Annotated in this window: 47 protein-coding genes and 1 pseudogene (1 of these 48 running past the window's edge); 24 read left to right on the plus strand and 24 right to left on the minus strand. The window is 40.3% G+C overall.

What is annotated here, in order from left to right; all coding sequences use genetic code 11:
• Nucleotides 1-24 precede the first annotated feature (24 nt).
• The 3 genes from O0V13_RS18345 to O0V13_RS18355 form a co-directional block, all read right to left on the minus strand.
• On the minus strand, nucleotides 25-1,161 hold the full coding sequence (locus O0V13_RS18345) for an aldose epimerase family protein (protein ID WP_268036445.1): 1,137 nt from the start codon (nucleotides 1,159-1,161) through the stop codon (nucleotides 25-27).
• Nucleotides 1,162-1,280: 119 nt separating this feature from the next.
• On the minus strand, nucleotides 1,281-2,651 hold the full coding sequence (locus tag O0V13_RS18350; RefSeq protein ID WP_268036446.1) for an amidohydrolase family protein: 1,371 nt from the start codon (nucleotides 2,649-2,651) through the stop codon (nucleotides 1,281-1,283).
• Between the two features lie 71 nt (nucleotides 2,652-2,722).
• Nucleotides 2,723-3,202: a gluconokinase gene (locus tag O0V13_RS18355; RefSeq protein ID WP_268036447.1), complete on the minus strand. Its 480-nt coding sequence runs from the start codon at nucleotides 3,200-3,202 to the stop codon at nucleotides 2,723-2,725.
• 53 nt (nucleotides 3,203-3,255) lie between these two features.
• On the opposite strand from O0V13_RS18355, the gene O0V13_RS18360 reads away from it, so the two are divergent.
• From O0V13_RS18360 to O0V13_RS18370, 3 genes are all read left to right on the plus strand, one after another.
• The gene (locus O0V13_RS18360; protein WP_268036448.1) at nucleotides 3,256-4,710 is read left to right on the plus strand and encodes a DUF294 nucleotidyltransferase-like domain-containing protein; all 1,455 of its coding nucleotides are present in this window, start codon (nucleotides 3,256-3,258) and stop codon (nucleotides 4,708-4,710) included.
• Between the two features lie 244 nt (nucleotides 4,711-4,954).
• Complete coding sequence (locus tag O0V13_RS18365) at nucleotides 4,955-7,282, plus strand: glucosamine-6-phosphate isomerase (protein ID WP_268036450.1); 2,328 nt, start codon at nucleotides 4,955-4,957, stop codon at nucleotides 7,280-7,282.
• A 96-nt stretch (nucleotides 7,283-7,378) separates the two neighbouring features.
• Nucleotides 7,379-8,239 (plus strand): ROK family protein, encoded by an 861-nt coding sequence (locus tag O0V13_RS18370; protein ID WP_268036452.1) that lies wholly within the window; start codon nucleotides 7,379-7,381, stop codon nucleotides 8,237-8,239.
• Between the two features lie 78 nt (nucleotides 8,240-8,317).
• Here the strand turns inward: O0V13_RS18370 and O0V13_RS18375 are convergent, their stop codons facing one another.
• The 3 genes from O0V13_RS18375 to O0V13_RS18385 are packed head-to-tail and all read right to left on the minus strand — an operon-like array spanning nucleotide 8,318 to nucleotide 10,729.
• Nucleotides 8,318-8,842, minus strand: coding sequence for a hypothetical protein (locus tag O0V13_RS18375; protein WP_268036453.1), 525 nt, complete (start codon nucleotides 8,840-8,842; stop codon nucleotides 8,318-8,320).
• A gap of 12 nt (nucleotides 8,843-8,854) precedes the next feature.
• On the minus strand, nucleotides 8,855-10,144 hold the full coding sequence (locus O0V13_RS18380; protein WP_268036454.1) for a hypothetical protein: 1,290 nt from the start codon (nucleotides 10,142-10,144) through the stop codon (nucleotides 8,855-8,857).
• 9 nt (nucleotides 10,145-10,153) lie between these two features.
• Nucleotides 10,154-10,729 (minus strand): YceI family protein, encoded by a 576-nt coding sequence (locus O0V13_RS18385; protein WP_268036455.1) that lies wholly within the window; start codon nucleotides 10,727-10,729, stop codon nucleotides 10,154-10,156.
• A gap of 437 nt (nucleotides 10,730-11,166) precedes the next feature.
• Between O0V13_RS18385 and O0V13_RS18390 the strand changes: the two genes are divergently transcribed.
• The 7 genes from O0V13_RS18390 to O0V13_RS18420 all read left to right on the plus strand — a co-directional run bounded on the left by O0V13_RS18390 (nucleotide 11,167) and on the right by O0V13_RS18420 (nucleotide 18,766).
• Entirely contained in the window at nucleotides 11,167-12,117 is a 951-nt protein-coding gene (locus O0V13_RS18390) for a carbon-nitrogen hydrolase family protein (protein ID WP_268036456.1), read from the plus strand.
• Nucleotides 12,118-12,124: 7 nt separating this feature from the next.
• The gene (locus O0V13_RS18395) at nucleotides 12,125-12,568 is read left to right on the plus strand and encodes a GNAT family N-acetyltransferase (protein ID WP_268036457.1); all 444 of its coding nucleotides are present in this window, start codon (nucleotides 12,125-12,127) and stop codon (nucleotides 12,566-12,568) included.
• A gap of 9 nt (nucleotides 12,569-12,577) precedes the next feature.
• Complete coding sequence (locus O0V13_RS18400) at nucleotides 12,578-13,036, plus strand: GyrI-like domain-containing protein (RefSeq protein WP_268036458.1); 459 nt, start codon at nucleotides 12,578-12,580, stop codon at nucleotides 13,034-13,036.
• Nucleotides 13,037-13,119: 83 nt separating this feature from the next.
• The gene (locus tag O0V13_RS18405) at nucleotides 13,120-14,697 is read left to right on the plus strand and encodes an amidohydrolase family protein (protein ID WP_268036459.1); all 1,578 of its coding nucleotides are present in this window, start codon (nucleotides 13,120-13,122) and stop codon (nucleotides 14,695-14,697) included.
• 777 nt (nucleotides 14,698-15,474) lie between these two features.
• A complete protein-coding gene (locus tag O0V13_RS18410) occupies nucleotides 15,475-16,347 on the plus strand; it encodes a geranylgeranylglycerol-phosphate geranylgeranyltransferase (protein WP_268036460.1) in 873 nt (290 codons plus the stop codon).
• 102 nt (nucleotides 16,348-16,449) lie between these two features.
• Nucleotides 16,450-17,532: a glutamate 5-kinase gene (proB, locus tag O0V13_RS18415; protein WP_268036461.1), complete on the plus strand. Its 1,083-nt coding sequence runs from the start codon at nucleotides 16,450-16,452 to the stop codon at nucleotides 17,530-17,532.
• The gene (locus tag O0V13_RS18420) at nucleotides 17,525-18,766 is read left to right on the plus strand and encodes a glutamate-5-semialdehyde dehydrogenase (protein WP_268036463.1); all 1,242 of its coding nucleotides are present in this window, start codon (nucleotides 17,525-17,527) and stop codon (nucleotides 18,764-18,766) included. The genes proB and O0V13_RS18420 overlap by 8 nt, the downstream gene beginning before the upstream one ends.
• Here the strand turns inward: O0V13_RS18420 and hisIE are convergent.
• The 13 genes from hisIE to O0V13_RS18485 all read right to left on the minus strand — a co-directional run bounded on the left by hisIE (nucleotide 18,763) and on the right by O0V13_RS18485 (nucleotide 30,890).
• On the minus strand, nucleotides 18,763-19,365 hold the full coding sequence (gene hisIE / locus O0V13_RS18425; RefSeq protein ID WP_442780934.1) for a bifunctional phosphoribosyl-AMP cyclohydrolase/phosphoribosyl-ATP diphosphatase HisIE: 603 nt from the start codon (nucleotides 19,363-19,365) through the stop codon (nucleotides 18,763-18,765). The two genes, O0V13_RS18420 and hisIE, sit on opposite strands and share 4 nt — an antisense overlap.
• A gap of 188 nt (nucleotides 19,366-19,553) precedes the next feature.
• Nucleotides 19,554-20,309 carry an imidazole glycerol phosphate synthase subunit HisF gene (gene hisF, locus O0V13_RS18430; protein ID WP_268036464.1) on the minus strand — a complete coding sequence of 252 codons (756 nt, stop codon included), beginning with the start codon at nucleotides 20,307-20,309 and terminating at the stop codon, nucleotides 19,554-19,556.
• 187 nt (nucleotides 20,310-20,496) lie between these two features.
• Nucleotides 20,497-21,213 (minus strand): 1-(5-phosphoribosyl)-5-[(5-phosphoribosylamino)methylideneamino]imidazole-4-carboxamide isomerase, encoded by a 717-nt coding sequence (hisA, locus tag O0V13_RS18435; RefSeq protein WP_268036465.1) that lies wholly within the window; start codon nucleotides 21,211-21,213, stop codon nucleotides 20,497-20,499.
• A 76-nt stretch (nucleotides 21,214-21,289) separates the two neighbouring features.
• Entirely contained in the window at nucleotides 21,290-21,886 is a 597-nt protein-coding gene (hisH, locus tag O0V13_RS18440; RefSeq protein ID WP_268036466.1) for an imidazole glycerol phosphate synthase subunit HisH, read from the minus strand.
• 130 nt (nucleotides 21,887-22,016) lie between these two features.
• Nucleotides 22,017-22,793, minus strand: a complete 777-nt coding sequence (locus O0V13_RS18445) for a phenylalanine 4-monooxygenase (protein ID WP_268036507.1) — start codon at nucleotides 22,791-22,793, stop codon at nucleotides 22,017-22,019.
• Between the two features lie 292 nt (nucleotides 22,794-23,085).
• Complete coding sequence (gene aroF / locus O0V13_RS18450; RefSeq protein ID WP_268036467.1) at nucleotides 23,086-24,105, minus strand: 3-deoxy-7-phosphoheptulonate synthase; 1,020 nt, start codon at nucleotides 24,103-24,105, stop codon at nucleotides 23,086-23,088.
• Between the two features lie 96 nt (nucleotides 24,106-24,201).
• Nucleotides 24,202-24,975: a tryptophan synthase subunit alpha gene (trpA, locus tag O0V13_RS18455; protein ID WP_268036468.1), complete on the minus strand. Its 774-nt coding sequence runs from the start codon at nucleotides 24,973-24,975 to the stop codon at nucleotides 24,202-24,204.
• Between the two features lie 199 nt (nucleotides 24,976-25,174).
• Entirely contained in the window at nucleotides 25,175-26,353 is a 1,179-nt protein-coding gene (trpB, locus tag O0V13_RS18460) for a tryptophan synthase subunit beta (protein WP_268036469.1), read from the minus strand.
• Nucleotides 26,354-26,357: 4 nt separating this feature from the next.
• Nucleotides 26,358-27,011, minus strand: coding sequence for a phosphoribosylanthranilate isomerase (locus tag O0V13_RS18465; RefSeq protein WP_268036470.1), 654 nt, complete (start codon nucleotides 27,009-27,011; stop codon nucleotides 26,358-26,360).
• Nucleotides 27,011-27,829, minus strand: coding sequence for an indole-3-glycerol phosphate synthase TrpC (gene trpC / locus O0V13_RS18470; RefSeq protein WP_268036471.1), 819 nt, complete (start codon nucleotides 27,827-27,829; stop codon nucleotides 27,011-27,013). The genes O0V13_RS18465 and trpC overlap by 1 nt, the downstream gene beginning before the upstream one ends.
• 9 nt (nucleotides 27,830-27,838) lie before the next feature.
• A complete protein-coding gene (gene trpD / locus O0V13_RS18475; protein WP_268036472.1) occupies nucleotides 27,839-28,849 on the minus strand; it encodes an anthranilate phosphoribosyltransferase in 1,011 nt (336 codons plus the stop codon).
• 30 nt (nucleotides 28,850-28,879) lie between these two features.
• Nucleotides 28,880-29,446 carry an anthranilate synthase component II gene (locus O0V13_RS18480; RefSeq protein ID WP_268036473.1) on the minus strand — a complete coding sequence of 189 codons (567 nt, stop codon included), beginning with the start codon at nucleotides 29,444-29,446 and terminating at the stop codon, nucleotides 28,880-28,882.
• 31 nt (nucleotides 29,447-29,477) lie between these two features.
• A complete protein-coding gene (locus O0V13_RS18485; RefSeq protein ID WP_268036474.1) occupies nucleotides 29,478-30,890 on the minus strand; it encodes an anthranilate synthase component I family protein in 1,413 nt (470 codons plus the stop codon).
• Between the two features lie 330 nt (nucleotides 30,891-31,220).
• On the opposite strand from O0V13_RS18485, the gene O0V13_RS18490 reads away from it, so the two are divergent.
• Both O0V13_RS18490 and O0V13_RS18495 read left to right on the plus strand, forming a co-directional pair.
• On the plus strand, nucleotides 31,221-31,778 hold the full coding sequence (locus O0V13_RS18490) for a hypothetical protein (RefSeq protein ID WP_268036475.1): 558 nt from the start codon (nucleotides 31,221-31,223) through the stop codon (nucleotides 31,776-31,778).
• 20 nt (nucleotides 31,779-31,798) lie between these two features.
• Nucleotides 31,799-32,029, plus strand: coding sequence for a hypothetical protein (locus tag O0V13_RS18495; RefSeq protein ID WP_268036476.1), 231 nt, complete (start codon nucleotides 31,799-31,801; stop codon nucleotides 32,027-32,029).
• Nucleotides 32,030-32,071: 42 nt separating this feature from the next.
• Here the strand turns inward: O0V13_RS18495 and O0V13_RS18500 are convergent, their stop codons facing one another.
• Entirely contained in the window at nucleotides 32,072-33,703 is a 1,632-nt protein-coding gene (locus tag O0V13_RS18500) for a M28 family metallopeptidase (RefSeq protein ID WP_442780935.1), read from the minus strand.
• 84 nt (nucleotides 33,704-33,787) lie between these two features.
• Between O0V13_RS18500 and O0V13_RS18505 the strand changes: the two genes are divergently transcribed.
• From O0V13_RS18505 to O0V13_RS18550, 10 genes and pseudogenes are all read left to right on the plus strand, one after another.
• Nucleotides 33,788-34,426, plus strand: a complete 639-nt coding sequence (locus O0V13_RS18505; RefSeq protein WP_268036478.1) for a DinB family protein — start codon at nucleotides 33,788-33,790, stop codon at nucleotides 34,424-34,426.
• A 197-nt stretch (nucleotides 34,427-34,623) separates the two neighbouring features.
• A complete protein-coding gene (locus O0V13_RS18510) occupies nucleotides 34,624-36,369 on the plus strand; it encodes a hypothetical protein (RefSeq protein ID WP_268036479.1) in 1,746 nt (581 codons plus the stop codon).
• A 2-nt stretch (nucleotides 36,370-36,371) separates the two neighbouring features.
• Nucleotides 36,372-37,472: a ferritin-like domain-containing protein gene (locus O0V13_RS18515; RefSeq protein WP_268036480.1), complete on the plus strand. Its 1,101-nt coding sequence runs from the start codon at nucleotides 36,372-36,374 to the stop codon at nucleotides 37,470-37,472.
• A gap of 4 nt (nucleotides 37,473-37,476) precedes the next feature.
• Nucleotides 37,477-37,893 carry a VOC family protein gene (locus tag O0V13_RS18520; RefSeq protein ID WP_268036481.1) on the plus strand — a complete coding sequence of 139 codons (417 nt, stop codon included), beginning with the start codon at nucleotides 37,477-37,479 and terminating at the stop codon, nucleotides 37,891-37,893.
• 97 nt (nucleotides 37,894-37,990) lie between these two features.
• Entirely contained in the window at nucleotides 37,991-39,088 is a 1,098-nt protein-coding gene (locus O0V13_RS18525; RefSeq protein ID WP_268036482.1) for a Gfo/Idh/MocA family protein, read from the plus strand.
• A 33-nt stretch (nucleotides 39,089-39,121) separates the two neighbouring features.
• Entirely contained in the window at nucleotides 39,122-39,493 is a 372-nt protein-coding gene (locus O0V13_RS18530; RefSeq protein ID WP_268036483.1) for a VOC family protein, read from the plus strand.
• Between the two features lie 44 nt (nucleotides 39,494-39,537).
• Nucleotides 39,538-40,509 (plus strand): NAD(P)-dependent alcohol dehydrogenase, encoded by a 972-nt coding sequence (locus O0V13_RS18535; RefSeq protein ID WP_268036484.1) that lies wholly within the window; start codon nucleotides 39,538-39,540, stop codon nucleotides 40,507-40,509.
• 367 nt (nucleotides 40,510-40,876) lie between these two features.
• Nucleotides 40,877-43,672 carry a PQQ-dependent sugar dehydrogenase gene (locus tag O0V13_RS18540; RefSeq protein ID WP_268036485.1) on the plus strand — a complete coding sequence of 932 codons (2,796 nt, stop codon included), beginning with the start codon at nucleotides 40,877-40,879 and terminating at the stop codon, nucleotides 43,670-43,672.
• Nucleotides 43,673-44,772: 1,100 nt separating this feature from the next.
• Nucleotides 44,773-47,091: a PSD1 and planctomycete cytochrome C domain-containing protein gene (locus O0V13_RS18545; RefSeq protein WP_326492748.1), complete on the plus strand. Its 2,319-nt coding sequence runs from the start codon at nucleotides 44,773-44,775 to the stop codon at nucleotides 47,089-47,091.
• Between the two features lie 3 nt (nucleotides 47,092-47,094).
• Nucleotides 47,095-48,523: pseudogene (locus O0V13_RS18550) on the plus strand (DUF1501 domain-containing protein).
• Here the strand turns inward: O0V13_RS18550 and O0V13_RS18555 are convergent.
• Entirely contained in the window at nucleotides 48,520-49,275 is a 756-nt protein-coding gene (locus tag O0V13_RS18555; protein ID WP_268036487.1) for a hypothetical protein, read from the minus strand. The pseudogene O0V13_RS18550 and the gene O0V13_RS18555 overlap by 4 nt on opposite strands.
• 175 nt (nucleotides 49,276-49,450) lie before the next feature.
• The gene (locus O0V13_RS18560; protein WP_268036488.1) at nucleotides 49,451-50,434 is read right to left on the minus strand and encodes a c-type cytochrome; all 984 of its coding nucleotides are present in this window, start codon (nucleotides 50,432-50,434) and stop codon (nucleotides 49,451-49,453) included.
• Nucleotides 50,435-50,860: 426 nt separating this feature from the next.
• On the opposite strand from O0V13_RS18560, the gene O0V13_RS18565 reads away from it, so the two are divergent.
• Nucleotides 50,861-53,278 carry a penicillin acylase family protein gene (locus tag O0V13_RS18565; RefSeq protein ID WP_268036489.1) on the plus strand — a complete coding sequence of 806 codons (2,418 nt, stop codon included), beginning with the start codon at nucleotides 50,861-50,863 and terminating at the stop codon, nucleotides 53,276-53,278.
• 6 nt (nucleotides 53,279-53,284) lie between these two features.
• Here the strand turns inward: O0V13_RS18565 and O0V13_RS18570 are convergent, their stop codons facing one another.
• Together O0V13_RS18570 and O0V13_RS18575 are read right to left on the minus strand one after the other, a co-directional pair.
• The gene (locus O0V13_RS18570) at nucleotides 53,285-55,966 is read right to left on the minus strand and encodes a TonB-dependent receptor (protein WP_268036490.1); all 2,682 of its coding nucleotides are present in this window, start codon (nucleotides 55,964-55,966) and stop codon (nucleotides 53,285-53,287) included.
• 323 nt (nucleotides 55,967-56,289) lie between these two features.
• A complete protein-coding gene (locus O0V13_RS18575; protein WP_268036492.1) occupies nucleotides 56,290-57,126 on the minus strand; it encodes a GLPGLI family protein in 837 nt (278 codons plus the stop codon).
• Between the two features lie 115 nt (nucleotides 57,127-57,241).
• Between O0V13_RS18575 and O0V13_RS18580 the strand changes: the two genes are divergently transcribed.
• Nucleotides 57,242-57,671: the 5' portion of a sensor histidine kinase gene (locus tag O0V13_RS18580; protein ID WP_268036493.1), read on the plus strand. Its footprint extends 1,115 nt past the window's final position; the window shows 430 of its 1,545 coding nt (coding positions 1-430); the start codon lies at nucleotides 57,242-57,244; the stop codon falls past the right edge of the window.

The following is a 57,671-nucleotide window of genomic DNA, read 5'->3' on the forward strand; positions in this document are numbered from 1 at the left end:
ATTTTCCACTTGGAGGGGTTTCTTTTATTCTTCAACTGAGAACTTATACTCAATCGTATGTTCATATTTTTCGCCTGGATTGAGAATGGGACTAGGGAAATTCTCATGATTGATTGCATCTGGCCAATTCTGAGATTCTAAGCAAAAGCCCCATTGTCTATCATAGATTTTTCCATCTGCTCCTTCAAAATTGGAAACAAAATTGGCAGTATAGAATTGAACTCCCACATTGTCAGAATACATATCCATTACCCTTCCGCTTTCAGGGTCTTTCACATGGACAAAGTGCTTCATCTCTGAATCTTTCTCCATTTTCATCACCATATTATGATCAAATCCACCACCATTTGCTTCCACTTGGTCTCCTAGAATCTTTGGATCCCGGAAATCAAATGGAGTTCCTGTCACATCTCTCACCTCGCCAGTAGGAATCAAACCTTCGTCGACTGGAGTATAGGCATCAGCCCAAAATTGGAACTCATGTCCCAAAACATTTCTCTTTACACCCGTCAAGTTGAAATATGTGTGATTGGTCAAGTTCACGATGGTCTTCTGATCTGTCTCAGCCTCAAATCGAATCCGAAGAGTATTGGATAAGGTCAACTCCATCCATAAAGTAGTTTCCAAATTTCCAGGATACCCTTCCTCTCCATCCACACTCAAATAAGTCATCTTTACCCCTATCGTGCTATCATTGGAATAGGGTTCTCCTGTCCAGACTTTTTTGTTGAAACCAACATTGCCTCCGTGGAGATGATTCGGCCCATTGTTTTTGGCCAATTCATATGTTTCTCCATCCAAGGTAAATTCGCCTTTCGCGATTCGATTGGCAATTCGGCCAGCTGTAGCTCCAAAGAAAGGATTGCTTTTGGATAAAAATTCCTCAACAGTATCAAAAGTCAAAATCACATTTTCCATCTTCCCGCTTTTATCCGGAGTAATAATTTTGGTGATGGTTCCACCATAGTTTGTCATTTCTACCTGCATATTTCCATTATCCAACACATAATGGAAAATAGCTTGACCTTCCTGTTCGGCCACTTTTTCAGCTTTGATCATCAGTTCAATATCTTCAATAATAAATTCTTGGGTCTTTTCTTGTTTGCAAGCCAAAGCGAAAACCAAAAGGCTTAGGAAGGCAAATTTTGAAATGTATTTCATAAGGTGTTATCTAAGAAGCTTTTGGGAATTGATTTAGCTAAACTCTTTACCTATAGACGCCTCATCAGTCATCTGAATTTTTAAGAGTTTTAAGAATTCAGACTTTAGAATTCATAATTCTATTTTCTAATGTGATTGTTTTCGATTCGATCCAGTTCAGCTTGTAATTTTTCTTGGGAAAGCCATTCTCCAGCCATCATCACTCCTTTTGGATTTTGAAGAGTTTTCAGATCTTCCAATGGGTTTTTATCCACCATCACAAAATCAGCCGCCATGCCTTTCTTGATCATTCCCCACTCATTTTCCCTCCCCATGTACTGCGCAGGAACAACCGAACCAGTTTTTAGGATCTCATAATTGGACATGCCGGCCTCAGACATCAAAGCCATTTCATGCTGAATAGAAAAACCGGGAACATTGAATACCTGAGGGGAATCAGATGCCAAAATCATTGGGACACCAGCCTCATGAAGCTCCATAAATAACTTTCTACGAAAAGCCAGATAAGGTGCCACATTTGCCTCATCCAACATCCCAGCTCTTTCTAATTGCTTTTTTGTATTCACCCACTGCTGGATCAATGGTCCAGGCAAATATTTCATCTCCGGAGCTTTTCTAAATTCATCTGCTGGGATATAGCCAAAGTATCGATCAAAAAGTGTCAAGGTCGGTGCGATATAAGTTCCCTGATCCAACGTCTCCTGAATCAAAGCAGGCAACTTTTCCATCTGCACCTCTCCTACCAATTTTAGATTGAAAGGCCCTGATGTAGTAATATCTATTTCGAGATCGTCAGGCAACAAACCTTCCATGTAACCATCCATATGCTCCACGGATTTAAATCCACTTGCCAAAGCATTGTCAATCCCTACAGCCAATGGAACATGCCCCCCGAAAGGAATCCCTAGCTCTTTGGCAGTTTTGGAAATCTCCCACATCTCATCCAGCTCAACACCTGGATGGATTTTCAAATGATCATAACCTGCCGCTTTTTGTTCCCTGACCATTTGAGCAGCTTGCTCAGGACTAGTCACGGAATTAGCATTAAATGAAGGTCCTGAAATAAATACGCGTGGCCCCATCAACTCTCCTGAATTTACCTTGCTTCGCAAAGCAACATGTGTGGGATGTCCGAGCATACTCCGGATCCTCAACACGCCATTGGCAAGGTATAGCCAGAGAGACTCTTCTTGTAACTGGGTACTCCCATCATTCGAAACTGGTAAATGAGCATGAAACTCCGCTAAACCTGGGTAGACATAAGCTCCTCGTCCATCAACTACCAAATCTGCAGTCATTCTTGGAGTCTGAGGAGATTGAGGAATAATGTCCTTGATATATCCATCAGAAACATAAATCGCCTGATTTTCCAGAACTTCTTCCCCATCCATTGTCACAATATTGACATTCAGAACCAAGATATCTTGGGCAAAAACAGCTCCGGCAAAAAGCCAAGCAACCAAGGAAAAGAAGAGTTTTTGAAGTTTCATGTTGATTATTCTAGGTGTGGCAATGAATTTCGGTCATTGAAACCTAGAAAACAATCCAATCCTGTAAAATCCTAAGGCTCTAGATGATCCAATATTTCTGCAACCATGTCTTCAGGACTTTGGTCAATGGAAATTTTGACTCCGTAATCCGGTTCTTCCCAAGTTTCAAATTGAGAATCCAGCATACCGGCTTTCATAAAATGATTTTGACGGGCAGTCATCCTTTCCCAGATCAAATCTCGATCTCCGATCAAATGGACCCAATGGATCTCAGGGTCCACCGAAAGTATCTGTCTGTATTTTTCTTTTAAGGCCGAGCAACCCAATATACATCCTCCGCTTGCTTTCGAATCGAGCATTTTTTGAGCTAATAGCTCTAACCAAGGTTTTCTATCATCATCATCCAAAGGATGTCCGGCACTCATTTTCGCAATGTTTTCGGCAGGGTGAAAAAGATCCCCGTCGTAAAATGGAATCTTAAAATGCTCCGAAAGTGCATTTCCAATTGTAGTTTTTCCTGTACCGGAAACACCTGTGACGATTATTAACATATAGGCTCCGAAAGATGGTCAATCAATCTTAAAGATTGGCTATTTTGTGAAAGATGAAAAACAACTCCTCTTTTATTTCCGATCAATTTTATTCCAAATATGTTCGGGATCTTCATTTCCGTCACTTGAGAATGGCTATGCCGAGCTCTTCTATTCAAGAATGCGCTACCCAAATGGCAAATGAGCAGGTAAGTTGTCTATTTATAGGTTCCGCTCCCCAGGAAATCCAAGGCTACATCACCGATATTACACTTAGAGATAAAGCTCTTGCTTTAGGGATTGCCTTAGAAACACCTGTTTCACACATCATGGAGAAATCCATGATCTCAATCCATCCAGATGCAAGTTTGGTTGAGGCATTATTATTAATGTTTCGAACCAAATCCCGATACCTTTTAGTCCAAGAAAACGAACAATACATCGGTTGGATTTCGAGAACCAAAGTCCTGACAGAGCAAAGTCAGGGGCCTTTCATGTTTATCCAATCCGTAAAAGAGGCAAGGCAAATTGAGGAACTGAAAGAAAAATGGCATCACATGCCAGAGATCATCCATCTGCTACTTTCCAGAGGGATGAAAGCCGGCTATGTCAACCAAATCATCACGACTGTGGCGGATACGATTACTCAGCGAGTCATAGAACGGGTCATCAAAGAAATCGGATCTGCCCCTGCCAAATTTGTCTTTTTCGTACTGGGAAGTGAAGGCCGCGGCGAGTTGACTTTGAAAACTGATCAGGACAACGCCATCATTTATGAGGACAAGGCCAATGAACACCGTGAAGCCGTGCGGGAGTACTTTTTGGATTTCGCTACTCGAGTTTCCTCCGCCCTCAATCAAATTGGAATTGATTTTTGTTCGGGTGAATTAATGGCTATGAATCCCAAATGGACTCATTCTCTTTCTCATTGGAAAAGAAATTACGAAACATGGATTTCGGATGCTTCAGAGGAAAACACGATGAACTACTCAACATTCTTTGATTGCAGAGCCATTTATGGAAAAGAAAGTCTGCTGGAGGAACTGAAAGTGCACATGGGCAACCTTTTGGAAAAAGCCTCAGAGAGATTTTTCATCAATTTGGGTCATAATGCTCTTCAATACGAGCCACCTTTGACATTTTTTAGAACCATCAGAACTGAAAAGATTGATGGCGAAAAGCAACTGAACTTGAAGCAAACCATGAGACCAATTGTAGATTTGGCCCGAGTATTTGCCTTGAAGCATCAAATTCACGAAACCAATACTGTCCGGAGGATAGAGTTACTGAGGCAAAAAGGGGTTTTCACCATGCCTGAAACTCAGGAATTGATCCATGCTTTCAATTACCTAATGTCTCTCAGATTGGAGAATCAAGCCCAACTGATTTTGGATAAAAAAGAAAAACCAAAAAACTTTTTGAAACTGGATTCATTGACAAAAGTCCAATCCGTAACCTTGATTGAAATATTTAAAGTTATCAAGGATTTCCAAGCGAGAATTCGGATTTCCTTTACAAAGACCCTATAAATTTTATCTCAAGATGATACTTTTATAAATTTTTTATAAAAGTTGTTTTTTATTACTGAAAGTTTTTTAAATTTGTTATATAGAATAACTTTCAAACAAGAGTGAGTTTTTCAGAATATAATTTCAAATATCAGAGATTTACAGATGATATTTTGGAGTTTAAAGTTCTAGCTATTTCAATTTATTTGGAATCGAACGGATTCTAAATGAAAAATTCATAAAAACCCTAAACTGTCGAAACAGTATGCTAAGTAAGTATCCACTCTCAGACGTTGAGAAAAGCTTCTTCAAGGAGTCAGGTGTTGAAAAAATCAGCACACAGATTCCTTACCTTATGGTTGACAATTTCCCGAAATTAGGATTGCTTACCGCTTGCCGATTCTTAGAATGGGCAGCAGCCAACCCAGAAGGCGTTATTTCCTTACCAACTGGTAAAACTCCAGAATTCTTTATCAAGTGGACCCAATATCTACTGGATAACTGGGACAGTAAAAAAGGGAAGGAAATCAGAGATCAATACGGACTTGGCTCTGTCAAGAAGCCGGTATTGAAAGATTTGACTTTCGTGCAGATTGACGAATTTTACCCGATTTCTTCTTCTCAGCACAACTCATTCTACGACTACGTAAACAAATTTTATATCCAAGGTTTCGGGCTTTCTAAAGAGAAAGCGATCCTCATCAACTCTGATGAGATTCCTTTGGCTCAAGGCAAATCTTACCAGGAAATCTTCCCTGATTTGAAAGTGGATCTATCCTTGAGATACAGAGAGCCTGAAAACGAATTGGAGAAACTTCAGCAGGAATCTATCTACTTGATCGACCAGTGGTGCGGTGACTACGAGCAAAGAATCCGTGATTTAGGTGGTATTGGCTTCTTTTTGGGTGGTATCGGACCTGATGGACACATCGCCTTCAACACTAGAGGATCTCATATCTTCTCTGTGACCAGGTTGACTGAAACCAACTTTGAAACTCAGGCTGTAGCAGCCGGTGACTTGGGCGGTATCGAAGTATCTGCAAATAGATTGGTAATCACTATCGGTTTGGACACAATCGTTTACAACCCTGAGGCAGTGGCGATCATTATTGCTGCTGGTGAAGCGAAAGCAGGTATTGTGAAGGACTCTTTGGAAACCAAATTGAGCAACGTATTCCCTGCTACTGTTCTTCAAAAATTGAAAAATGGTCGTTTCTATTTAACCAGAGGTGCTGGTGTAAAATTGACTGATTCCATGGATGCCTACTACGAAAAAGGCGAATGGACTTTTGAAAAGACTGAAAGAGCTGTGATCGAGCTTTGCAAAAAGCTAAACAAATATGGTCACAGATTGAAATTGAGTGACTTGAAAGCTGACAAATACTGTAAGTTGATCCCAGATCTTTCTGAGGAAACAGTAGGTCAGGTAATGAAAAGTATCGAAACTAAGTTGGCTAAAGGTCTGGAAAAAGAAACCGAGCAAACATTGCTTCACACAGGTCCTCACCACGATGATATTTCTTTAGGCATCTTGCCTCATATCACTAATCAGTTGTATGAGCCAACAAACGAAGCCCACTTCTCTGTATTGACTTCCGGTTTCACAGCAGTGACCAACAGCTTTGTGATTGACACATTGCAGCATACCAAAAAGCTATTGGATGAGGATAAAATCCAAATGGTGAATTTCGAAGATTTCTTCGAGGTAGGTTATAGCCTGAAGACTGACAAGGATGTCTATCACTACTTGACAAATGTCGCTTCCGAAAATGCTGACGCAAGAAAAAGAGGTCTTTGCCACCGTGTAGTAAGAGCTTTGGTGATCGTTTATGACGTGAAAAACAAAACTCAACTGCGAGAAACAATCAATGATGTCATCAGCATCTTGAGAAAGAGCTACGACGGAGAGAAAAACCCTGCTAAAATCCAAAAACTAAAAGGTATGATCCGTGAGTTTGAGGAAGAGTTAGTTTGGGCTCACTTCGGAGTGCAGGTGAAAAACGTTCACCACTTGAGACTAGGTTTCTACACTGGCGACATCTTCACCGAGCAGCCAGACAAGACTCGTGACGTAGAGCCTATCGTGGATCTTTTCAGAAAAGTAAATCCTACGAAAATCAGCTTGACTTTGGATCCAGAAGGATCTGGGCCTGATACTCACTATAAAGTGTTGCAGGCAACTGCTGCGGCAGTGAAAAAGTGGAGCGAAGAGAAAGACTTGAGCGACCTTCGTATCATCGGATATAGAAACGTTTGGTTCAAATTTGAGCCACATGAAGCAAATGTGATTGTTCCAGTTTCTTTGGGTGATATGTCTGTAATGGAAGATTCATTTGCCAACTGCTACTTGAGCCAGGTAAATGCATCTTTCCCTAGCTACTCTCACAATGGTAAATTCAGTACCGTAGCAAAGAGAACTTGGGTTGGTCAACTGAATGACATCCAATTGCTGCTTGGTAAAAACTACTTCTACCTACACGACCGTGCGAAAGTAAGAGCGAGTCATGGCTTGATTTTCTTCAGAGACATGAACGTAGAAGAGTTCTTAGCTACTGCTAGAGAGCTAGAAAAGTCAATTGAAGGAATGTTGTAAAAAATTAATAGATTGAAAATTGGATCAGAAAGTCATTTCGCATGACTTTCTGATTTTAGTTAGTCAAACCTATCATAACCATCTTAACAATAGCGAATGGAAAAGGCCATTTTGGGATTAGATATCGGAGGCACCAGCATCAAAGGTGGTGTTCTGATCAACGGACATCTAGAGGATATCCGGACCATCCCTACACCGGCCAAAGAGACTCAGGAGTTTATCCTGGAGACCATCGCCATTTTTATAGAATCCTATTTACACCATGATATTTCTGGGATCGGAATTGGTATCCCGGGATTGGTAGACGTCGAAAACGGAATCGTTTTGGGCTTAGCAAATATCCCCGCATTTCAACATGTGGAATTAGCTAAATTCTTGAAAGTAAGAATTGGTAAACCAGTTTTCATTAATAATGACGCAAACTGCTTTGCTTTGGGAGTACATAAATTTGGTGTTGGGAAAAGCTACAAAAACTTAGTAGGCATCACTTTGGGAACGGGCGTAGGAGGAGGAATTGTAATTAACGGACATCTGTATTCAGGCGTCAACTCTGCAGCAGGAGAATGGTGCAGTGCTCCATATCTGGAGAGTAATTTTGAAAACTATTGTAGTGGGAAGTTTTTCCACTATCAATATGACACCAAGCCAAAAACTTTGGCCAAAAAGGCATTAGCAGGAGATCCAGAAGCCCTAAAGGCTTTTGATGAGTTTGGTCACCATTTAGGTGAATTGATGAAGCACATTCTCTATGCGCTGGCCCCAGAAGCAATTGTCTTAGGCGGTTCTATTAGAAAAACCTACCCTCTATTTAAAGAGGCTATGCATAAATCTCTTTCCACGTTTGGATATCCAACCGTATTAGAGAATTTGAAGATTTTACTTTCCGAATTGGACGAAACAGCCATCCACGGAGCAGTAGCTTTGGTTGATTTCGAACAGGAAACAGTCAACAGTTAAAAGATTAAAGTTGGTTTAGTAAATGAAAAAGAGCGATCCCCCTGAAGAGATCGCTTTTTTTATGAAGTATTTTTTTGATCAGATACCCAAAACAAATTCCAAATCCAACTTATCCTCCACTTTTACCAATCCACCAAACTTCTTTGGAGGATCAAGGTCCAGCATATCAAAGTTTAAAACCAATTTCCCTGCTATCTCCTCCTCCTTCCTTTCTAACTCCATTTCTGGAAATTCTAAAGTTTTACCTACCAAATTCACGGTTAGGTGACAAAATAGCCCCCCTTTCATTTCATAAAGGTTTTTAACTTCTACTTGGGCGCAAGGATATTCACTTGATTTCAAAGTGGAACGAAAATCCTTATTCAAAAGAAAATTGCCACAGGAAAAGCTGGAGATTGGAATCTCAAATTCAAGAGAAGGGTGATTTCCTGGCACATTTAAGTTCAAGGTATCCTTTTCCCCTACTCTTGTAAAATCACAGTTAAACCTACCCAGAGAAGTATATCCAGAAACTTTTACCACATGGTGCGTAATGACCATGACCTTTTTTTCCTGTCTCTGAGGAGCAAACAATAATTCAAGTATGAGAAAAAGGACAAGCATAATTCAAGTAGATTAGAAACCAATCACTCCTTCAATCATCAATCCATTGAATTTACCACCGTTTTTGATATCTGTAGCAGCAAAATCTTTATAATTCTGAGATACATATTCTAGCTTGGCTAGGATGTTTTTAGAGATAAACCATCCTCCACCTACTTGAACTCGATCGATCGATACATCCAATCCACTTCCAGCTAATTCACCATTCACTTGATTATATCTTCCCGCGACATAGAATTTTTCAGCGGCCCCAAATCTATAGACTAAATCAGCACCCACTTGATTCCATTTTCTATCCTCTGTTTCGCTAGAAGCTTTTCCTTTGGCTTGCTCGATATTGGCAAAGAATTCTAAGCCTTTGTATTTCACAAATGGATTGAAAACCATTGCTGTGATATTATCTGTCAATCCAGGATTGAATCTACCTGAGGTGAAATTGGAAGAAGTAGAAGCCAGTGTATTTTCCATAACCAAATAATATCTAGAACCTCCTCTATCACCACCATACAAGGTATTTCTAGAAGATCCAGAGGTAGTATACATGGATCCTGTTAATCTCAATCTGAAGTCTGAGCTCAGCTGTTTATCATAACCAACTTTTCCTATCAAACTCAATTTTCTCTTGTCAGGATTGGTTACACCACCTTGGATTTCTCCACCAGTAATACCGCCCACTACCAAGAAGCCATTGCTTTGGAAAGTCAAATCACCACCAACTTCTGTGGTAAAGGCATCCATGATATAGTTTCCTACGAATGGATTAAAAAGAGCATTACCATTATCAGTTCTACGGAAATGCGCATCACCATAATTGATCTCCATATGACCCACTCTCAGGGTAAAATACTGCTCAAACCACTCCGGATTACCCAAAAATGAAAGTTTGTCAATTTGCAAATAACCACCTTTCACCCAAGATTCTGGATGGTGTCTAGAGGATAAATAAGTGATCAGGTTTAACCGAACCCCATCCAACAATTCCACATCAATATTCAAGTTTGCGGTTGCTAGGTTAGATCCAAATCCGATATCAACTAATTCATTGACATTCACACCATCAGCATTCAAAACTGCCTCAGCAGTATTCTCATGGCTGATACTTTGGAATTGCTGAGCAAAATTACCTCCAATTCTCACCTTTACTCCTTCAAAAGGTACGGTATCCAGCTTACCTGTTTCGAAAATATTGATCCCTCTTTGATCATAAGGTCTCCAATATTGAACATCTCTTTCGAGTCCTTGAGCAAATACCGCAGTGAAGCTTCCCGCAGCGAATGCAGCAGCGATTAAATACTTTTTCATGATTTCTAGTTAAAGGGTTGGTATAAAAGTCGTCGAGAACGACAGAGTTATCTCGTCATCAGTTTTCACTGTTCCTAGAAGGGCAGTTGGAGGGGCTATTGAAAACGTTGTCAACTTGGTGTCAAAATCACCTTTGAAAGTGAAACTTTGACCACTTGTTGTGACTTGAACCGGAAAAGAAACTGTTTTAGTAACTCCCGCAATTGTCAGGTCACCGGAGGCAGTAAAATTGGCTCCGCTATTAGAGATACTTTTCAAGGAAAATTTTATTTCCTTATTGTTTTTTGTATCCAGCGCCTTGTATGCATTTTTGTCCAAGCCACTGGTTCCACTTTTTAGACTTTCCGCCAAAAATGAAATTTGAAGTTTCTTTGCAGAAACAAATTTCCCATTCTCAACTGTAAAGACTCCTTGGCCAGAAACTGTATTAGTTTCCATATGCCAATCATGCAAGGTTGACCCACCTTCTATCTTTAAGATTGGGGAAGGTCCCATTTTGAAATTGGTTTGAGCTAGTCCGACATTCGCGATTATTCCAAAAGCTCCCACTAGCAACCAGCGATAAAAGTTCATTGTGATTTTCATTGGCTTACCGATTAATTGTAACAAATGTCACAGATAGAGTCTGCGTAATCCCTGACGAAAGTCAGCTTTTCAAATGATTGTATTCAGTAATCAAAAGGAAAAAATCAGAATATTATTCTAAACTTAAAGTATTAAATATTAAAAATTAGAATTTTATTCCATCCATTTAATATTTTAAAAAATTTTACACTGCAATCTGAGATCAAAACCAATTGATCAATGGTTTTATTAGAAATAATTTAAAAAATATTATTCAAAATTGAAATTCGACTTTACAAAACCTATATCGATTGAAAATGATATCGATTTGACAATTAAATAATTATAAAAACTTTTTAAATAGTTACATATTCTATCTCCAACTAGAATTTCCCACACTCTACTTTTTGATTCATGATTCCACAAGAAATTGGTATTTTCAATTTTAATCACCCAAAATGAATCAGAATAATCTCAAAGTCGCCTTAGCTCAAATTGCTCCAATCTGGCTAAATAAATTTGAAACCATCGAATTGGTGAAATCAAAGATTTTAGAAGCAGCGAAGCAAAAATGTGATCTAATTGTCTTTGGAGAGGGCTTGGTACCTGGCTACCCTTGGTGGCTTTCCATCACACATTCGGCCGCTTGGGACCACAAGACTCAAAAAGAAATCTTTGCTCACTATGCCAGCAATGCAATCCAGATCGAGCGAGGTGATTTATCTGAAGTTCAAAAAATCGCCAAGGAAAATAGGATTGCGATATACCTTGGAATCATTGAGAGGCCGACTGACCGAGGAGGACATAGTCTTTATTGTACTTTAGTATACATCGACCAAACAGGCGAAATCAAATCTGTTCATCGAAAGCTTCAACCTACCTATGATGAAAGACTTGTCTGGTCTCCAGGTGATGGAAACGGGCTTCAAACCCATCCTCTTAAAAATTTCACCCTTGGTGGATTGAATTGTTGGGAGAATTGGATGCCTATGGCGCGAACGGCTCTTTATGGATTAGGAGAAAACGTTCATATCGCTGTTTGGCCAGGCGCGGTCAGAAACACCGAAAATATCACAAGAATGATCGCCCAGGAGAGTAGGTCTTACGTGATTTCTGTGTCCAGCTTGATGAGAAAGACCGACTTCCCAAAAGACACTCCCCATTTGGATGTGATTCTTGAGAATTGTCCAGAAGTTTTGGCTGACGGAGGAAGCTGCATTGCAGGCCCAGATGGCAAATGGATTTTAGAACCCCAAGCACATTTTGAAGGACTTTTAGTAGAAACTTTAGATTTTCAGAGAATCTTAGAAGAAAGGCAGAATTTCGACCCAGTTGGACATTATTCCAGACCTGATATCCTAAAACTCAAAGTGAATAAAAAGAGACAATCCAACGTAGATTACAAATAAGACCAAAGTGAAACCAACTATTTCAGATATAAAAAAGTCCGAATACGCTGAAGTTCTAGAAGTTTGGGAAGCATCTGTTCGAGCTACCCATGATTTTCTTCAAGAAGAGGATATCGCTTACTTCAAACCTTTGATAATGGAACATTACCTAGATGCTGTAAAGTTGAAGGCATGGAGAGACGAAAACAATAAAATCATCGGTTTTTCAGGCGTTGCAGACGGCAATTTGGAAATGCTTTTTATCCATCCGGATTCGAGAGGGAAAGGAATCGGAAAGGCTCTATTAGAATATTCAATCACAAACTTGAACGTTACCAAAGTGGATGTCAATGAGCAAAATGAACAGGCAGTTGGCTTCTATCTAAAACAAGGCTTTATCCAAATCGGAAGATCTGAAAAGGACCCAACAGGCAAACCCTATCCCATTTTACACTTACAATTTAATCCATAAACCAAATCAATGGAAACTCTACCTACTTTTAAATTGATTGGTATTTCTATTCGAACTTCCAACGAAGATGGCCAAGCGGCCCAAGATTTAGGACTGCTTTGGCAACGCTTTTTTCATGAAAACATCTCAGACAAAATCCCAAATAAAACTGGTGAAGAGATCTACTCGGTTTACACCGATTATGAATCTGACTACCAAGGAGAGTATACCTGTCTTATTGGAATGAAAACCGATTCTTTAAATGAAATCCCTGTTGGATTAATTGGTAGGGAGTTTTCAGAAGCTGAATTCAAAAAATTTGTAGCCAAGGGAAAAATGCCAGAGGCAGTCGTTGAGACCTGGATGGAGATTTGGTCTAAGGACAAAGAACTCAACCGAAGCTATACCGCGGATTTTGAAATATATGGCCCAGCCAGTCAACAAGGAGACAATTCAGAAGTAGAAATCTTCATCGCTGTAAATTACTAATTGATTTTCAATCATTTATAAGAAATTAGCTTTCTAGGCTCGTGGTTTTTTCACATTTTTAAGAATACCAAACCACCAACCAAATGAAATATTTCTACGCTTTTTGTATAGCCCTATTGATGGCTATGCAAGGGAGCTATTCCCAATCCAAACTTAATCCTGCACCTGATAGAAGACCCGATGAAGGGGAAGGACCTTTTGAAAGACTGATCATCAGGGGAGCCATTGTCATTGACGGGTCAGGTGCACCTCCAGCTGGACCCGCAGACATTGTAATCGAAGGCAATAAAATAGTCGAAATACGTCAAGTTGGAGTTCCGAATGTACCAATTGAAGACTCTGGTAGACCACAAGGCGCAACCAAAGAAATCGACGCGCACGGATCCTATGTGATGCCGGGACTTATCAATCTACATGCCCACGTAGGCGGAGCCGCCAAATCTCCCAATGCAGAATATCCATATAAACTTTGGATGGCACATGGAATCACTACGATCCGAGGCGTTCCAGCCGAAAATGTAGGATGGACTCAAAGTGAGAAGAAAAGAAGTGCGGCTAATGAAATCGTAGCCCCTCGAATCATTGCATTCCACACGATGGGATCCGGAGAAGACTGGAAAGGAGGCCCGGTTTACACTCCTGCAAAAGCCCAAGAATGGGTAAAATGGGCTGCTTCACAAGGAGTGGAAGGAATTAAATTCTTTAATCATGACCCTGATGTTTTAAAAGCAGCAATTGATGCTGCTCACGAGAATGGAATGGGAACGGTAGCTCACATTTCTCAGCCTATGGTCGCCCAAACCAACGCATTGGACGCTGCTAGATTAGGCTTGGACGTTTTGACCCATTATTATGGAATCTTTGAATCCCTTTATAAGGACGAGGACATCCAACATTGGCCTGCTGAATTCAATTACAATGATGAACAACATCGATTCAGCCAAGTTGCTTATCAATGGAATAAAATTCATCCCCGTGGTAGCAAGCAATGGCAAGCACTAATCGATGAATTTTTGGAGCATGATTTCATCCTTGACCCGACAATGACCGCATATCTGGCCGGTAGAGATCTGATGCGAGAAAGAAATGCTGAATGGCATGCTGAATACACGCTGCCTACTCTTTGGGATTTTTACACACCTAACAGGGAAAATCACGGCTCCTATTTCTACAACTGGACTTCTTGGGATGAAACTGCCTGGAGAAATTTCTATAAAGTCTGGATGTCTTTCCTAAACGACTATAAAAATGCTGGAGGTAGAGTCACTGTAAGTGATGACGCTTCATTCATCTACAACCTTTGGGGGTTTGGGTACATCGAGGAAATGGAATTGCTGCAAGAGGCAGGATTCCATCCTTTGGAAGTAATTCGTGGAGCCACTTTGCACGCAGCGCAGGCGATTTTCGAACCGAAAGGTAAGCCTATTGAATTCGGAGTAATTCGCCCAGGACTTTTGGCAGATTTGGTGATTGTAGATGAGAATCCAATTGAAAACCTCAAGGTCCTTTATGGAACAGGTTTTCTTAAATTAAATGATGAAACAAATCAAATGGAAAGAGTTGGAGGTGTGAAATACACGATTAAAGACGGAATCATTTACGATGCTGAAAAGCTTCGAGAGGACATCAAGAAAATGGTATTAGATCAAAAGAATCAATAAAAAAACAGATTTATTTCTTGTCAAATTGAGCGGAGTCGAAATTTATTTACGACTTTTTAAAGTCTTCGACTCCACTACTATTTACAAAAGGTAATTTTTTACAAGCATATCACTGATATTACTTTTCCGTCCTTTTTCCTGTAGGTGAAAAAGGACCAGAAAACCCACCGCTGTCCATTTTTGGGTTAAAATCAATTTCCTCCCCACACGTCGGAAAACTCCTCAATTTTGCACAAATTCTTGTCAAAACTGGAATCTTCGGAAGCAAAATTTTCGTCAGACAAGCCTCCTAATTTCAACCCTCAAAGTTGATTTCTTAACACCCAAAATTGGAAGGCGGGTCCAGACTACAAATAGATGTTCTCCACTCAATTTAAAGTCACATATTTTCCAATGATCTAAAATTTTACTTGTGATATCAAAGTGACGATTTGCTTTGAAGTGATTGGTGACGGATTGGAGGCAATAAGCGTTAAGAAAATCGGCTAGTTCCGAACTTGTTCGGAAATCCGGCGATTTTTAGCGTTTGACTCAATTCGGTAGAAAATGTCCACAGGCATCTTCAAGCCAATTCAAGCAAAAGACTTTTGGCGACTTTTGGTCTTTCAAAAGTCGCACAACAAGTTAAATGCCTTTTATTCATCTGATTTGATCAAAGAAAATTGGATACTCTACCTGACAACTACTAGAAATCAATTTAATTCCTCCCAAATTTTTAAACTCGATATTCTCTACTACCCATCCAATTAAAACGGGGAATTACCTTATTTTTGGGACATGAGCCCATTGCAAAAGGAGCGTACGATATCAATCAGCGGACTTTTCCGAATTAGTCGCCCTATCAATTTGCTTTTGGTAGCTTTTACTCAGTTAATGACTACTTATTTTTTGGTGAAAACCACAAACTCTGGAGCTCCTGTTTTGGAAGACTTCAGGCTTTATTTGTTGATTTTGGCTACCGTTATGATCACTGCAGCTGGCTACATGATCAACGATTATTACGATGTCAAAATCGACTACGTAAACAAACCTCATGAGGTAGTGGTTGGAAAAGGCATCAAGCGAAGAGTTGTGATTGTTTTACATTCGATTCTCAATTTTTCGGCAATCGCATTAGGCCTGATTGTCTCTCCAAAGATTGGCCTTATCAATTTCTTTGCCGCGTTCTTACTTTGGTTTTATAGCAATCGTTTGAAACGAGAACCTTTTATCGGAAATCTTACAGTGGCTTTTCTGACTGGTCTTTCAGTTTACATCATCGCCTTTTATTTTCAGAAAAATGAACTCTTGGTATTAACTTATGCCATTTTCGCCTTTTTCCTCAACCTGATTCGCGAGATCATTAAGGATATCGAAGACCGCCATGGAGACCGTAAACATGGCTGCAGAACCCTCCCAATAGTCATTGGGTTTAGAAAAACCAAACAGGTTATTTTTGGAATTGCGACTCTTTTTGTGATCTCGATTTTGGTCATTACTATCAAAATCAACAAGACAGAACTATTTATCTATTTCGGCGTTCTGGGACTAGCTTTCCTTTGGTTTATGTGGAAAATTTATTTGGCTGATCGCAAAGAACAATTCACAAAACTCAGCGCTTGGGCAAAAATTTTAATGCTCGTAGGAACCTTGAGCATGGCTTTACTCTAATCAGTATTTTCAAGAGCTTTTCTTTTCCACCTTTTCACATCCCCCAATCATTTTTTGGCAATTCCTTATCAAAACCATTACTTTCATGCAAATTTTCAAAAAATGCAAAACGCCAAAACCATTGTAATCAAAATCGGCTCAAACGTCCTGACTCAATCGTCTGGATTGCCCGACTTGAATCGCATGCAGCACTTGGTTCAGCAAATCATGAGATTGACAGAAGCTGGAAAAAAGGTTGTATTGGTGAGTTCTGGAGCGGTTGCATTTGGAAGACAGGCTATTTCCCTTCCCGAAAAATTAAACCCGGTTTTCAAAAAACAAATCTGGGCTTCTACCGGTCAAATCCGCCTGATCAATCAATATCAGGGTCTTTTTGGTGAGTTGAATCAACCTATCGCACAGATTTTGGTAACCAAAGAAGATTTCCGCGACAGAAAACATTTCCTCAATATGAAAAATTGCATTGAGGCGTTACTAAGTCAAGGGATCCTTCCAGTCATCAATGAAAATGACACCGTAACTATTACTGAGCTGATGTTTACGGACAATGATGAATTGGCCAGCTTGACAGCAGCAATGATCAATGCCGACACCTTGATGCTTTTGACCAATGTGGACGGGATTTATACTGGAAATCCAGCAGATCCAGGATCCGAATTGATTGAAAAAGTGGTTGCATCTATGCCAGAAGTGAGTTCCTACATTTCTGCCACCAAGTCCTCTTTTGGACGAGGTGGTATGTTGACCAAATATGCCATGGCCAAGAAATCTGCTGATTTGGGGATTCAAGTAATCATTGCAAATGGGAAAAACGATGGCGTTTTAGAAAGTTTTTTAAGGAAAGAATTGAGGTGCACCTGGTTTGAACCAAAGAGAGAAAAGCATGCTCCAAAGAAATGGTTGGCCCATGGCACACATTACTACAAAGGAGAAATATTTATCAACGAAGGAGCTAAATCCTCGTTGACATCATCTGTGATTAGAAGTTTATTACCTATCGGAATCACCAAAATCGAAGGTGAGTTTTCCAAAGGTGACATTTTACTGATTCGCGATGAAAATGGAGAAAAAATTGGATTGGGAAGAGCAGAATATTCTTCTAAATCAGCTGAGGAAAAAATCGGTCAAAAGAAGCAAAAAGCCCTAATCCACTACGATTACCTATATTTATTTGATCATGAGTGATTTTTCAAGTGTATTCCAAGCAGTCAAAAAAGCAAGCAGACAATTAACCGGCATCAAGGATGAAGCTGTTCAAAAAGTCCTGTCAGACCTTGCTGATTTGATGGTATTGCAGTCAGATTTTCTTTTGGCAGAAAACCAAAAAGATCTGGATCGCATGGACAAAGAAAACCCCATGTATGATCGCCTTCTTTTGACAGAGCAACGAATCAAAGGAATCGCTCAAGAGATGCGTCAGGTTAGTAATTTACCTAGTCCGCTTCAGATTAGACTGGAAGAAAAAATGCTTCCAAATGGATTGTTTTTGGAAAAAGTAACCGTTCCCTTGGGTGTGATTGGGATCATCTATGAAGCCAGACCCAATGTGACTTTTGATGTCTTTTCTTTGGCATTGAAATCAGGGAATGGCTTGATCCTAAAAGGGGGTTCGGATGCAGATGCTTCCAACCAGGCGATCATGACATTGATTCATCATATTTTGGAAAAGCATCATCTTCCAAAAGAAGCTTTTTTGCTATTGCCTCCCGATCGTACTGCTACCAAGGCTCTTTTGGAAGCAGTTGATTTTGTAGATGTTATTATCCCTCGTGGCTCTCAGGGATTGATCAATTTTGTAAGAGAAAACGCCAAAGTTCCTGTAATCGAAACAGGAGCTGGCATTGTACATACCTATGTGGATGAATCTGCAGATTTGGAAAAAGCGAAGGCAATCATTCACAATTCCAAAACCCGTAGACCTAGTGTCTGCAATTCACTGGATTGTCTGATTATTAACCAAAATAGGCTTTCTGAGCTCAATGAATTGATCCAGCCCCTTTTGAAATCTGGAGTAAAAATCTTTGCAGATGCTCCAGCTTTTGATGCTTTAGCACCAAATGATTTAATCTCCGAAGCAGATGATTCTCACTTCGGGACAGAATTCTTAAGTCTTCAATTAGCGATAAAAACAGTTCAGAATCTAGAAGAGGCTTTGGAACATATTGCGGCCTATTCTTCTAAACATTCCGAAGCAATTGTTTCGGAAAACCAGGAACATATTGACCAATTCATCTTACAAGTGGATGCAGCTGCTGTTTATGCCAATTCCTCCACTGCATTTACAGATGGAGCTCAGTTTGGATTAGGGGCAGAAATTGGAATCTCCACCCAAAAACTTCACGCTAGAGGACCGATGGCACTCAATGAATTGACAAGTTATAAATGGGTGATTAGAGGAAATGGGCAGGTAAGGAATTAAGATTTCTTTGCGTGGCGATCGATCAAAACTTCCATCACTTCATCCAATTCATATCCTTTGGCTTCCAATAGCACTAAGTAGTGATACAATAGGTCGGCTGCCTCTCCTAAGAATAACTCTTTGTTGTCATCTTTGGCCTCAATGACAATCTCTACGGCTTCCTCGCCTACTTTCTGAGCTACCTTATTGATGCCTTTGGCAAAAAGTGAAGCGGTATAAGACTGATCGGATGGATTGTTTTTTCGATCCTTGATAATGGATCTCAATTGATCGATAAATCCGGTTTTGGAGCTATTCACTTCGGCAAAACAAGTATCCGCTCCAGTATGACAAACAGGTCCTACTGGATTGGCTTTTACCAAAATCGCATCCCCATCACAATCCTCAGACATAGAAACCAACTCCATAAAATTACCGGAGGTCTCCCCTTTGGTCCACAATCTATTTTTGCTTCTGCTAAAAAATGTCACTTTGCCTGTTTCTTGAGTTTTGGCCAATGCTTCTTCATTCATATAGCCCTGCATCAAGATTTTTCCACTCAAAGCATCCTGTACAATTGCAGGTACTAAACCATTCATTTTATCGAAATCAATTTTCATTATTTCTATTTTTTGAAATACATTAGAAATACACAGAAATAAAATCTGATTAGTCAGATTGAAATAGAATTACTATTTCGGTTCAATTTATTGAGCAATATTCCTAAAGTATTTTTTTTTGTATTCTCTTGATTTTACAATTTCAAAAGTCCTGATCAATACCCTCAAGGCATCCCACAACTTAAAGTTTATTTTCTAATCACAATCCCTTCTTGGTCCAAATAACTTTTCAATTCGGGGATCGGAACTTCTTTAAAGTGAAATATACTTGCAGCCAATGCTGCATCAGCTTTTCCAAAGGTAAAGACATCTTTGAAATGAGCCATATTTCCAGCTCCTCCAGAGGCAATTACTGGAATCGATAAGGCTGAGGAAATCTCAGATGTGATTTCATTGGCAAAGCCAGCCTTGGTTCCATCATGATCCATGGAAGTCAACAGAATCTCTCCTGCTCCACGATCCGCCACTTCCTTGGCCCAAGCCTGAGTCTGAAGCAGGGTTGGCTTTCGACCTCCATGGGTATGAACATAATCGGTCCCATCTACATCCCGCGTATCAATGGCTACAACGATACATTGAGAACCAAATTCACGAGCCATTTCATCAATTACTCCTGGATTCTTTACCGCGGAGGAATTGATCGAAATCTTATCAGCTCCGGCATTCAGCAAGACTTTCACATCTTCAACTGTTGAAATACCTCCACCCACAGTAAAAGGAATATTGATCGCCTTGGCTACTTTGGTTACCAACTCTGCCAAAGTCTTTCTCTTGTCAACTGTTGCTGTTATATCCAAAAACACCAACTCATCCGCTCCTTCATCCGAATAAGCTTTTGCTAACTCCACTGGATCACCTGCATCTCTCAATTGGACAAAATTCACCCCTTTGACAGTTCTACCATCTTTGATATCGAGACAGGGGATTATTCGTTTGGTTAACATTTCATTGTATTCAAAACTTCTTTATTCATTATTCGACATTCTAAATTTGGGAAATAAGATTTACGATTTACGAGGCCTAATTTAATACTCGACATCCTTCCCATATTTAGCATTTTTTGATGTTGAGAATTGATATTGATGACTGAGGTTCAGTTCAATCTCGTAATTCGTACTTCGTAAATCATGCTTAGACGAAAGCTGCCAATTCCTCCAAACTCACTCTTCCTTCGTAGTAAGCTTTTCCAACTATAGCAGCATAGACTCCCGCTTTCTCTAAGTCTTCCAAATCCTTAACTGAAGAAACTCCTCCACTAGCAATCAATTTCAGGCCCGGTATCTCCTGCAAAATTTCTTTATACAGATCAGTTGAGGGGCCTTGCAAAAGGCCATCTTTAGCTACGTCCGTGCAGATTACATAACTGATTCCTTTGCTGACATATTCTTTAATAAAAGGAATCAGATCCACAGAAGTTGTTTCTTCCCAGCCTCCTACAGCGATCTTTCTGTTCTTGGCATCCGCTCCCAAAATGATCTTTTCAGCTCCATAGTTTTCAATCCAGGACTCGAAAAGAGATCTATTTTTCACTGCAATGCTTCCACCCGTGACTTGCTTTGCTCCCAATTCAAATGCCTTTTCAATTTCGGCATCGGCTTGAATTCCTCCACCAAAATCAACGTGAAGAGAGGTTCCACTCGCAATTCTCTCCAAAACATCGCCATTGATGATTTTCTTAGCTTTCGCTCCATCCAAATCTACTAGATGCAATCTCTGAATTCCCGCTCCTTCAAACCTCTTGGCCATTTCCAAAGGATCATCATGGTATTCTTTTTTACTGGAATAATCACCTTGACTCAGGCGAACACATTTACCTCCGATAAGGTCGATTGCAGGTATGATTTGCATGGTTTGAATTAGAAAATTTCCGAATTGGAAAATTTGATGGAACAACTCCCCCTTTGAAAGGTGAAAGAGGGATTATTTAAATATTAAGAAAATTAGAAAGCAACTTCTCCCCAACCTCACTGCTTTTCTCTGGGTGAGCCTGAATAGCCCAATAATTATCCCGATTTAAAATGGCAGTGAAATAATGAATGTAATGTGTCGTGGCAATCGTAGCATCACTCAACTCCGCATAATAGCTGTGCACATAATACACAAAAGGATTTTCTGGCAAGTCTTTGAGTAAAGGGTTCGATTTCAGGTTTTCCAAGTCGTTCCACCCTACATGAGGAACTTTAAATTCCTGTGAGTTTTCCGGAATGAATTTCTTGACCTTCACTGGAAATATCCCCAAACATTCGGTATCATTTTCCTCTGAATGCTCACAAAGCAACTGAAGTCCCAAACAAACTCCCAAAAACGGCTGTTTAATATCGCGAATTACTTGATCCAAGCCTCTTGCTTTGAGGTAACCCATTGCTGTACTGGCCTCTCCCTGTCCAGGAAAAATCACCCGATCGGCAGATTTGATCTCATTGGGATCATCCGTCAGAATTGGGTGAGCGCCCAGTCTTTCCAATGCGTAGAGAACAGACTGAACATTCCCTGAATTATATTTTATGACTGCTATTTTCATTGTTTGAAGACGGAAGAAGGAAGACCGGAGACGGAAGTTAATTGCTTCTATCTTCTGTCTTCCGACTTCGATCAATATTTATTTTTTGATAAATAGATTTATCCCCTTCACATCCAAACTTCAAAACCTCCTACTTCCCACTTCTCAACATTTCCACAAGCACCTTCTCTATTTCAGGCAAGGACTCATACAGTTGCTCATAACTTTCAATCACGAAATACTTGTCCTGAAACTTATCTTTCCAATATTCCTGATTCAGAATTCTGCGGACATCATACGGATAATGTGCCGGTTCATTCGAAAGGCTAAATTTAGTCTCTCCAGCCGAACTGAGTATACCTGCACCGTATATTTTTAACTCTCCTTCTTCACGAATCAATCCAAATTCAATCGTAAACCAATAAATCCTGCTCAACAATTGGATGGCCCAAGGATCCTCGATGTGTTTCAAGGCAATTCCAGAAAGCTTTTCCAAAAAATCCACATAAGGCTGATTGGTTAACATTGGCATGTGAGCAAATGCGTCATGAAACATATCCGGTTCTTCCAGATAATCCAATTGAGACATTTTGCGAAGCCAAGTAGAAGATGGAAATCGCTTGTTATTCAGCAATCCAAAGAACAAATCATCATCGATTAATCCAGGAACCACCTGAACAGCCCATCCGGTCGTTTTCTCCAAAACCTGATTCAATTCCTCAAAATTGGCAATTTCATTTGCCGTAAAACCGACTTTCTCCACACCTTCCAAATAGGCTTTGGAAGCAGCCTTAGGTAGGTTCGGCATTTGTCTTTCAAACAAGATCTTCCAAACCTTGAAATCCTCGGGAGTATACTGGTCATACTCCTGCCTCAGATCCTGCAATCGCGGGTCGCTAAAGACCCAGTCTTTTGGTTTTTCCATCATTTGTTTCATTGTTATTATTTGGGTTTATATATAAAATCTCTTTTATCGAATTTGTTTGCTCCAACCCTCCAAGGGTTTAAATCCTTGGAGGGTAACTGGTATCCTAGAAACGAAAAAGGCCTATTCCGAGATGGAATAGGCCTTTCTAATATTTCTTTCAAAAACATAGTATTCCCATTCCATCATTGGAGATGATAGTAGGAATGGTGTACAAAAGTTCTTGGTGTTGGATTCATTTTATTTTAATGATGGCTCTAATTTACACAGATAAGTCTCTTAGTACAAGCCTATTTTACAACAATTCAAAACCTTTTCTCATTGCAAAGCTTTCTCTGATCCAGGAGATCAATCTTTCGCTTTGGCCAAAGTCCAAAGTTTGCTGTCCATCTGAATAAGCTTTCTCAGGAATTTCATGGGATTCGTAAATGATTCCATCTGCTCCTGACATCACTCCTGCCAAGGCCATTTGAGGCACGTAAGCACGAATACCGATGCCATGAGAAGGATCCACAATTACAGGTAGATGGGATTTAGCTTTCAATATCGGAATCGCATTCAAATCCAGTGTATTTCTAGATGCCCTTTCATAGGTTCTGATTCCTCTTTCACAAAGAATCAATTTTTCATTTCCCCCGGAAAACACATATTCTGCGGACTGCAACAATTCTTCAATGGTTCCGGAAATCCCTCGCTTGATCATTACGGCTTTATCTACTTTCCCCAATTCATCTAGCAAGTTGAAGTTTTGAGAGTTTCTAGCTCCTACTTGGTACACGTCCACATAAGGATACATTTCTTCGATTTGGGAAGTCTGCATCACTTCAGTTACGATCTTGATTCCAGCTTCAGAAGCGATATCATGCCATAATTTCAAACCTTCCAGTCCCAACCCACGGAATGCATAAGGGCTACTTCTCGGCTTAAAGACACCTCCACGCATCATTTTCACTCCGTTTTTCACACAGTGATCAACGACTTTACGGATTTGCTCCTCAGACTCAATCGAACACGGCCCCGTGATGATGGCCATTTCTCCATCTTTGATAAAGACATCATCTCCCAAGTCGATTGAAGTTGGTTTCACCTTCCACTTTTTTGAAACCAACTTGTATTCATCCGAAACAATATGGATATCCTGAATCCCATCCAATTGGCCGATTTGACGGATGTCAAATTCTTTCTTGCCAATCCCGATGATATAGTCCCCTAACTGGGTTTTTACTTCGGTAGTTTTATAGCCAATTCCATTGACCTTATTGATCAGATTTTCTTTTTGCTTGTCAGAAATATCCGGTTGAAGCTGTATGATCATGTTAAAATATGAATTACGATTTTTGAATTAAGATTTACGAGGTTACTGCAAACAATGATTTGATTTCTGAAGTATGGTTTGCGATAATAGAATTTTTCAATTGATAACAGATCGAATATACCCCTGAACATCCTCTTTCAAGTTTTTGGAATTCTTCAGCACTTTAATAAAAGCCGATCCGATGATGGCTCCATTACTATAATTAGAAGCGGTGGTGAATGTTTCAGAATTAGAAATCCCAAAGCCAATCAAACGAGGATTTTTTAGATTCATTTCTCTTACTCTTTCGAAGTAATTGATCTGCTCCTCGGAAATTCCACTTTTGGCTCCGGTAATAGAATGGGAAGAAACCATATAGATAAACCCATCGGTATTACCATCAATCTCACGGATTCGCTTCTCTGATGTTTGTGGAGAGATCAAGAAAGTATTTACCAATCCATAGGATTCAAATAGGGCTTTGTACTCATCCAAATATTCTTGCATAGGAAGATCTGGCAAGATCAAGCCATCAACCCCTACTTCTTTACATTTCTTACAAAATGCATCCATTCCATATTGCATGATTGGGTTCAAATAGCCCATCAGCACTACTGGCAAGTGAACTTTAGCCCGAAAACCAACCAATTGTTCGAACAGTTTATTCATGCTCATTCCATTTTGCAAAGCAATCTGGTTGGAATCCTGAATAGTAGGTCCATCCGCAACAGGATCTGAATAAGGAACTCCGATTTCAATAATATCTGCCCCTCCCGCTTCAATCGCTTCCATAATGGGGACAGTATCCTCTAAGTTTGGGAAACCTGCAGTGAAGTAAATGGAAAGAACTCGCTCCTTTTTGGTATTAAATAGTGTATGTATCCGGTTCATTTTTTCAGAATTGAAAAATTCAAAATTTTAACATTGGAAAATTAACATGGGAGTTGGAAAGTGGTGAGGTTTGAATGTTGGAAAGTTGAGTTTATCCAACATCCATCATTCGAAATTAATTTTGCGATTGATGATCTCTGTAATCCTGATTGGAGTTCCAAAACACCTCGTAAATCGTATTTCGCACTTCCAAAATCTCTTAATAATTACCCCACTTAATATAGGTTTCCAAATCTTTGTCTCCTCTTCCAGAAAGATTGATCACAATGATATCATCTTTCTTGAATTCGATCATATTCAAGGCATACAAAGCATGGGCAGATTCAATTGCAGGAATAATTCCTTCCAACCTGCTCAACTCGATCCCTGATTTCATCGCATCTTCATCTTCAACAGCCACAAATTCAGCTCTGCCAACTTCAAACAAATGCGCGTGTACAGGCCCAATTCCCGGATAATCCAAACCGGCGGAAATAGAATGTGGCTCGACAACCTGACCATCCTCTGTCTGCATCAAAATAGTTTTGGACCCATGCAAAATCCCTGGAGTCCCTTTGGCAGTTGTAGCAGCAGTTTTTCCTGATTCTACTCCCAAACCTCCAGCTTCAGCAGCAATCAATCTTACTTCCGGAGTATTGTAATAATGGAAAAATGCACCTGCAGCATTAGAACCACCTCCTACACAAGCGATCACCAAATCCGGATTCTCTCTTCCTTCTTTCTCTTTCAATTGCCATTTAATTTCCTCAGAAATTACAGACTGAAACCTCGCAACCATCTCTGGGTAAGGATGTGGCCCTACCACAGAACCAATGATGTAATGCGTGTCCACCGGGTTATTGATCCAAGCTCTCATCGCCTCATTGGTAGCGTCTTTCAAGGTTTTAGACCCTGAAGTCGCAGGAACCACCTGAGCTCCCAAAATCCTCATTCTCTCCACATTGGGACGCTGACGTTGGATGTCCAACTCACCCATATAAACGGTACATTCCATCCCCATCAAAGCACAAACTGTAGCCGTTGCAACTCCATGCTGACCCGCACCGGTTTCAGCAATGATTCGCTTTTTTCCCAACTTCTTGGCAAGAATAATCTGTCCAATCGTATTGTTGACTTTATGAGCACCTGTATGGCATAAATCCTCTCTTTTCAGATAGATTTTGGCTCCATATTTCTCAGAAAGTCTTGATGCGAAATAAAGAGGAGTAGGTCTCCCCACATAATCCTTTAATAATCCCCGAAATTCAGCTTGGAATTCAGGAGATGCCATGATGGCTTCGTAGTTTTCTTTCAGCTCTTCCACATTGGGATGAAGCATTTCTGGGATAAAGGCCCCTCCAAAGCTGCCATAATATCCTCTTTCGTCTACACCTATCATTGCTTTAATTTTGTTTATGGTTATTGCCATCTGAGTTGATCAGATGATTTTTAAAATTTCTAAGTTTTTGGATGTCTTTCAATCCAGGAGAAAGCTCAAATTTGGAATTCAAGTCCACTCCTTTTAAATGCGGGGAATGGGTGGCAAATTCAAGGATTTCATCTACACTTTCTTCGTCCAACCCTCCACTTAGGAAATAGTCCTTTTCAAAAGGGTAGCTTTTTAGAATTCCCCAATCAAACTTTTGCCCAGATCCACCATGGGCATTGGTAGCTGTATCAAATAAAAAGAGGTCGATATGTGGCAGATATTCTTTGTATAACGCCCAATCCACATCCTCCTTTACTGAGATTACTTTCCAAAGTTCACAATCTGTTTGATTGACCAATTCCCGAACCATTTCAGGACTTTCCTTTCCATGAAGCTGAATCGCCTTCAAATCAAATTTTTCAATTTTCTCAAGAATTTGATCCATCTCTTCATTGACAAAAACTCCAACTTTCTTAACTGGAACTCCTTTCAATTTTTCAGCTGAAGAATTTGGCACAAACCGAGGGGATTTTTCATAAAAGATCAGTCCCATCCAATCAGGTTTCACTTCCTGAATTAGTCCCTGAACATTTTCAGGCTCTCTCATGCCACACACTTTGACCTCCATCAGACTTTACTTAGTTCTTCCTGGGCTTGAAGTTTTTTAAACTCCTTGATAAACGTGTAAGCTGCTTGCTCTGGTCTTGCCGATTTCATGAAGTTTTCTCCAATCAAGAACCCGTCAAAACCTGCTTTTTTCAACTCAACCATGGTTTTTGGATCAGAAATCCCACTTTCTGAAATCTTTACAAATGAATCAGGAATTTCATCTACTAAAGAAAGTGAAGTTTCAATCGACACCTCGAAAGTTTTTAGATTCCGATTGTTCACACCGATCAAGTCCACTCCATCGTTAATGCTTATTTCCAATTCTTCGCCATCATGGACTTCCAAAAGCACTTCCATTCCCAAACTTTTGGCGAAATAAGCCAAGGACTTCAATTTTGCCGGTTCCAAAGCTGCCGCAATCAACAAGATACAGTCCGCACCAATTGATTTTGCCTCAATGATCTGATATTCATCCACCACAAAATCTTTTCTAAGAATCGGGCAAAAATTAAACTTTCGTGCAATTTTCAAATCATCATTGCTGCCTCCAAAATAGGTCTGATCCGTCAAAACTGACAAAGCAGATGCCCCTGCTTGCATGTAGCCGATACTCACTGTTTCAACAGAAGCACCTCCATTAATTACTCCTTTGGAAGGGGACTTTCTTTTAAACTCGGAAATAATCCCTGACTTGTCAGGGTGAGTCACATACTTTTTCATAGAGACCACTTTCCCATCGAAATAGATGCTTTTCTCCAGTAGTTTGACAGGGATCAAACTTTTTTTATCAGCGACCTCTTTGTACTTGTCTGCAATGATTTTATCTAAAATATTCATAATTGTTGATTAGGCGAATGAAACTGAGGTTTTGGGATTGACAAGTCCGTAGAATACTTCTAGAGCCTTTCCGCTCATCAATACTTCTTCGGCTTTGGCCACTGCATCTGGAAAATCCAGGTTTTCATCTGCTGTCACCAAAGCGGCTGCTGAGTTTGCGATGACTACAGAGTTCTGAGCTTTGGTTCCTTTTCCTTTCAAAATGCTTTCAAATATTTTGGCTGTTTCTTCAATGGTTTTACCACCTTCAATTTCCTCGGCTTTTAGCTTTGGCAAACCAATTTGCTCAGGTTGGAATAATTTCTCACCTCTGTTGGAAACCATCTTAAATGCACCTGTCAAAGAAATCTCATCATATCCATCCAAAGAGTGTACGATGGAAAATTGAGCATCACTCTCTTGATAAAGGTACCCGTAAAGTCGTGCTAACTCTAAGCTAAATACACCAACCATTTGCTTGGCAGGGAAACTCGGATTCACCATCGGTCCCAACATATTGAAGAAGGTTTTCACTCCCAATTCTTTTCGAATTGGCGCTACGTTTTTCATAGCAGGGTGAAAAAGCGGTGCATGCAAAAAGCAAATTCCTGCTTCGTCCAAAGACCTTCTGATTTCACGAATATCATTGGTAAATTCATACCCGAAATAGGACATCAAATTGGAGGAACCACAAATGGAAGACACTCCTGTATTTCCATGCTTGGCTACATTCTGACCAGCTCCCGCTACTATAAATGAGGAAAGGGTTGAGATATTAAATGTATCTTTTCCATCTCCTCCCGTACCGCAAAGATCCATCGCGTCATACTCGGCGATATTCACAGGTATACAAAGCTCCAACATAGCCTCTCTAAAACCTCTCAGTTCTTCCACTGTAATTGACCGCATCATATAAACGGTCATGAATGCAGCAACTTGGGATTGATTATAGACTCCAGAAGCCAAACTCTTCAACACTTCTCTCGATTGATCTTGAGAAAGTGTCTTATGTTCGATAAGGTGATTAAGTATTTCTTTCATGATTTACAGGGTCTTGTGATCTCAATCAAATCAAGATTCAATCCAATTTTGAATTATTTTAATTCCGTTTTCAGTCAGGATGCTTTCTGGGTGAAACTGAACTCCTCTTACAGCAAATTGTTTATGTCTCACAGCCATGATTTGCTGATCTGGTGTCCTGGCAATCACTTCTAATTCTGGAGACAAATCTCCTTCATTGATTACCCAAGAATGGTATCTTCCGATGGCAAAACTCTCTGGAACATCTTCAAATAAAAAATCTTTTTCCACTTTTACTTGAGAAGCTACTCCATGAAGGACTTCCGCTAAGTTTATCAAACTTCCTCCAAAAGCTTCTCCAATTGCCTGATGTCCCAAGCACACACCTAAAATAGACTTTGTTGCAGCATAGGTCTTTATCAGCTCTGGCATAATTCCCGCTTCAGAAGGAATCCCAGGTCCCGGGGAAAGAAGGATTTTATCGTATTTATCAACTTCCTCCACCGTAATTTTGTCATTTCTGATGACATCCATTTGATCACCATAACCCAACTGCCTGACAATGTAGACAAGGTTGTATGTAAAGGAATCGTAATTATCTAGAACGAGAATTCGCATCTTTTTTCTTTTTATTTATCAGTTGGAAAGTTCAAATCCCCTCCGCCGCTCTTAGAGCTACTCTCAAGGCCTCTAATTTATTTGCTACTTCCTGCAATTCAGAAGGAATGGAAGATTTGGCCACCACACCTGCTCCAGCTTGGAATCGAAGTTTATTGTTTTCAGAGACAAAGGATCTAATCAAAATCGCATGATTGAAATCTCCATTGAATCCTAAATATCCGATCGCTCCTCCATAAAATTGTCTGCTGACATTTTCTAGTTCATCAATCAATTCCATCGCTCTATATTTCGGAGCCCCTGATAGGGTTCCAGCAGGGAAGGTATCAGCCACCAATTGAAGTGGGTTTGCACCTTCAGGGAGATGACCGGTAACTTTTGAAACCAAGTGAATCACGTGTGAATAGTATTGAATCTCTTTGAATACATCCACCTTGACCACATCTGAAGATCTTGACAGGTCATTTCTGGCTAAATCCACCAACATCACATGCTCAGAGTTTTCCTTTGGATCATCGTAAAGCTTTCTGGCCAATGCGGCATCATCCTGATCATTCCCTGTTCTTCTGAAAGTTCCTGCAATAGGATAAATCGTAGCAGTCTTGTTTTTAACTACGATTTGAGCTTCTGGAGAACTTCCAAAAACTTTGAAAGACCCATAGTCAAAATAGAATAGATACGGTGATGGATTTACGGAACGAAGTGCTCTGTAAACATTGAATTCATCTCCTTTGAATTCGGTGGTAAACCTTCTGGAAAGCACAATTTGGAAGACATCCCCCCGGAAGCAATGCTCTCTCCCTTGATTTAGGATTTTCAAAAATTCCTCATCTGTATAATTCGAAACTTCCTCTCCTACCTTCTTAAAGGAATAAGTCGGAATATTCTTATTAATCAGCAATTGTTCAATTTCATCCATGTATTCTGGATTTTCAGCACCAGCCACTCTGTGCTCGAACAAATGCAATTCATTTTTAAAATGATCCACGACGATGATATTCTGGTACATGGAATACCACATCATCGGAACCTCCGTAGGCTCAGTTTTGGTCAGCTTGATATCTTCAAACCATCCTACCGTATCATATTGGATATAGCCAAATAGGCCATTGGTACTGAACTTGAACTTATCGGGAGTCGGGTCAAACTTATTCCCAAATGCTCTCAAAGCATCCATCAGTCTGTTTTTGGCGGAGACTTCATAAGAAATCTTTTTTCCATCAGGAAGCTTTTCAGTCACTTCCCCATTGTTGAATTGAAAAGTAGCCAAAGGATTAAAACAGATATAAGAATAGCTGTTTTCCTGACCGTGGTAATCTGAACTTTCCAATAAAATCGGATTAGCGAAACGATCCCTAATCTGCAAATAGATACTCACAGGAGTGATCGTATCTGCCAGACGCTTTCGGTATGTAGTCAGAATCGGATATTTTACGTGGTTCATTCGTGGTTAAATTTTGGCACAAAAAAAGGCTTACCGGGAAATCCAGTAAGCCTCTACTATCGTCATGCAATCAAATTTTAGGCATGGGCTTGCTGATCTTTCCCTGAGAAAGTTTCAGTATGCCACCACCAATATTTGTTTGCGATTGTTTTCATAAGACTTCGGCAAATTTAGGAACGGATCTGAAATGGCAAAGCAAAAATTTGATTTTTTTTAATCATCCATAAGATTCTATTAAATGGACACCAAGACTACCTAATGCCAACACCTTCCCCGCTAACTTATTAAAAACTATTCCGTTAGAATTTCATACACCATTTTTAGACAATCATGAAAACCCAAATAACATTCCTATCAATTATAGTATTTAGTTTTTTGATGACTTTCTCTACTTTGGCTCAGGATGGCTGGAAAACGCCAAAACAAAAGGTAGAATTCAAATCAGACGATGGAAAAGAAGCCAAAATGGAAGTGGATCAAGGCTACATGTTTGCGGATTTGGAACTTGATGGAAGAAAGTTTCACTTATTCTTCCATCGGGATATGCAAAAGATCAATAAAGCAAGAATCATTGACAGCAAAACGGACCTTCTGGTGGCACGGGGAAAGGGTTCCTATTTTTGGGGAAATGCCCGATTTGAGTTTGTAGATGGGGAAATTTTCAAAGTAAAAAGAAAGTATAATCCCAATGGATATGATATTATTGGTCCTTATGGGCCATTGTTCAGTGTGAAAAATCATGCTATCAGCACAATCACTCCTTTGAATGAAAAAGATTTTATTGCCCAGGCATTTTATGTGTTCGAAAGGATTAAAGTAACCCAAAGCAATCCATCCGATTTGGTGATCATTTATAATGATTACCATCCAATCAGCTCAAATGATTAATTTTACAAAAAAATTAATCCATGGCTAAAGCAATAGCGCAATATTTCAAGAGGGTTTTCGAAGACTATCAAGTATTAGTAATGGTCAATCCAAGCGACTTCACAGGAATAGAGTTGATTTTTCATCCCGATGGAAAGGTCGAAAAAACAGAGATGGAGTTTGATGAGGAAATTTTTGAAGATCTTGCTGAAGATGAGTTTCAAACTTGCAGCCCCTTAGAATTTCAATTGCTTCTTGCCAAATCAAAATAAAAAATGCTCTCCAGTGAAAACAGGAGAGCATTTTACTTTTTATCATTTTTTCATGTATCCATCCCGAATTGCCTTGAACTCCGAACCTTCTTTCCAGCCCGGCCACTGATCCGAATTTGACAAGGTTTCTCCGATATTGTAAAGAAGCTGAACATCATCCACTGCTCCTTCTAAATTCCATCTGTTAGGATCATATTCATCAGAAGGTTTATGATAGTATTTCGCCACATATTCATCCTGAAGGGCCTTACCAAACTCTTTTCCCTTTTCGAAATGATCGATTCCAGTATCAATGTACAAGGCAGGAACCCCAATTTTCGCAAAATTAAAATGGTCAGAACGGAAATAATAGCCATTTACGGGACTGGGTTCTGGTGCTGAATATCTCCCCTGCTTCTCCAATTCTGCATTCAGTAAATCTTCCATTTCAGATTGCCCAAAGCCTACGATTGAAACATCTTTCATTTTTCCGTAAGGGTTTACTCCATCCATATTGATATTTGCTACTGTTTTGGAAGGCGCATAGATTGGATTTTGTGCATAATAAGCAGACCCCCAAAGTCCTTGCTCCTCCGCTGTCACAGCCAAAAAGACCACCGTTCTTTTCGGCTTTTTGGATTCTTGAAAACCTTTAGCTAAAGCTAAAAGTGCAGCTGTGCCTGATGCATTATCCAAAGCACCATTGTAAATACTATCGCCAGTTTCATCTGGCTTCCCTATTCCCAAATGATCCCAATGAGCAGTGTAAATAATATATTCATCAGGTTTCTCTGTTCCTGTAATCTTGGCCACTACATTTTTTGAAGTATTGTAAATTGCCTGAACATCCATTGAAGAAGAAGCTTTCAAATTCATAGGAATAGCTTCGAAATCAGGTTTCCTAGCTTTAGCGAGCAATTCTCGTTCATCCAACCCTGCCATCGCAAAAAGCTTGTTGGCCGTAGGCAAGGTCACCCAACCTTCAAAAGCCAATTTATACTCTTCCTTTCCTCGGTCATCCAAATAAAGCTTAGAAGCATTCCAAGAATTTTGAATCACATTGAAACCATAACCAGCAGGAATTGTATTGTGAACAATTAAGCACCCCAAAGCACCTTGGCGGATTGCCTCTTCATATTTGTATGTCCAGCGACCATAATATGTCATGGTATTCCCTTTGAAAAAAGAAGCATCCTCCGTTCCAAATCCGGGATCATTTACCAAAACGACCACGATTTTTCCTTTGACATCAATGTTTTTGTAATCATCCCATCCATATTCAGGAGCTATTATCCCAAATCCTGCAAAGACCATTTCAATATCCGAAAAATCCACTTCTGGATCCGTTCTTTGTGTCCAAAGCACATAATCTTTCAGCCCTTCAATAGTCAAGGATTCTTTGTCAGACTTGATTTCCATTGTTGGTGATGGACTGGTCAAAATTGAAACCATAGGAACATCCTGGAAATAAGAATTCCCATTTCCTGGCTCTAGCCCAAGACTCACCAGTTCTTTTTCTAAATAATCTAAGGTGCGAGTTTCGCCTTCTGTAAAGGGCATTCTTCCCAAGAAATAATCTGAAGAAAGCGAATCAATATGCGGTTCAATATCAGAAACCTGAAATTGATAAGGCTTTTTCTCAGAGCAGGAGAAAATTATCCCCAAAAGCAAAATCGCAAGATAAAAGGATCTCATTTTCATTTGGCTGATTTTTGGTAAATTGGATGATTGGCATACAATTGATAACAAGATAACTTTTAGAACTTTAAATCAAGAATCATGAAGGCTCAAAAAAATTTTAGAAGAGAATTTTTCAAGAAGGGGTTTGCAATTACAGCTGGACTCTCATTTGCTGGAATAGTTAATTCAGTGAAAGCCTGCCCGACAATAGGCAGTGAGGATTTACTGGTAATTGGGCCTCGGACAGGTTACACACCTGAAATAGGAACTTTGGTTTCTATGATGAACTACATGAGAATGAACCTTTCTCAAACCGTCAAAGACATGAGTCAAAAGGAATTGGACTTTTTATTTGATTCAGAATCCAATACAATCGGGGCTCTTTTGATGCATTTGGGTGCAACTGAGAAATTCTATCAAATTAACACCTTCGAAAATCGACAGGAATTCAATGAGGAAGAAGATAAAATCTGGGGCGCAGCTTCCAGATTAGGAGACGAGGGAAGAGAAAAAATCAAAGGTCATGATTTAAATTATTATATGAATATGATAGGTCAGGTCCGTGAGGAAACTTTAGAAAAGTTTAAAACTCTGGATGATGACTGGCTATATTCAATAGATCCAATCTGGTCAGACTCAGATGGAGATGTAAATACTTATTTCAAATGGTATCATGTATTTGAGCATGAATCCAACCATATCGGCCAAATGAGATGGCTAAGAGCAAGAGCCTCTTAACTTCCTGAATTTTAACTAGTTTTTAAAGGGAAGACTGGTCTATTTTCTAATAATTGCACTTTAAAGGATATAAATTGAATTATAAATATTCATATAAAATTTAAAACAAAAACAATGCATCCATAACTTGATATTATAATACATATAATCTAATTTGTATTCTCTTTTTTATTAGACTTTACATAACATTATTTTATATGTCTTATTTAAACTTACCTCGTTTAACTTTTGCAGGTCTTTTTCAAGCTGATCCTTCTACGGTTAACAACGACCCAACACACTACAACAACGAAACCTTCGAGCCATCATTTCAAGATTATCAGTCAGGTGAAAACCTGAATGGTTGGTGGAATCCTGATGGAACCGGAAACTGGAGATTGGTTGGTTGTAAAATCACGAAAGTATCTTACTCCGATGGAACAGAAGAAACTGATCCGACTAAGGATCCGGTGATAGGATTGTCAATTACAGACACTGAAAATAAAACAGCAGCAAAGATTGTCGATTTGGACTCCCAGCAGCAAATGGTTTCCATGATTTGGGGATTAATAGTGAGAATCACCGATGGAAAAAAGAACCTCATCAATGGAAGCTACAAACCTGCGGCTTTTACCAATATTTGGTTTACTAGATCTCCTGATTTATCGCATGATGCAGCAGCCGCAGCCATTTATCAGTCGGTAATTGAAGATTTGTGCTGGGACATCGACAGTTTTGGGTCTCGGTATCTCAATGAGCTAAAAGCAGCAAGCCCAGAAAAGCTTTCCATCCAATTTACCCTGGACAGGTTTAATGGAGATTTCACAGCAGCAGACTTTACTTTAGGAAGAATCGCTGGCTCCATTGGCCCCTCATATGAGAGCGAACCAGATCATTTTGTGATAGGAAGGCAACTTTTTCCACAAGCAGGAAGCAATTGCAACTATGCAACAGCACTCTTAGATGAAAGCCAAAAAACCTTAATTCTTGACCTAGGCAATGCTTTTCAATTCATTTTGAATAAAGAATCAAAAAAAATTGTCATCGCAGATCCAACTAGAAATATTGTAGCAGCAGTAGACCAAGGAAGCTCTGGCAACCCAGACTATTATTATCTAGGAAAGATTGAATACACAGACCTTGATTGGTATGCTTCGTCTGCAGGAGTTTGTACAATCTCCTTAGATGATGAGGGAATATCATTAGTAAAACAATTCCCTCTTGTCCTTATTGACTACAAGGAAACTCAAGAAAACACCTTTACAAGTTTCATGACTGGCAGTGTACTTCTCCAAGAATTTGAAAATTATGTTTGCGCTGACCAATTTGTATTTCAGCTAAATCCTGGCGAATCCTGTGATGTCAATCTATATGCAACGCACTTGGGTAACCTCATCCCTGACAAGACAATAGAACTACAGCTAAACAACAGCTTTTTCGGTCCTACACCTCCTCCTGTTGGTGTTCCAAAATCAATTTTAAGTTTTCCCCCAAGCATAAAAACTGATTCATCTGGAAAAGCCACCTTCACCATAAAGGCTGGTGATCCGGGAAATCCTCGAGAATATATAGATGGACAAGTTTATGGATTGGCATATTCTCTTTCGGAGGATTATTTCACCAATTGCAATCAATCAAATTTTATTTCTCTACTGGTGTATGACAGTGTTCCTCAAGACAAGATAGACGACCCAACATGGAAAGATCTTTTACCCACCATGCAGCAATACGCCAACTTGTATCCTTTGATGTCTAAAGGAATTTTTAATCTGGCAGACAAAAATGTAGTGGATCAAAATGCTCAAATATTGAAGTTGGTTTTTGGAAAAGAGAAGACTGATCCAAACTACATGCCTGCAACCCGAGATCTATCCCGAGACAAACTGAAAATGATTCTCAATTATTTAAATAAGGTTATCGCTGCCAGTGACCCCAAAGACTCCATTACTTTTAAAAAGATATAATTATGATTTTTCTGAAAAAAATTGAAATAGACAGCTTAGAAGATTTAAGAAAAGCTGTCCAAACAGCTATTGAATTAGAGCATTCAACGATCCCACCATATCTCACTGCCAATTTCACTTTGTTCAATACGGGCAATGATGAAATTTCTAATCTTATCGGCTCTGTCGTTGGAGAAGAAATGCTCCACCTTTCTATTTCCTCCAATCTATTAACAGCTATTGGAGGTCACCCCATTTTGAATAAAAAAGGCTTTGTCCCTACCTACCCAGGTCCACTTCCTGGAGGAGTAGACACTGGATTGACTGTTCCTTTGGAAAAGTTTTCAAAAGAACTGATTCAAAAAGTTTTTATGTCCATAGAAGAGCAAGAAGACCCCATTGACATCAAAGCCATGGCTTTAGAAGCAACCGAATCGATGACCATTGGCCAGTTTTATGAAAAGATCAAAAAGAGTCTAACCGCTTTGGAGACAGAAGCTCATAATCAGGGAAAAACCATATTTACCGGTGATCCAAGTCATCAAATGACCTATGAGAAATTCTTTCCTGCAAAGCTTTTATTCCCAATTAAGGATCTAACCTCAGCTTTAAATGGCATTGATATCATAGTGGATCAAGGTGAAGGAACAAGCACGGATCCCTTTGTCAACCCAACTGATAGTACTGTTGAGGAACCTGCACATTATTACAGATTTCAGGAGATTGTCAAAGGCAAAAAGTTAGTATCCGACCCAAGCGCTCCTAATAAATACTCATATTCTGGAGATCCAATCCCATTCAATCCAGCCAAAATCCCAAATATGTGGCCCAACCCAAAAATGGAAAACTATCCTCCAGACTCATTAGCCTATACCAATAGCAAATTTTTCAACTATAATTATACCTGCCTTCTCAATAGCCTTCACTTAGCTTTCAATGGCCAACCAGAACAAATCAATGAGGCCATGGGGCTCATGTTTGCCATTAGATTGTATGCCTTAAAACTTTTGAGTAACCCAGATCCAAATCATCCTGGATTTATGGCAGGCCCCAGTTTTGAGTTCGTAACTGATGAGGATCTAAATGCTGTAGAAAAAGCTGCTTTGGAAAGTCAAACCTCTTAATTCCATGGATATTGAATTTTCCAGTCATGTTGTAAAAATTTCTTCAAGCGACTTCAAAAGGTCAATTGATTTTTACCAGAAAAACTTGGGCTTTGAAATTGACAATCGATATACAATCAATGTTGGAGGAGATTTCGGAAATGAATCTTACCTCCAGATGAATTCTCCAGGAGGTTGCACCATTGGCTTGTTTAAAGACATTTCTGCACCTTATTCTCCTCTACCAGAGTCTGGAACAGTTCTTAGCTTTATCATGGACAATCTGGACGAAACCTTGAAAATATTTGAGGAAAAAGGCATCCCTATTGATCCACCAGGTATTATTCTCAACACCTCAGATGAAGGATTTCAGGACAAATTCTTTTTTTTCAGAGACCCAGATAATAATTCGCTAGTGATCCGGGAAAATCTAAATTCATAAAACCATTCAGCATAAAAGGTTGGACAGGTGAAGAAATAATTACCTAGGTTGATTTTCATTAGGCTTTTAATCATCTTCCTTGTTCAATTCTAATTTTATGAAGACCCTACTCTGTTTCCTCACACTTTCAATTTTCCTTCAATTTCAGACCAAAGCACAAGAACCACTCAAACTTGCCGTTGCGGGATTAGATCACGGACATGTTGGATGGGTTTTCAATTCGATGAACCGAGGGGATTATGAAATTGTAGGAATAGCTGAGCCTAACAGGGAATTGGCCGAAAAATATGCCCAGCAACACGGTTTATCCATGGATTTGATTTTTGAAGACCTCGGAAAATTATTGGATGAAAAAAAACCGGAAGCTGTCGCTTCATTTGGAAGCACCTTCCAGCATTTAGCTGTGGTAGAAGCTGCCGCACCTCGAGGAGTTCATGTGATGGTTGAAAAACCACTGGCAATAAGTTTGGAACATGCTCAAAAAATGAAGGTTTTGGCTGAAAAGCACAACATTCATTTATTGACAAACTATGAGACCAGCTGGTACCCAACTAATCATAGAGCAAAGGAACTTCTAGATTCGGGAAAAGTTGGAGACCTCCGAAAAGTAGTCGTTCGGGATGGTCATAGAGGCCCAAAGAAAATCGGAGTGGGTCCGGAATTTTTGAACTGGCTGATCGACCCCAAGCTCAATGGCGGTGGGGCTTTGATGGATTTTGGATGTTATGGTGCCAATTTAATGACTTGGCTCATGAATGGCAAAAGACCTGTTTCCGTCACTGCAATCACCCAGCAATTACAACCTGAAAACAATCCTCAAGTCGAGGATGATGCCACGATTATTGTCAATTATCCAGATGCCCAAGTGATTATTCAGGCATCATGGAACTGGCCAATTGGAAGAAAAGACATGGAAGTCTATGGGCTTACTGGAACAATCTTCGCTGATAATAGAAATCAACTCAGAATACGAATGGCTCAGGGCTACGACGGCTTTGATGAGCAAACTTACCAGCTTCCAGAAATGGAACCTCCCTATCCAGATCCTTTTATGCTATTAAAAGCTGTGGTGAGAAATGAAATCAGCTTGCCTGAATATGATCTGTATTCTTTGGAGAATAATATGATTGTGATGGAGATACTTCAGGCTGCCAAGGAAAGTGCAAAAAAAGGGGAGACTGTTTATTTTAATTGAAATACCCTATTTTGAAACAAAAACCTGATTACCATGAAACTAGGAGCATTTTCAGTCAGTCTTTCCGTCAAAAATCTTCAAGCCTCTAAGGAATTCTATGAAAAACTGGGCTTTTCTATTTTTGCGGGAAGTATGGAAATGAATTACCTGATCATGAAGAATGAACAAACCTTGATTGGCCTTTTCCATCAGATGTTTGACAAAAACATACTCACTTTTAACCCCGGATGGGATCAGGAAGCCCAAATAGTAAAAGGGTACGATGATGTCAGGAAAATCCAACAATCCTTGAAAGACGTAGGAATCACCTTGGCACAGGAAGCAGATCCCGGTGGCTCAGGCCCGGGAAGCATCCTCCTTTTTGACCCAGATGGAAATACGATTTTGATCGATCAACATATCTAAACCAACCAGCCCAGTACTTTCTACAAATGTCACCAATGAAATCCATGAAAGCAGCCTTCCGGGATCATTATGTTTCAACTGATCTTGTGCAGGTTCGAACTTTACCTATTCCAGAACCCAAACCGAAAGAAATCCAAGTCAAAGTTGTAGCCACTACCATCAATCGAACTGATATGGCAGTTGTCACCGGTTGGCCTTGGATTATGCGCTTTTTTGTAGGTCTACCCAATCCAAAATTCCCCGTACCTGGGACAGATTTTGTCGGGGTAATCAGTGCTATAGGGTCAGATGAAAAAGGCTTCAAAATTGGAGACAAGGTCTGGGGATTTATTGACAATGGATGCGGTAGTCATGCAGAATATTTTTGCACCTCCTCCTATTCAAATCTTCAGAAAATACCCGAAGGAATCGATTGGAAATCTGCCGCTGGATCTATTGAAGGTGTGCACTACGCCTATAACTTCATCAATAAAATGACGCTTCAGCCCGGGAATAATGTCTTGGTAATCGGAGGAACAGGGGCAATTGGTTCAGCTGCAATTCAAATTCTAAAATCGATGGGAGTACTCGTCACAGCTATCAGTTTGGGACATGTTGAAAGAGTCAAAGAATTAGGAGCAGACAGAGTAATTGATGGGTCTAAAGGTGACTGGACCCAGTTTGTAGGTCAATTTGATGCTGTGTTTGATGCTGTGGGAAAAAGTAGATTCAAAATCTGTAAACCTTTATTGAAAGAAAATGGAGTTTACATTTCTTCGGAATTGGGTCCCAATTGGGAAAACCCATTTTTGGCAATAAAAAGCGGCTTTATGGGTAAAAAGAAAGTGAAGTTCCCTGTTCCTACCAACGTCCAAAAAAGCCTTGAAAAAATTGGTCAATTACTACTTGAAGGAAAATTTCAACCATTAATCGATAGAACAGTCTCTTTGGATGAAATCAGTCAAGCTTACACATATGTAAATTCGGGCAAAAAAATCGGAAATGTAATATTGAAAGTCAGCCAAGATTTATTCTGAAATTTTGACTTCAATCAGATGAGATCATGACAAATGTCAGTACTTCTCAAAGAATATACATCCATCTTGTCTATGGTTAAATGAGATTAAAAATCTGTACAGGTTTGTAATTTTTCATGGTTTAAATAGGTGCCCCAGCTTATCACTGGGGCATTTTCTTTTTATTTCAAAATCTTTATTTGAATACCAACAACCAAACAATAATATATTTAGGTAAAGAAATCTTCAGCAAATTATTTCTAAACAAAACCAGCTTTCATCCTATTATTCTACCGAAAGAAAAAATTCTATTTTTTCATTCTGAGACAATAGAGACTATTGAAAATTAACTAGTTTTAGAATAACCAATTATCCTAACAATAAACCTATGAGATTCAATTTACTTCGAGGTGGAGTCTTTTGTCTGTTATTGGGTGCCATCTTATATAGCTGTGCTACCAAAGAAGATGAACCGGTAACCAAACCAGATGATAACCGCTTTACGGCTGTCACCCTTACAGAAGGAATGGACGAGCCGATGGAAATGACTTTCCTTCCCGGAAATAAAATACTTTTTGTTGAAAGAAAAGGAGGAGTCAAAATCCTAGACCAAAACACCAAAGAAGTCACCTTGGTTGCCACTATCCCTGTCAACACCAAATACACCAATAAAGAAGGTGTAACAAGAGAAGCCGAAGAAGGCTTGATGGGTGTTATTGCTCACCCAGATTACGAAAAAAATAATTGGATCTACATGTATTACGCGGATCCAGTGGATACCAAGCATGTCTTGGCTCGTTGGGAACTTCGAGGAAATGAATTGGTAGAATCATCCAAGAAGATAGTCCTAGAAATCCCTACCCAACGTGAAGAATGCTGCCATACAGGTGGCGGGATGGTTTTCGATCAAGAAGGCAATCTTTTCCTCACTGTTGGAAACAACACGGTCAACCCACGCTCAGGAACCTCAAACTTAGATGATAGACCTGGTCAAGAAAACAATGATGATCAGCGAGCTCCAGGAAACACAAATGACCTTAGAGGAAAAATCCTTCGAATTCATCCAGAAGATGATGGTTCCTACACCATCCCTGAAGGCAATCTTTTCCCTCAAGGAACTGAAAAAACAAGACCTGAGATTTACACCATGGGACATAGAAATCCTTGGAGGCCTACCTTGGATAGTAAGACGGGCTACCTTTATTGGGGAGAGGTTGGGCCAGATGCATCCACAGACTCTATTTGGGGACCAAAAGGCTATGATGAATTCAATCAAGCCAAAGGGCCAGGATTCTTTGGTTGGCCTTATTTCATCGGAGATAACTTTCCTTATGTGGAACATGATTTTGACACCGACACTTATGGAAAGCCATTTGATGTCAATAAACCGGTCAATAACTCTAGAAATAATACAGGTCTCACAGAATTACCAACGCCTGTGGTTCCTGCAATGATTTATTATCCTTACGGAGTTTCTGAAGTATTCCCAGAATTGGGAAGTTCCGGTAGATCTGCAACTGGAGGCCCGGTGTTTAGAAAGGCTGATTTTGCAAAAGACGCACCTTTTGTTTTCCCAGCTTATTATGAAGGCAAATGGCTAATCGTCGACTTTATGAGAGGCTGGATCTATGCTGTAAGTATGGATGAAAATGGTGATATGACAGGCATGGAAAGATTCCTACCTGAACACACCTTTAGCTCGGCGATTGATATGGACTTTGGGCCGGATGGTGCATTGTATATTTTGGAATACGGCTCTGCTTGGTTCAGAGGAAATGCCAATTCAAGAATCGTTAAGATTGAATTCAACAAAGGAAACAGAAAACCAAATGTGTCTGTACAAGCTGATAAAATTGCTGGATCGGTTCCTTTGACTGTCAACTTCACCTCTGAAGGCACGAATGACTTTGATGATTATGATCAGGGTAAATTGACTTACAGTTGGTTGATCACAAGTGATTCAGGATTTAATCAAACAATGCAGGGCGCTAACCCAACGTTCAATTTTCAGGAACCAGGACAATACACCGCGACATTAACGGTCACAGATACAAAAGGCGAAAGTAATTCGGCAGATGTGAAAATTACTGCAGGAAATGAACCACCTCAAGTTTCTATCGATTTTGGCAATCAAAATAGGACATTCTGGTTTGGAGACAAGCAAATGAGCTATAGCATCCAAGTGAAAGATGACGAAGACGGTAGCACAGTTGATGGTGGAATCAAACCTGAGGAAATTGCCGTGACTTTTGATTACGTTCCGGCTGGATTTGATCCGATTGAAATCGCCTCCAAGCAGAGTGGCGCAGAAACAGTCGCCATCCTTAATTTGGGAAGAAACCTAATTGAGTCAAGCGATTGTAAATCTTGTCATCAATACGACACAACTTCTATTGGCCCTAGCTACACGGCCGTAGCCAATAAATATCCTAATTCAGAACAAAACACAAATTACCTGATCGACAAAATCATCAATGGTGGTTCTGGGGTATGGGGTGATCATGGTATGAGTGCACACCCTTCACTTTCTAAGGCAGACGCAAAGAGAATGGTAGATTATATCCTAAGCATGGATGAAGCTCAGGCGACTGTAAATTCACTTCCTCTAAAAGGACAAATCAAACCTGAGGTTCCTGCTGGAGAAAATGCCGGAGGAAGCTTCTTGTTGAGAGCATCTTATTCTGACAAAGGTTCCGGTTCTATTGAGCCAATTTCAGGAGTAGATTATGTAGCATTGAAAGACCCATTTATAGACCCTCAAACTTCAGTGGATCGAAAGGGAGTGGAATTATTGACAACCCCATCGGTTAGCTTTATGCTTAAAGGCGACGGATCTTATTTCGCTTTGGAAGGTGTGGATTTAACGGGGATAAATGAAATTGATGTATTAGCTAGCATCACTTCCCGAAACGGAGCCATAGGAGGATCTGTTGAAATTCGACTGGACTCCCCAACTGGCAAAGTCTTGGGAACTTCTGAGGCGATTGGAAGAAAAGAAGGAGGAGGATTCAGACCACCAGAAGGAATGACCTTTATAGAATGGAGAAGACAGCAGGCCAACCGTGCAAAAGTAATTATTGAGCCAACAACAGATATGCACAATCTTTATTTCATTTTCAAAAATCAAGAAGCCTCCAAAGGCGAAACGATAATGAGCGTAATTGAAATAGAATTTATCAAGTAAACCAAAGGTTCTAGACCAAATAGCCAAGGGAATTACCTCTTGGCTATTTTTTTTCAAATGACATGCTTCAGATTGAACCCAAAACAACTAATTCTCTGAATATTGATCATTTTATGAAGCGAATTAAAAAATATTTCGACACATCACATCTCCAAGCACATTACAAATTTCAATAGGTTAAATTCCTTTAATCAACCTCATTCCTCTTTTTCCCTTACGTCCTTTTTCCTTTAGGTGAAAAAGGACCAATCCCGATCCCGAAATGTATCGGGATACGGGACCACCGCTGTCCATTTTTGGGTTAAAATCAATTTTCTCCCCACACGTCAGCAAACTCCTCAATTTTGCATAGAACCTCTTCTAAACTGAAAGTTAGAGTTAGCAAAATTTTCGTCAAACAAGCCTCCTAGTTGCCGCCTCTCACAATTGATTTCTTAACACCCAAAACTGGAAGGCGGGTCCAGACTAAAATTCATGTTTTGGGATAAATAATAAGAGCCCATACATTTTTAAGAACCCTTAAATTTTAAACGAGATTCTAAATGTACGATTTGCTTTGAAGTGGCTGGTGACAGATTGAGGTCAACAAGCGTTAAGAAAATCGGCTAGTTCCGAACTTGTTCGGAAATCCGGAGATTTTTAGCGTTTGGCCCAATCCGTCAGAAATTGTCCGAAGACATTTTCAAGCCAATTCAGGCAAAAGATCCCGATATGTCGCGGATGGGAACTTTTGGTCTTTCAAAAGTTCCATAAACAACAAAACCCATCTCAACCTTTGGAAATTTTATTGAACATTAAATATAACTGTAGACAAAATATAATCTCTATTTCTTTCCCTTTTGGATAGATTTAACCAAATGCCACTCGTCAAATAAAGTCCTTGCAGGACAGATAGTTTGGGCAAAAGCCTTATATTTTTTTCCTCAAAAATGGAAACAACATTGAAGGTCAAAAGCCCATATACTATATCCTCCAAAAGCTGGAAAAACCTTACTTTATCTTTTATACTTTTTTTGAGTATACTGACTCCCATTTTTGCTCAAGGGGAAACCAACTCTAGCTCTTTTTGGCTCTGGGACTTCTTGGGGAGACTTCATCCCATGGTAGTTCATTTCCCGATTGCCTTGCTTCTCTTTGCAACATTTCTGGAATTACACACCTTAAAAAATTACTCTCAGCCCATGCGCAAAGCCATCAATCTGATGGTTTATTTCGGAGCCACATCAGTCTTTTCTTCAGTGATCTTCGGACTGCTTTTGGCTGAAAATGAAGGCACCACTGGTTCTACCTTGGACCTCCACAAATACATTGGAGTTGCAGCAGCAGCAATAAGTATTGCCTTGATTTATTTTGTCAGAAAAGCTCAAAGCCAGCCTAGCGCAATCAAAATTTACCGAGGCCTATTAGTGATCACGGCTGTTAGCGTTGGGTTCGCAGGACATTATGGAGCAAGCTTAACACACGGAGAGACTTTCCTTACAGAGACACTGCCCTTTCAAACTGAGGAAGAAGCTCCAGAATCCATCACTATCAATTTGGCTTCTTTTCAAAATGAGCTATCGTCTGAGCAGCAAGTTCAGTTGGTAACCAACGTCAGATCCGTTTTCGCACACAATTGCTACAAGTGCCATTCAGGAGCCAAAATCGAAGGAGATCTGAGATTGGATGAAAAGGAATTCATCTTTGCTGGTGGTGAAAGCGGTCCAATTTTCGAAGCTGGAAATCCAGGAAACAGTGATTTGATCCGTAGGATTTCTTTATCAAAAAACCATAAAGATGTGATGCCTTCCAAAGGCAAACTTCTGACAAAAGAAGAAGTCCAACTTCTTACTATTTGGGTAGAAAAAGGAGCTCCATGGCCCGAAAAAGCAGATAATTTCTCCATTTATCGAGTAGCGGAACTCGCTCCAAGAAAGCCCAACTTACCCCCTGTAAAGTCAGGTTTAGAAAACCCAATCGACCGCCTTGTCAATCAATACTTCGAGAAAAACTCTATTGAATGGACCGAGCTTGTAGATGACAGGACTTTCTTGAGAAGAGCTTATCTGGACATCGTTGGTCTAATCCCCAGCCCAAGTGATTTGGAGGAATTTGAAAACGATCCCAATCCCGCCAAAAGGTCCCTTTTGGTTGAGAGACAACTGAGTCAAACGGATGATTATTCACAGCATTGGCTGACTTTCTGGAACGATGCCTTAAGAAATGATTATACCGGAACTGGCTATATCACTGGAGGAAGATTCGCCATCACTGATTGGATTTATACTTCCTTGAGAGAAAACAAACCATATGATCTTTTTGTCAAAGAACTTCTGAGTCCGACAGATAAATCTAAAGGCTTTATCGAAGGAATTCGCTGGAGAGGGACTGTCAATGCATCTCAAAGAACAGAGATGCAGGCTGCACAGAATGTAGGCCAAGTGATCCTAGGCCTCAACCTAAAATGCGCTTCCTGTCACGATAGCTTTATTTCCGACTGGAAACTGGAGGAGTCCTATGCTTTTGCAAACATTTTTGCAGACTCCACTTTGGAAATCAGTCGATGTGAAAAGCCAACAGGAAAAATGGCGCAAACTAAGATTCTTTGGGAAGATTTGGGTGAAATAGACAGCTTGGCAACCAAAGCTGAAAAACTTCAGCAACTGGCAGATCAGCTGGTCCAGCCAAAAAATGGACGTCTCTCCCGTACCATTGTCAATCGAATCTGGAAACAAATGATGGGACGTGGGATTGTAGAACCTGTAGACGAAATGGACAATGAGCCATGGAGTCAGGATTTGTTGGATTGGTTGGCTTCTGATTTCACAGAAAATGGATACGATATCAAGCGATTGATCAAGCAAATCGCTAATTCCAAAATCTATCAAAGCCAATCTATTCCTGTTCCTTCGTCTGACTTCCTTTTGGCAGAAGACTACCAATTTGAAGGAATGGTCAGAAGGAGAATGACAGCAGAGCAGTTTTCGGATGCAGTTTCGCTTTTGGCAGCACCTCTTTTCGATTCTACAGAAGTCAAATTCAAACCTTACGAACTAATTCCTGAAGCAACACAAAACCGAGAATTTGCGCGAGCATCTTTGGTGGCAAATAATGAATTTTTGAAGGCTTTGGGCCGACCAACACGTGAAATTGTATCTTCAAGTAGAGATTCGCAAGCAAGTTTGCTGCAGGCACTAGAACTAAGTAACGGCAACAAGCTGAATTCAGCACTTCAAAAAGGCGCAGTGACCTGGATAGAAACTTATCCTGATTCAGAAAAATTGACACGTGAGTTATTTGCCAAGGCTGTTTTGCGAGAGCCAAACTCCAAAGAAATGGAACTAGCGATGAAAACCTTCGGTGAAAAACCAGCAGCTCCAGAAGTCCAGGATTTCCTATGGGCCTTATTTCTTTCACCTGAATTCCAGATGATCTATTAAGCTATGAATTACCTCAAAAGCAGACGGAATTTTATCAAAAAAACAAGTGCAGCAGCAATGGCTACCATGGGGATGGGAGCACCTTTGGCGGGTCTACTTTCTTCCTGTGAAAGCAAAATGAATACCACTGCCGATTCGGTGATTTTACTTTTCATGGCTGGAGGCATGGCTCATACAGAGACTTTTGACCCAAAAAGACATACTCCATTCAGAAAAGGAATGGAAGCCAAGGAAATCCTCAGCACCTTTCCGTCAATCCCTACCAAATTAGATGGCATTCAGTTTTCAGAAGGGCTGGAAAATATTGCCTCTGTTATGGATAAAGGGACCTTGATCAGATCCTATCAAGCGGCAGATTTGGGACACATTCTCCATACGCGACATCAATATCATTTTCACACATGTTATGAGCCCCCCACAATCAGTGGTAGTTCCACATTTGGGAAGTTGGATAGCCAAAGAAAAAGGACCTTTAAATCCAGTGATTCCTCCTTTCATCAATATCGGCCAGCGCTTTACTGTAGGAGAAGGTGAAGAGCTCAAAGCCTTTCACACTGCTGGTTTTTTGGGTTCGGAATATGGACCATTTATGATCCCGGATCCTACTTCTGGTTTGGATTCTGTCCGTCCTCCAGTGGGGATGGATACCAAGCGTTTTGAGTCTCGAAATCAACTGTACAAGGATTTGATAGCAGCTGGCCCGATGGGAGAATTCGGCTCAGACTACCAGAAGGAATCTCTCAAGCGATCCATGGAACAGGCTTATATTCTTTTAAACTCACCGGAGGCAAAGGCCTTTGATTTGAGTCAGGAGCCTAAAGAAAGCTATGACAAATACAATACTGGAAAATTCGGTTTGGGATGTCTTTTAGCAAAGAGACTTGTCAACCAAGGTGCTAGATACATCACAGTCACCACAGAGTATGAGCCATTTATGGGGTGGGACACGCATGACAACGGCCATACTCGGCTGAAGGATATGAAAAAACTGATCGATGCACCTATAGCACAATTGATCAGGGACCTGGATGAAAGCGGAAAACTGGATAGAACCATAGTCTTAGTAGCTAGTGAGTTTAGCCGTGACATGCTCACTGAAGGGCGACCTGATCTGAAAGTGAAAGACCAAGTTCAAGTGCCAGATATTGTGGAGGATTTGAAAAACTTTGGAATGCACAGGCATTTCACCGATGGATGCTCCATGCTGATGTTTGGTGGAGGAATCAAGCGAGGCCATGTTTATGGAAAAACCGCCGACGAGAGACCATGTAAAACCATCGAAAACCCGATCAAAATCGATGGAATTCACCAAACCATTTACCATGCATTGGGAATAGCTCCGGATTTGAATTATGAGATTGAACAAAGACCATTTTACACCACTCCGGATGGACATGGAAAAGTGGCTTATGGGCTCCTTTCTGAGAGTTAATCTTTCTGACTTGGAATTAAAAATGCCAATCCCAATGAGAAAAAGACATCATTTATAAACTGGGAGTTTTCTTGCCCAAAGCTGGCCAAAACTAACTGAGTCTGGAATTTGATATTTTCAAAACCTCCTCTCAAAGTAAAACCAGGTTCCAAAATCAAAAAATCACTTCTCTTAGCCAAAAAGTCCTGAACTTCATTTAAAAAACTTGGTTCTGAGATTTCATAGTTCGTCTTCAGGAAAGTATTATAGGCAATTCTTGGAGTAAAAGCGAGTTCAAAATTTTTCAAAGATAGACCAATAGAAGGCTGTATATAGGGTTTGAAATGGCTTACATCAGTATGATCTTGTTTCACGCCTCCTACCTTATTTTTGATGCCAGAGAACCCCAGCCCTCCGCTCAGTTCATATACCCATTTTTTATTTAAACTGGCACCATAATAACCTCCACCGATTTCCAAGTAGCTACCCGATCCTCTCCATTCATCTGGATCAGAAGTAGTTTTATCCCCCAAGGAATAGAAACTTACATTTGATTGCCAATGATCACTAATTGCATATGCAAATTGGAATCCACCACCACTGACAGATTCCTCTCCGTCAGACCCACTAATTCCGCCCTGCAAAAACACCTCTCCTTTTTCTTTAAAAAGGGGGACGTTTTGCCCAACATTCGAATACATCACAGGGGAACAAGCTTGCAACAAAGCTGAAACAAACAAAACAAGAACAGAGTATTGAAGGAGACTTTTCATGAGATTTTGGGTTTGATGATACCTAAAGTTCATCTCTTTATTTATTATTTCCTGCCCAAAAATTCCTGTCCCAAAAAATTATTTTATGAAAAAACGCAAGTCCAATTCATGATCTTAATCGGACTTGCAAAAAATACTAAAACCTATCACTATTAAGCTTCAAATAGGTTTAACCCTACTTTTCATAATATTCCTCCACGGTATAAACAGTCTTTTCAACCTTATTTGAAACTGGATCCAAAGAGTGCAAATACCTATAAATAGCTCTTAAATCATCATCCTCCATCCACGAGAAATTCGCCCAAGGCATCGGCGATCCTTCCACCAACCTTCCATTTTTGATTCTTTCAATAAAGGCTTCCTCCGTCCAATTGGCGATTCTCCCTGTTTCTGGATCAGGAGTCAAATTCGGAGTGACATATACATAGCCTGTCCCCTCATCCATTGCCAATCCTCCCGAAAATTTAGGTCCAGTAAACTCCCCACTTGTCAGACTTCGTGGTGAGTGACAACCCACACAATTGGCAACCGAATTGGCCAGATATTTACCATACTCTACAGTTGGTCCAATCTCCACATGGGAAGGAGGCGTTCCTGTCGCACTTTCAGGTTTAAGCATCCCCAAGGCAATGACCATTTTTCCCAAAAAGGAATATTCAGTGGGTTTAATCTCATGCTTGACAGGCTTTTGAGATCTCAAAAATGAAATTAAAGCAGTCATGTCTTCGTCGCTCATATTTTGGAATGGCATAAATGGAAAAATAATCCTTCCATCTGCCCCAATCGAATGCCTCATCACCCTGGCAATTTCTCCATCAGACAACTTCCCTATTCCCGTCTCCATATCAGGAGTCAGGTTTCTTGGTCTAAAAATACCGGGACCGATATTCATTTCAGTACCTCCAGCCATCAGAACTTCCTTTCCTGCCTCCATATCGGCATATTGATCCGGCGCAATATGGCAAGTATTGCAATGGGCTGGCCCAAAGGCCAAATATTTACCTCTTGCCACCACTGCTGAATCAGAGGTAGATTTTATATCCGGATATTCAGCTTCAAATTTCTTTTCCCAAGTCAGATTGACGAAGAGAACGAATACAATAACAAGGACTACTAGACTTCCAGCAATCCAGGCGAAAATTTTAAAAAGCGTTTTCATAGCGCATAGTTTTGGTGATAACAAATAGAATCATCTATTGAGGCACTAAAATCGTTGGTCAATCTCGCTGAAGGCTACCTAATCTGTCTCAGCTCGGTAATTAATAGCCTAAAAAAACAAGGAAGTGTAAGGGGTAATAAACGCTAATCAAAGATCCACTTCTTTTCAAAAAATTAAACTGAAATGAAATAATCAAAACCCCTTATTATACCAAGAGGCTTAGAAAATTTAAGAAAATTTCTTCGAATTATACAATTTTTCAAGGCTAATTTTTCTACATCAAAAATTAGAAAACTAAACGCCCGAAATTTTTCCTTAAGAATTCTGAGTAAATCATTCAACCCATTTACCCTTTTCCCAATTATGCAAGCGGTATTGTCTAATTGCCTTAAAATTAAAATATTACAATAACCACCCAATCTTCACATGAAACTCATATCTACTCTTTCCATCCTCCTTTTTATCACTTTCCTTTTTCAATCATGTTCTCAGAATGACTCAATTAACTTTGATCAACTCACCGATGAAGTCGAAGTCATTCGGGACAATAATGGTATCAATCATATTTTCGCTCAAAATGAGCATGACTTGTTTTTCATGCAAGGATACCTTGCCGCGAAGGATCGTCTTTTTCAATTTGAAATCTGGAGAAGACAAGCTACTGGAACTTTGGCTGAAATCTTGGGTGAAAGAGAGTTGGAAAGAGATCGAGGTGTGAGACTTTTTAAGTTTCGAGGAGACAAAGAAACTGAGCTAAGACACTATCATCCTCGAGGAGTTGAAATTGTGGATGCTTTCGTTGCAGGAATCAATGCTTATATCGAAGAGGCCAATTCAGATATCTCCTCCCTCCCTATTGAATTTCAAATGCTAGGAATCCAGCCTGAGCCCTGGACTTGGGAAGTGGTAATTTCCCGACATCAAGGGCTTTTGGAAAATGTAAAAGACGAGCTGGACTATAGCCAAATAGTCAGCAAAATCGGCGCAGAGGCTACAAAAAAACTATTTTACTTTCACCCCAATGATCCTATTCTGGCTTTGGATCCTGGTATTCCCGAGGAGTTGCTATTCAAGGATATTTTAAAGCCCTACTATGCTTTCCGTACAGGTGTAGTTTTCGAACCTGAAGATTTATTACCAAAATATCGCGGAGAAAAGGAAAATACCGACTTGGCACTCGCCCAATTGAAGCAGGAGTTGGAATCCACTTTGGAAGCGGATTCATTTGCGCAAGGCTCCAACAATTGGGTTTTGAGTGGAGAGAAGACAGATAGTGGATTTCCTTTTATGGCCAATGATCCACACCGTCTTCAAGCCGCTCCTTCCCTTCGTTATTGGGTTCATTTGAATGCCCCTGGTTGGAATGTAGTCGGAGGCGGTGAGCCTGTTATCCCGGGAGTTTCTATCGGTCACAATGAGTTTGGCGCTTGGGGTTTGACAATTTTCTCTACCGATAATGAAGACATGCGGGTTTATGACATCAACCCTGACAACCCTCACCAATACCAATTCAAAGGGGAATGGCTGGAAATGAGCTCAATACAGGATACAATTCAAGTCAAAAACCAAGTGCCAGAAATCGTCACTTATTATTATACAATCCACGGACCTGTAACATTTATCGATGAGGAACTAAACAAAGCTGTAGCCGTGCAATGCGCTTGGTTGGAACCGGGATCAGCTCCCTATTTGGCAAGTCTCAAAATGGATCAATCCCAAAATTGGGAGGAATTCCGAGATGCTTGCACCTACAATTTTATTCCAGCAGAAAACATGGTTTGGGCAGATCGCGATGGCAATATCGGTTGGCAAGCCACGGGGATTGCCCCTATCCGAAAAGGATTTTCAGGTTTAGTACCCACTATGGGCGATGGAAACTATGAATGGGATGGCTATCTCCCAATCGAGGACAGACCAAATTTATACAATCCAGAATCTGGATTTATCTCTACAGCAAATCAAAATGTCTCTCCAGAAGATTACCCATTCCCAGAAGCATTGGGATACGATTGGGCGGATGATTTCCGAGGAGAAAGAATAAAAGAAGTCCTTTCTCAAGACAGGAAATTCACCTTGGAAGAAATGGGAGCTTTGCAAAATGATTACCTCGCTCTTCCGGCTCGTAATATGATCCCATTTTTGAAAGCCCTGCAATTTGATGACCCTTTGACAGACTCCCTCCGAAACAGCCTTCTTTCATGGGATTTTATTTTGAATCCAGAATCTATAGAGGCCGGAATTTACGTGATGTGGGAAAGGACTTTACGAGAAAATGCACTAAAAATCGCAGCTCCTCAAGAGCTTTGGGAGATCGTTGGGGCAATCCCCATGACAAGAGTAATCCTTTGGGCTCATAATCCAAACGACCTTTTTTCACAGTCTCCAGAAGCTTCAAGGGATCAATGGCTCAAAGATTCTTTTACTGAGGCAATTATTGAATTGGAAAAGAAGCTCGGTTCTGATCCAAGCCTTTGGCAATATGGACAAGAGGATTACAAACATGCCTTGATCCAGCATCCTTTAGGATCAGTAGTCAATAAAGAATGGCAAGCAAAACTCAATGCAGGACCTCTCCCTCGAGGAGGATACAGCTTTACTCCGGGAGCCAATGCTTATGGCGACAATAATACTTCTGGCGCTTCATTCAGGATTTTGGTAGACACTAAGGACTGGGAAAGGACTCAAGGAATCAATACCCCTGGGCAATCCGGTAATCCCGAAAGCCCTTTTTACAAAAACCTTTTCCCAATCTGGGCAAAAGACCAATACGTGACAGTTCCCTATTCTCTAGAATCGGTGAAAAAAGATGCCTTTGAATCCAAGCTTTATTCTCCAAAGAAATAAGCCTTATCAAAGATCATATTTAACTGTCAGCAAGCCATACCTTGGCTGCACCCAATAGGAATAGGTACTGATCAGGTTATCCGAAAAACTATCTCTTCGGATGGCCTGAGTATCCATAATATTCCAAACCGATGCTCTGAATTCCCAAGGACTGGATTTTCCCTGATAGCTTAGAAAAGCATTCAAAAACTCAAAATCACTTTGGGTGTTTGCTCCTCTATTGAGGTAGGCATTGTAGGTGTAATCTGCCTTCAATTTCAAGCCTTTGATGATATCCAAGTCAATTTCCAACTTGGGACTATGGGTAACAAAAGTGTTTTCAACCATCCTTCCCTGATAATTATTGGCATCGAAAGTATAGCCCAGATCAATTTCCAAAATCTTGAAAACCGTAGTTGTAAACTTGAAATTATAGCTCTGAGAAAAAGACTGATTTTTATTTGCCTCTCCATCCAAAAGAGTGTGAGTTTGATAGGAATTCCATCTACCTCCTGCTTGTAGCTTGAACGTATTGAATCGTTTGTCAAAAGTCAGATCTCCATTCAAAGTCTCATTGATCGGATCGATATTCTGAATGGTCAACAAGCGATTAACTCCTGCAAAATCCGTCACAGTCACCAAATCATCCTTTTTCCTTGCCCAATTAACATTTCCGAAAAGATTAAAAGCAGAGAAGAAATCAAAATGATTATAACTCAGGGAATGATTGGAAAAAAGCCCATTATCCAGCATTCTATTCCCTGTAAAAATAGAATTGTAATCCTGAATCACCCAGCCTGTGGCCAACTTCTGAACATCCATAAAGCTGGCAGTCTGATTGAATCTAAAGGTCAAGTCCCGATTGGATTTTACAGACCATTTGGCATAAAGAGAAGGCAAAAGCAACCATTTATCCTGCTCCCTGGACACATCATCCTGCATATCTTTCCAGGCATATCGATGCAAGTTCAAGGATGGACTGAATATCACCTTTTCCCATTTGGTTTTATAGGTCATGCCCAAATAGCTATCCTGAATTCCAAAATCAGCATCATTGTAAAACTCGTCCAATTCAGTGCTTTGACTTTCCTTTACCAAATCCACCGATCCCAAAAGCTTCTGCTGAGTGGAATTATATCCCAAGGTCCAATTCAGATGGTTGGTGGCATTGAGAATATGATAGTAGTTAAAAGCTCCTTCAATCAAATTGCTTCGGATCTCCTGATTCTGAAGGAATCGATAGGTTTCAGCATCCTCCACAGCCAACATTCCCATAAATGGCCGCTGATTGGTAGTCAAATCATACAACGGATCTTGGTATTTATTTTCCCAATTCACTTCCATGGAAAAAACCTGCTTTTCATTAGGAGCGTGATACCATTCTCCTTTTTGCTGGAAAGAATAAGGTCTTCTGGTCTGTCTCGTGGCGATTTGCTGATTGAAGGTTCCAAAATCAGAATTCAGGCCGGTTCGGGTTTCTATGTCCGCGATTTTTCCAAAGAAACTATATTTCGCATAGGTCTCTTCCCTTGGAGTAAAAGTCAGGGAATACTTCATCAAACCAGAGGCATTTTCAACCCGATTTACGGATTCCAAAGTCTCCTGATTATTTTCATCGCTTCGCAAATAGGTTCTCTGGGAATTGCTTCCCAACAAATTATTGGAAGAGGAAGCGATGAAAAAGCCGGCATGTCTCCACTTTCTGGAAGGAGTAAAATTCACATTCAGAGCTCCCAACTTGGTTTCCAGATCTCGTGCATTATTCCTTTGCGCCAAAGGAATACCCATATCCTCTCCGCTGAGCTCAACCCGGGAACCATTTCGTGAAGCCAAACCTGCCAATCCTCCACTAAAGCGAAAGTAATCCTGAAGCGTAAAGGCCAATTCGCCTACATTATTGGCATCGGCTATCAAATTCAGATTCAATTTGGGCGCATAATAAAAGGCATTTGCATGTCCCAAATAGCGCTCTTTGGGTCCTCCACCGGCAGTCACATCTCCAAAAACAAGATTCTTTTTCCCGTCTTTCAACTCTATATTCAGAGCCAAACTTTCATTGTTATCCAAGCCCCGAATCGGAGAAACTTCGTTGAAATTTTTCAACACCTGCACCCGATCCACGGCATTGGCAGGTAGATTTTTTGTCGCCAATTTGGTGTCTCCATCGAAGAAATTCTTCCCATCCACCATGACTTTGTCTACCTTTTTCCCCTGAACTTTCACCTCTCCATTGTCATCCACCTCAAAGCCCGGGAGCTTTTCCAAAACATCCTTCAACTTCCTCTCATTTCCAGAAGTGAAAGCATCAGTTTTATAGGTCAGCGTATCTCCTTTCATGGTAATAGGCAACTCCGTCACCACCTCCACTTGATCGAGCGTAGTCTCATCCACGGTCAAGACCACCTGAATTGATTCATCTGGATTCCAGTCGGAAATCTCTCTTTCAAACTGCTGAAAACCCACAAAGGAAACCCGCAACAAGTAGGTAGATCCTGTGGCTAGGTTGATCCGGAAGCGTCCCTCTGCATTGGAAACGGCAAACCCTCCGATCTTCTGTGTGGACTGATTGATGGCAACGACATTGGCAAAAGGAACAGGATTATTTAGTGAATCCAGCACCTGCCCAACCAAGGCCTTGCTTTGAGGAAAGGCCGGAAATGCCATCAAAGTGAGGTAGAGAATAATAGTGGCTCGTTTTAAAAAAGACATGTTGGTGAAGTTTGAAAGATGAAATTGGAAAGCTGAAAGAGAAATGAATAGCGCAAGTCTCATTTAAGAAATAGGCTGGGCGAAACACTTTGGAAATATGCCTTCGGCGAAATAGAACTATGAACTTTAATAGCTCAAGTCTCCCTACTTGAACCATTTGCCACAAAAATGCTTCGATTTCTGAGATATGGCTACGCCGAGATATACTTTGTGAAATATACCTTCGGCGTGATATGAGATTGCCACGTCGGCCTAGGGGCTTTCTCGCAATGACGGCAGTATTCAGCTACTGATCACTGAATACTGACCACTGTCTACTGAACTCAATTCCCTATCCGAATCGTAAACTGATTTCCTTCTCCCGGCTTGCCGGAATAGCGCTTCATCATGTCCTGCATTTGTTCCTCCTGAATCGCCATAAACTCCTTTCGATTCACTTCTTTTCCTTTGTTCGGAATCTCAATTTCAACTGGTTCATCCGATGGATTCAGTACAATCTTTTGGCAGATAATCGTCGAGCCTTCATTCTGAACTTCCAAGATCAAACCCGGCAATCCCCAGTATTGATTTGGGCCATGACTCACTGGAATCTGAGGCGTAAACCAAGCAATGATATTGACGGTATCTTTCACGGTTTCCATTTCTTCCATTCCTGTAGAAAAGCGCTTGGAATCCACTATTCTCATGTATTTCGCTTCCTGACAGGCATAATTCCCGATTTGTTTGGCCTTTCCGGTCAATTCCCAATCCATGGTGCTGAGGCTATCCTTCACCAAAAACCCTTTGCCCATCAAATCCTGCTCCTCGATATAGGACTGGGATTCCATGTTTTTATAAAGCAATTGATCTTGGGTTCCTTCCATGATTTTGATCTCCATACCACCGCTGCTGGCAGTTGCTGGGCCACCACCCAGACTTGGAGCCTGCTTCCAAATGGATTCTGTTTGGGTAAAATCTAGGATAAACTCCTTCTCCATTTGCTTTTTGAGTTGGGCCTGGATTTCCGCCATTTGCTCGGGAGCCATCTTGGTAGAATCCATAGCTATTTTGATATTAGAGGAGGTTTTGTAATATGCTCTTCCGGTCAGTCCCTGTCCAAAGGATAGTTGGATAAAAGAGAAACTGAAGGCGGTAATGAGTAAAAGAATTTTAGCTTTCATAAGGCAGGTTTTGTTTGATACAAACCAATTAAAATTCGGTATCAACTAGAGTTAAGCAGTGTTAACGAGTGTTAACCGCCCCTTTGAATCATGAATAAGCTCCTAATTTAGCATTGTGAAAAAACTGCAATTCAAGCGAATAGGGATTTTAATAGCCATCGTTCTGCTGATCACCATCGGTGTACAGGCTTGGCGTATCTATACCCAGTTTCAGATCATCCGGGATCAAGTGGCCAATGATATTCAGCTGAGTTTGGACAATGCCGTGGAAAGCTATTTTGCGGAATTGGCGAAAACAGATATCGTTACTTTGACGGATGATCGCCTCCTCAAAAAAAATAAAGGAGACTCCATTCATGTGACTACCCAATGGAAAAAAGTTAGCATTGACTCTTTGGAAAGCATGGAGGATTTGGATGATTTTATCGGCAGAGTTGGGAATAGTAAAATCCTAAAAAATTTTGATGATCTGGAAGAAGGATCCATCAAATCTTTTTCCTGGAAATCTTCCTCTCAAGATTCTTCCCATACCTTGATCTTGATTG

Origin of the sequence: Algoriphagus sp. PAP.12 (genome assembly GCF_026652115.1) — a bacterium.
Classification (GTDB): Bacteria; Bacteroidota; Bacteroidia; order Cytophagales; family Cyclobacteriaceae; genus Algoriphagus.

What these genes read in the sequence shown, in the direction of transcription:
- O0V13_RS18345 (WP_268036445.1), bottom strand. Translation starts at nt 1,161, where the DNA reads ATGAAATACATTTCAAAATTTGCCTTCCTAAGCCTTTTGGTTTTCGCT.
- O0V13_RS18350 (WP_268036446.1), bottom strand. Translation starts at nt 2,651, where the DNA reads ATGAAACTTCAAAAACTCTTCTTTTCCTTGGTTGCTTGGCTTTTTGCC.
- O0V13_RS18355 (WP_268036447.1), bottom strand. Translation starts at nt 3,202, where the DNA reads ATGTTAATAATCGTCACAGGTGTTTCCGGTACAGGAAAAACTACAATT.
- O0V13_RS18360 (WP_268036448.1), top strand. Translation starts at nt 3,256, where the DNA reads ATGAAAAACAACTCCTCTTTTATTTCCGATCAATTTTATTCCAAATAT.
- O0V13_RS18365 (WP_268036450.1), top strand. Translation starts at nt 4,955, where the DNA reads ATGCTAAGTAAGTATCCACTCTCAGACGTTGAGAAAAGCTTCTTCAAG.
- O0V13_RS18370 (WP_268036452.1), top strand. Translation starts at nt 7,379, where the DNA reads ATGGAAAAGGCCATTTTGGGATTAGATATCGGAGGCACCAGCATCAAA.
- O0V13_RS18375 (WP_268036453.1), bottom strand. Translation starts at nt 8,842, where the DNA reads ATGCTTGTCCTTTTTCTCATACTTGAATTATTGTTTGCTCCTCAGAGA.
- O0V13_RS18380 (WP_268036454.1), bottom strand. Translation starts at nt 10,144, where the DNA reads ATGAAAAAGTATTTAATCGCTGCTGCATTCGCTGCGGGAAGCTTCACT.
- O0V13_RS18385 (WP_268036455.1), bottom strand. Translation starts at nt 10,729, where the DNA reads ATGAAAATCACAATGAACTTTTATCGCTGGTTGCTAGTGGGAGCTTTT.
- O0V13_RS18390 (WP_268036456.1), top strand. Translation starts at nt 11,167, where the DNA reads ATGAATCAGAATAATCTCAAAGTCGCCTTAGCTCAAATTGCTCCAATC.
- O0V13_RS18400 (WP_268036458.1), top strand. Translation starts at nt 12,578, where the DNA reads ATGGAAACTCTACCTACTTTTAAATTGATTGGTATTTCTATTCGAACT.
- O0V13_RS18405 (WP_268036459.1), top strand. Translation starts at nt 13,120, where the DNA reads ATGAAATATTTCTACGCTTTTTGTATAGCCCTATTGATGGCTATGCAA.
- O0V13_RS18410 (WP_268036460.1), top strand. Translation starts at nt 15,475, where the DNA reads ATGAGCCCATTGCAAAAGGAGCGTACGATATCAATCAGCGGACTTTTC.
- proB (WP_268036461.1), top strand. Translation starts at nt 16,450, where the DNA reads ATGCAAAACGCCAAAACCATTGTAATCAAAATCGGCTCAAACGTCCTG.
- O0V13_RS18420 (WP_268036463.1), top strand. Translation starts at nt 17,525, where the DNA reads ATGAGTGATTTTTCAAGTGTATTCCAAGCAGTCAAAAAAGCAAGCAGA.
- hisIE (WP_442780934.1), bottom strand. Translation starts at nt 19,365, where the DNA reads ATGAAAATTGATTTCGATAAAATGAATGGTTTAGTACCTGCAATTGTA.
- hisF (WP_268036464.1), bottom strand. Translation starts at nt 20,309, where the DNA reads ATGTTAACCAAACGAATAATCCCCTGTCTCGATATCAAAGATGGTAGA.
- hisA (WP_268036465.1), bottom strand. Translation starts at nt 21,213, where the DNA reads ATGCAAATCATACCTGCAATCGACCTTATCGGAGGTAAATGTGTTCGC.
- hisH (WP_268036466.1), bottom strand. Translation starts at nt 21,886, where the DNA reads ATGAAAATAGCAGTCATAAAATATAATTCAGGGAATGTTCAGTCTGTT.
- O0V13_RS18445 (WP_268036507.1), bottom strand. Translation starts at nt 22,793, where the DNA reads ATGATGGAAAAACCAAAAGACTGGGTCTTTAGCGACCCGCGATTGCAG.
- aroF (WP_268036467.1), bottom strand. Translation starts at nt 24,105, where the DNA reads ATGATCATACAGCTTCAACCGGATATTTCTGACAAGCAAAAAGAAAAT.
- trpA (WP_268036468.1), bottom strand. Translation starts at nt 24,975, where the DNA reads ATGAACCGGATACATACACTATTTAATACCAAAAAGGAGCGAGTTCTT.
- trpB (WP_268036469.1), bottom strand. Translation starts at nt 26,353, where the DNA reads ATGATAGGTGTAGACGAAAGAGGATATTATGGCAGCTTTGGAGGGGCC.
- O0V13_RS18465 (WP_268036470.1), bottom strand. Translation starts at nt 27,011, where the DNA reads ATGGAGGTCAAAGTGTGTGGCATGAGAGAGCCTGAAAATGTTCAGGGA.
- trpC (WP_268036471.1), bottom strand. Translation starts at nt 27,829, where the DNA reads ATGAATATTTTAGATAAAATCATTGCAGACAAGTACAAAGAGGTCGCT.
- trpD (WP_268036472.1), bottom strand. Translation starts at nt 28,849, where the DNA reads ATGAAAGAAATACTTAATCACCTTATCGAACATAAGACACTTTCTCAA.
- O0V13_RS18480 (WP_268036473.1), bottom strand. Translation starts at nt 29,446, where the DNA reads ATGCGAATTCTCGTTCTAGATAATTACGATTCCTTTACATACAACCTT.
- O0V13_RS18485 (WP_268036474.1), bottom strand. Translation starts at nt 30,890, where the DNA reads ATGAACCACGTAAAATATCCGATTCTGACTACATACCGAAAGCGTCTG.
- O0V13_RS18490 (WP_268036475.1), top strand. Translation starts at nt 31,221, where the DNA reads ATGAAAACCCAAATAACATTCCTATCAATTATAGTATTTAGTTTTTTG.
- O0V13_RS18495 (WP_268036476.1), top strand. Translation starts at nt 31,799, where the DNA reads ATGGCTAAAGCAATAGCGCAATATTTCAAGAGGGTTTTCGAAGACTAT.
- O0V13_RS18500 (WP_442780935.1), bottom strand. Translation starts at nt 33,703, where the DNA reads ATGAGATCCTTTTATCTTGCGATTTTGCTTTTGGGGATAATTTTCTCC.
- O0V13_RS18505 (WP_268036478.1), top strand. Translation starts at nt 33,788, where the DNA reads ATGAAGGCTCAAAAAAATTTTAGAAGAGAATTTTTCAAGAAGGGGTTT.
- O0V13_RS18510 (WP_268036479.1), top strand. Translation starts at nt 34,624, where the DNA reads ATGTCTTATTTAAACTTACCTCGTTTAACTTTTGCAGGTCTTTTTCAA.
- O0V13_RS18515 (WP_268036480.1), top strand. Translation starts at nt 36,372, where the DNA reads ATGATTTTTCTGAAAAAAATTGAAATAGACAGCTTAGAAGATTTAAGA.
- O0V13_RS18520 (WP_268036481.1), top strand. Translation starts at nt 37,477, where the DNA reads ATGGATATTGAATTTTCCAGTCATGTTGTAAAAATTTCTTCAAGCGAC.
- O0V13_RS18525 (WP_268036482.1), top strand. Translation starts at nt 37,991, where the DNA reads ATGAAGACCCTACTCTGTTTCCTCACACTTTCAATTTTCCTTCAATTT.
- O0V13_RS18530 (WP_268036483.1), top strand. Translation starts at nt 39,122, where the DNA reads ATGAAACTAGGAGCATTTTCAGTCAGTCTTTCCGTCAAAAATCTTCAA.
- O0V13_RS18535 (WP_268036484.1), top strand. Translation starts at nt 39,538, where the DNA reads ATGAAAGCAGCCTTCCGGGATCATTATGTTTCAACTGATCTTGTGCAG.
- O0V13_RS18540 (WP_268036485.1), top strand. Translation starts at nt 40,877, where the DNA reads ATGAGATTCAATTTACTTCGAGGTGGAGTCTTTTGTCTGTTATTGGGT.
- O0V13_RS18545 (WP_326492748.1), top strand. Translation starts at nt 44,773, where the DNA reads ATGGTAGTTCATTTCCCGATTGCCTTGCTTCTCTTTGCAACATTTCTG.
- O0V13_RS18555 (WP_268036487.1), bottom strand. Translation starts at nt 49,275, where the DNA reads ATGAAAAGTCTCCTTCAATACTCTGTTCTTGTTTTGTTTGTTTCAGCT.
- O0V13_RS18560 (WP_268036488.1), bottom strand. Translation starts at nt 50,434, where the DNA reads ATGAAAACGCTTTTTAAAATTTTCGCCTGGATTGCTGGAAGTCTAGTA.
- O0V13_RS18565 (WP_268036489.1), top strand. Translation starts at nt 50,861, where the DNA reads ATGAAACTCATATCTACTCTTTCCATCCTCCTTTTTATCACTTTCCTT.
- O0V13_RS18570 (WP_268036490.1), bottom strand. Translation starts at nt 55,966, where the DNA reads ATGTCTTTTTTAAAACGAGCCACTATTATTCTCTACCTCACTTTGATG.
- O0V13_RS18575 (WP_268036492.1), bottom strand. Translation starts at nt 57,126, where the DNA reads ATGAAAGCTAAAATTCTTTTACTCATTACCGCCTTCAGTTTCTCTTTT.